Consider the following 55,356-nt stretch of genomic DNA (forward strand, 5'->3'; position numbering starts at 1 on the left):
CGAAATCGTGAAGGACTGCGAGGATCGTTCGTCCCTCGTGATGCCAATCCGCGACGATCTCCAAGAGATCCCGCGTCGTGCGACCATCGATGGCCGTGAACGGCTCGTCGAGAAGGATGACGCTCGCATCCTGCAGGAGCAGCCGGGCAAAGAGCACGCGCTGGAACTGCCCGGCTGAGAGCGATCCAATGCCGCGCCGATCAAAGCCTTCGAGGCCAACCATGGCGAGCGCGTCGCGCGCTTTCTGCCGCTCCGCCGATGCGATCTGTCCGAAAGCTCCCGACTGCCGCCAGGCTCCCAGCAGAACCGTGTCGAGCACCGAGATCGGAAAGCGGCGGTTGATGTCGGTCGCTTGTGGCAGATAGCCGAAATCCGTGCGCTTCAGTTGGTGCCTTATGGTGCCGGAGGAGGGGCGGAGTTCTCCGATGATCGCCTTCAGCAGGCTGGACTTGCCGGCTCCGTTTGGACCGGCGATTGCGGTAAGGCTTCCGACCGCAACGATTCCAGAAACATGATGCACGGCCGGATGCCGCTCATAGGCGACCGTCAGGTCTTCAAGCTCGATCGCAACGGCGCTCATGGCAGCAGCGTCGCCCAATTGATCACTGCCCAGAGTGGGATGCCAATCAATGCGACGTAGAAAACACGACGGCCAGCAGAAAGCGCCATCAGGCCCCTGGAATGTTGAAACTTCGAGAAATACATATTGCACCAAATGTAATAACATTACTGTTATGTTATAACAAATAAGGCAAAAACGTGGCGCGCTGCGAACTTAAACGTAGACATAAAAAAGCGGCCGCATGGGCCGCTTCAGATGGTCGAGGTGTGAAGCCTTACAGCAGCTCCAGCATCCTGGCTGCACCGGAAACCGTGGCCTGACCTGGGTTTTCTTCGACGTTCAGCGATTTCACGACGCCGTCTTCGACGAGCATGGAGTAGCGCTTCGATCGGACACCGAGACCGCCGGCCGATAGATCGGCATCGAGACCGAGCGCCTTGGTGAAGCTCGCGTCCCAATCAGCGAGGAAGTGGATCTTGCCCATGCCGCCGGAGGACTGGGCCCAGGCACCCATCACGTGCCAATCGTTGACGGCGACAACGGCGATATCATCGACGCCCTTGGAAAGGATCGAGTCGCGGTTTTCGAGGTAACCCGGTAGATGGTTCAGCGAGCAGGTAGGCGTGAACGCACCAGGGACCGCAAAGAGGACGACGCGCTTGCCGTTGAAAAGCTGCTCTGTCGAAATTTCGACCGGGCCATCCGCCGTCTTTTCCTTGAAGGTGGCCGCAGGAAGCTGGTCGCCGATTGCGATGGTCATGGACGTCTCCTTGTCATGTGGCGGCACAAATGCCGCGATTTCGGCGCGACTATAGAACGCGATCACTCAAAGGCAAGCGGGGTCTCGATAGCGCGCGAACCGTCGATGACGAGTGCGCTCCACGTCTTTCCGTGGATGTCGTATGCCTTCGGCAGCTTGCCGACGGACAGCGTCGTCGTGAACTTGTTGCCGTCGCGATGGGTCGCTATTTGCTTGGTAAAGACGTGCCCGCTCGGGCCTGCGACGATCACCTTCGGCGCGCTCTCGCCGCTCTCCGGAAGGGTAATGCGGAGAGAAAGTTCCTTCATGTCGGCCGACAGCGTGTGGTCGTCCACCTTGAATGTAGACGAGGCGGCTTCCGGCAAAGCGGCCTCGGCATCCCGGAGGATCTTTTCCTCTTCAGGGCGAAAACTGGTCAACGGTCCAAAGGTCAGCGAGAGCTCTGCCTGAAAGGGGATGCAGATTTCCTTGCAGATGCCGATAAAGGCATTTGCCTTGAGTTCCCGGAGAGCCGGGTCTTTCGCCGTCAATTGCAGCGGGAAGGTCACCGACGCGTCGTAAGCCACCTCATCGACCTTGTCGTCGGCAATGTGCTTCGGGATAGGAAAGCTCATCTTGTCGAACGAGACGCCTTCAGAAGAAAAACTGACTTGAGGCGGGATGCCGCTGTTCCCCGGTTCCCGCCAATAGGTAATCCAGCCTGGCTTCGGCTCGATCTGCAGTCCGGCGCGAATAGTCCCGCTTGCATCAGGTGGCAGCGCGATCAGCCGCATTCGACCGCCCTCGTTGTTGGCCCAGGCACTCATCTCCGCCCTGGCAGGATGAGAAAGCTGAACGACGGCCACGAGCAGGCAGAAAGCGGAGCAGAATTGGCGGGTGACGCGTGAAATAGTTTGCATGGATCAACGCTCTATTGAAAATCCCCATGCCCGGCTAGAAGTCGCTACCATTTTAGTTTTCATTTTCAGTTGATTGATCCGTGACATTGGCTCATGCTCATGGTGTCGGGGCCTCGTGCGGTCTGGCAGAGGAGGAATGATGTCCTTGGCGACCCTGAAAAACAAAAGAGAACGTGGCTTCTTCGATGGCCAGTTTCTCATTGCCATGCCGGGCATGGAGGATCGAAACTTCGCCCGCACGGTGATCTATATCTGCGCCCATTCGGATGCCGGCGCGATGGGGTTCGTGATCAACCGTCCGCAGAACCTGACCTTTACCGACGTTCTCCTGCATCTCGAAATGATCAAGGACGAGGAGGCCATCGTGCTTCCGCCACATGCGCGCGATTGCCCGATCCAGACCGGCGGGCCGGTGGAAAGCGGCCGCGGCTTCGTCCTGCACTCCGACGACTATCTCTGCGATTCCAGCATTCCCGTCAGCGACGATATCTGCATGACGGCCACGCTCGACATTATCCGCGCGATTTCCAAGGGCAAGGGACCGAAGCGGGCCACCATGCTGCTCGGCTATGCCGGCTGGGGCGCGGGTCAACTGGAAGCCGAAGTCGGCAACAACGGCTGGCTCACATGCGCCGCGAATGAGGAGCTAATCTTCGATCGCAGCCTCGACGACAAGTACGAGCGCGCGCTGGCCACGATGGGCATCAATGCCGCCATGCTTTCGGCCGAGGCCGGCCACGCCTAATTGGCGGAACGATCTGCAAAAAAGCGCGTTCTCTGCTGGCGCGGGCAACAAGGCCCGGTCAGGAGAAGAAAGTTTGATGGAAACCACGGCTGGAAATTGCCCGCTGTCCATTTTGTATAGCGGGTTTTGACCCTGTCATCGAGGAGGCGCGCGTTGAGGCTCTTTGCATGTGATAACTGCGACCAGGTTGTTCATTTCGACAATCGCCAGTGCGTCCGGTGCGGTCATCGCCTTGGCTTCCAGCCGAATGGTCTGCGCATGCATGCTGTTCAGCAGCAGGACGGGGATCTCTGGCAATACGCTGCTCAGCCGGACCTGGTACGCTTCTGCGCCAATGCCGGCCTCGACATCTGCAACTGGCTCGTAGAGGACGGCGACGCGGGTGATTACTGCGTCACCTGCCGGCATAACCGGCTCGTGCCGAATTCAGCGACGAAGGATGGCGTGGACCGGTGGCGTCGCATCAGCCAGGCACAACGACATCTCTTCTACTCGCTCTTGCGCTGGCGCCTGCCGCACCCGGACCGCACGCAGGATCCCGTAGGCGGCCTTGTTTTCGATTTCCTTGAAGATACAGTTCAGGATGACGGCAGCGTCGTCCCGGCGATAACGGGACACGAGGAGGGCCTGATCGCAATTCGGGCCGCTGAGGCCGACGACCTCACGCGCGAACAGGCGCGCACCTCGATGAACGAACCTTACCGGACGCTGCTCGGCCATTTCCGCCATGAGACGGGCCATTTTATCTGGAGCCGCCTCGTGCGCGACAGGAACGCCTTCGATGAGTTCCGGGCAGTGTTCGGCGATGAGCGCCGGGATTACGGCGAAGCCCTTGCGCAGCACTATGAGAATGGCGCTCCGCTCGGCTGGCAGGAGAGTTTTGTCAGCGCTTATGCCAGTGCTCATCCCTGGGAAGACTTCGCTGAGTGCTTTGCCCATTACCTCCACATCGTCGACACGTTGGAGACCGCGCGAGCCTTCGGCGTTGCAATTGATCCCCGCGGTCACGAAGAGATGGCGGCAGAGGTCGATTTCGACCCCTACAGGGCAGCAAGTGCCGATCAGCTTGTCGACGAGTGGGTGCCGCTCAGCGTTGCGATCAACTCGATACAGCGCAGCATGGGGCAGCCCGATTCCTACCCATTCGTGCTGTCGGCGCCGGTGGTCGCCAAGCTCGAATACATGCATCGGCTGATAGCGGGAGCCGCTACGCCGCCACAGGGGCAGCATAGCTTGAGTCGGGTCGCTTAAGCGCGCTTCGTCAACGGGAAGCGTTCCTTCAGCAGCCGCAAGACGGACTCCGATGCCATTGGCGGTCCGAAGAGGTAACTCTGCCCGAAGGTGCAGCCCATCTTGGCAAGCTCGATCGCGTCCTCGTTGGACTCGATCCCCTCGGCAACCACCTTCATATCCAGTTCGCGCGCCATGGCGATCACCGAGCGAAGCACGGTCGCCTTCTTGTCACTCGCGTCGCACACCATCGTCTTGTCGAGCTTGATCGTGTCGAACGGGAAGCGCGTTAAATAGGCAAGCGACGAATAGCCGGTTCCGAAATCGTCCAACGCCAGGCCAAGGCCCATTTCCCGGAGCTTCTCAAGCACGAGGCGTGCCTGCTCCGGATTCTCCATGACCATGGACTCTGTCAGCTCGAGCTTCAAACGCGCAGGATCGCAATGGGTCTTCGCCAGAACCGAGCGGACGTCGTCGTAGAGCTCGTTATTGAGCAACTGGGCGCTCGAAAGGTTGATCGAGACAAAGATCGGCAGCTCGCCGGTCTGGTTCTCCCAGCCCATCAGGTCGTTTGTCGCCTGCTCCAGGGCAAAGAGACCGAGCATGTCGATGATGTCGGATGTCTCCGCGATCGGAATGAATTCCGAAGGCGGAATGCTGCCGCGTTTCGGATGCTCCCATCGCATCAGGGCTTCGAAGCCGGCAATCTCTACACTCTCCAGCCCTGCGATCGGCTGGTAGACCATCGACAGTTCCTTGCGCTCGATGGCACGACGCAGGTCGGACTCGAGCTGCAGCCGGTCGGCACCGAAATCGCGGAAGGCGGGCTGGAACGGTTCGACACGATTGCCGCCGGCGCGTTTGGCGCGGTACATCGCAAGCTCCGCGTCGCTGAGCATGCCGGCAGCACTTTCCTGCTGGTCGACGAAGGAGGCAAGCCCGATCGACGCCGTCAGGATGATCTCGCGATTGGCGAAGTTGATTGGCACCATGATCGCCTTGCTGATCGCATCGGCGAAATCGGCCACCTTCGTCGGATCGCGCTCCGACGTTAGGATCAGACCGAACTGATCGCCGGAAAGTCGTGCAAGCGTATCCTGCGGCTTGAGCAGTCGGCGCAGACGGCGCGTGAGCGCGATCAGGATGTTGTCGCCGGCGGCGATCCCGAGCGTGTCGTTCACCAGCTTATAGCGGTCGATATCGATCACTATTACCGTCGGGCGCAGCGTCTCACCACCGGGCGCCAATGCAAGCACGGCCTGTAGGCGATCAAGGAACAGCTGCCGGTTTGGCAAGCCGGTCAGATTGTCGTGCAGTGCGTCGTGCAGCAGCCGTTCGACCGAATTTTTTTGTTCGGTGACGTCGACGATGGTGCCGACGCAGCGAATGATCTCGCCGTTCGAGCCAAGCACCGGCCGGGCGCGGATGAGGAGCCAGTGGAAATGACCGTCTTCCGCGCGAATGCGGAACTCGTGGTTCAGTCGGCCGCGGCGATGTTCGAGCAAGACGTCGAGCGTCGCCCGGAAGCGGTCGCGATCGTCGGGATGGAGCCGCGGCAGCCAGTTGCGGGCCGCGCCATGCATCGTGCCGAGAGGAAGGCCGAGTTTAGCGGATACATCCGGGATCGTAACGACGCGGTCACGTGCCACGTCCCAGTCCCACACCATGTCGCCCGAGCCCGTCAACGCCAGCGATTGCCGTTCGAGATCGGAAAACAGCCCCTGCTGGAACGCGCCGCCGGCAAAGGCGTGCTGCATGACGGTAAAGCCGATCAGCAGGACAATGAGAACGAGGCCGCCGCCGAGCGCCGGCTGGATGATGTCGTTGTCGAGCCGGCCGGTAATCGTCAGCCAGGCGCCGAAGATCCAGACGAGGATCAGCGCCCAGGCCGGCACCAGCAGGATCGCGCGGTCATAGCGATTGAGGCCGAGATAGACGATCAGCAGAAGGCCCATCGTCGCGGTGAGCGCAAAGGACAGGCGCGCGATGCCGGCGGCGATTGCCGGATCGTAGATCGCGACGCCGAAGAGCAGCGCTAGGCCAAGCACCCAGGCGAGCGTCAGGTAGCCGAGATGCGTGTGCCAGCGGTTGAGGTTAAGGTAAGTGAACAGGAAGATGACGAAACTGGAGGCGAGGGCGACTTCCGCACAGGCGCGCCATATGCGCTGGTCGGTCGACGCTATGCTGATCAACTTGCCGAGAAAGCCGAAGTCGACGCAGATATAGCCGAGCACCGCCCACGCGAGTGCTGCCGTCGCCGGCAGCATCGACGTGCCCTTGACCACGAACAGGATCGTCAGGAACACCGCCAGCAAACCGGCAATGCCGAGTACGATGCCGCGATAGAGCGTGAACGCGTTGATCGTGTCCTTGTAGGCGTCGGGTTCCCAGAGATAGATCTGCGGCAATTCCGGCGTCGTCAGCTCGGCGACGAAAGTGATGACGGCGCCGGGGTTGAGCGTGATGCGGAAGACATCCGCCTCGTCACTCGGTTGTCGATCGAGTGCAAAGCCTTCGCTCGGCGTGATCGCGATAATGCGCTGCGAGCCGAGGTCTGGCCAGAACAGCTTGGAATTCACGAGGCGGAAATGGGGCGCCACGATCACGCGCTCAAGCTGCTCGTCGGAGACGTTGGCGAGCGCGAAGACTGCCCAATCGCCCTGGTGGTTTTCGGAGCTGGCACGTACCTCAATACGGCGGCGAATGCCATCGGCGCCGGCAGCGGTAGAAACCTGAAAGGCTTCACCCTGGTTGGCGTAGATTTCCGTGGTGGCAGTCAGATCGAGCGCGGTATCGTCGCGGGAGATCTTGACCGGTTCGGCTGCCTGAACATGACCTGCCGCTAGCATGAAGGCCGACAGCAAGAGAGCTGCGATCACCGCGATCAATCGTCCGGCCGGTGATGAGAGCAGCATGCGATTGTTAGTCATCGGCTGTCGGTTATCCTGCCTTTATCCGTGTCCGTGGCGAGCAATGAGAACATCACGTGGTCGTGCCACTGACCGTTGATTTTCAAGTATCCGCGCAGATAGCCTTCCCGCTTAAACCCGGCTTTTTCAAGCAGGCGGATGCTCCGAGCATTGTCTGGAATACAGGCTGCTTCGATACGGTGCAACTCAAGCCCTGTGAAGATGTAGGGTATAACCAATTGAAGTGCGGCGAACATATGGCCCTGACCGGCATAGGCCTCGCCCATCCAGTAACCGATCATGCAGCTTTGTGCCGCCCCGCGCCTGATGTAGCCGATCGTAATGCCGCCGAGCAGCGTTGTGTTCTGTTTGTGGAACAGAAAGAGCGGGATTGCCTGGCCCGAGGCATACTCCTGCTTGCCGCGGATGACGCGGGCGCGGTAGGCGCCCTCCGTCAATTCATCACGACGCCATGTCGGTTCCCAGGGTTCCAGGAACTGCCGGCTGGCCGCCCGCAGCTTGTGCCACTGGTTGAAGTCCTGGTAGCGCGGCAGGCGCAGCACATAGTACTCGTTCTCGAGCTCCACCGAATCCGGCTGTCGCGACAGAAACCGAAAAACCGATTTTGGCATCGATCACTCCCCGCAGGATGGACGTGGGATCAGACGAGGGCCTGTTTGCCCTGGTGATCGGGCGAGGAAAGAGACGCGGCGATGTCTTCCATTGGCGCCAGATGCTCGAGCGGGCCGATGGCCGAGAGGGTCGGCACCGTATCGAAGAACAGGCGTCCGGCAAGATCCGTCAGGCGGTCGACCGTGATGCCCTCGAGCCGTTCCATCATCTCCTGGTTGGAGATAGGGCGGCCGTAAAGCATCATCTGCCTTGCGATCTGACCGGCGCGGGCGGCGGGGCTTTCCTGGCCCATCAGCAGTTGCGCACGGATCTGGGCGCGGGCGCGTTCGATTTCTTTCTGCTCGATCGTCGCCGCCGACTTGTGCAGTTCGTCGATGATAACCGGCACCAGCTCCGGCAGGTTCTCGCCGCCGGTCGCGGCGTGGATGCCGAAGATGCCGGTATCGGAGAAGCCCCAGTGGAAGGCGTAGATCGAGTAGCAGAGACCGCGGATCTCGCGCACTTCCTGGAACAGGCGGGACGACATGCCGCCGCCGAGGATGTTGGCGAGGATCTGCGAACAGTAGAAGTCGCGGGCGTGATAGGCCTTGCCTTCGAAACCAAGCAGGATTTGGGCGTCCATCAGGTCGCGCGTCTCGCGGATATTGCCGCCGATATATTTCGCCGGTTCCATAACGGGCGTTGCCGATGGCGCGGTGGGAAGGCTGGCGAAGCGCTCTTCGACCATGCGGACGAACTCGCCGTGCTCTACGGCGCCGGTCGCAACGACAAACATCCGGTCGGTCGTGTAATTGCGGCTAAGATAGCCGCGGATCTGCTGCGGCGTGAACGACACCACGGTCTGCGGCGTACCGAGGATCGCCCGTCCGAGAGTCTGGTCGCGATACGCCGTTTCGGAAAACTTGTCGAAAACGACGTCGTCAGGTGTGTCGTTCGCCGCGTTGATTTCCTGCAGGATAACCTGCTTCTCACGCTCGAGTTCTTCCTCCTCGAAAGCTGACTCCGTCAGGATATCGGCCAGAATGTCGACAGCGAGCGGGACGTGGTCCTTGAGAACGCGAGCATAGTAGGAGGTAGTTTCCGTCGATGTCGCGGCATTGACCTCGCCGCCGACATCCTCGATCTCTTCGGCGATTTCACGCGCGCTGCGACGTGCCGTGCCCTTGAAGGCCATGTGCTCGAGCAGGTGAGCGATGCCATGCTCGTCTGTCGTCTCGTTGCGCGACCCCGATTTGATCCAAACTCCCAGCGCAACGCTTTCCAGATGCGGCATGGTCTGTGTGACTACTGTCAGCCCGGATTTGAGCCGGGTGCACTCAACTGTCATTGGCTATCTTTCTGCGCCTGCGTTACTTAGGCCCGAGTATGCTCGCCGATGAAGGTCTCAATGGCTTTGAGCTCAGGCTTCACAATCTGAAAGCGCTCCTCCTTGTGCATCAGATCAGCAAGCCACGTCGGAAGCGCGGGGTCAATACCGGAGGCGGATTTTACGGCGGCGGGGAATTTCGCCGGATGTGCGGTGGCAAGCGTCACCATCGGTGTGTTCGGCTTCTCGTGCTTGTCCGCAACGAAGACGCCGATCGCCGAGTGCGGATCGAGAAGATAGCCGGTTTCGGCATGGGTTTTCTTGATCGTCTGGGCGACCTGTTTCTCGCTTGCGCGACCGGCGCGGAAGTCCTTCTTGATGAAGGCGAGAGCGTCCTTTGAAATCTCGAAACCGTTGGACTGCTTCAGGCTGTCCATCGCCGCGCGAACCTTCGATGCATCGCGATCGTAGGCTTCGAACAGCAGACGTTCGAAGTTCGAGGAGATCTGGATGTCCATCGACGGAGAGGTCGTAGCTTTGACGGCCTTCATCTCGTAGCGGCCGGTTTTCAGCGTACGGTCAAGGATATCGTTCTCGTTGGTGGCAACCACCAGCTTGCCGATTGGCAGGCCCATGCGCTTGGCGCAGTAGCCGGCGAAAATGTCGCCGAAATTGCCCGTCGGCACGGTAAAGGAAATCTTACGGTCCGGTCCGCCGAGCGCGATCGCCGTCGTGAAGTAGTAGACGATCTGGGCCATGATGCGAGCCCAGTTGATCGAGTTGACACCGGAGAGTCTGACGCGATCGCGGAAGGGCGCGTCGTTGAACATCGCTTTCACGAGGTTCTGGCAGTCGTCGAAATTGCCTTCGACGGCAAGCGCGTGAACGTTGGAGGCTGTGGAGGTCGTCATCTGGCGCTGCTGCACCGACGAGACCTTGCCGTTCGGAAAAAGGATGAAGATGTCGGTGCGTTCGCGACCGGCAAAGGCGTCGATCGCCGCTCCCCCGGTATCGCCGGAGGTTGCGCCGACAATGGTTGCGCGCTCGCCGCGCTTTTCGAGCGCATAGTCCATCAGCCGGGCCAGCAGCTGCATGGCGACATCCTTGAACGCCAGCGTCGTGCCATGGAAAAGCTCCATAACGAAGCTGTTCGGACCTGTCTGCACGAGCGGGGCGATCGCGGGGTGGCGGAAAGTGGCGTATGCCTCGTCGATCATGGATCGGAAGGTCTCATCCGGAATTTCGCCGTTGGTGAAAGGCGACAGGATCGCAAAGGCGATTTCCTGATAGCTCTTGCCGCGAAGCGCCCGGATTTCCTTCTTCGTGAAATGAGGCCACTTGCGCGGCACGTAGAGGCCGCCATCGCGCGCCAGACCCGCCAGCAATGCATCGCAGAAACCGAGGGAAGGGGCTTCGCCGCGGGTCGAGATATAATCCACTGTCGTCATCCTTGATGTGCCGGCCGGAGAAGATCCGGGTTGGAGGGAAAGTATGCCTCGCGCTGCATCTCGCTTACCCTGCCGGCCGTCGGCTGCGATCCCGAAATGTGCATCAAAACGGTTCTTACCCAATCGATTTTTGTTTGCGCCGCTGATATAGACCATCGCAAACTGTCACGAAAGGCCTGCCATCAAGTGATTAGGCCTGCCAAAAAACTTTGTGGAGAGGGTGGAATAATCGTGCTTGGCAAGGTCTCGCGTCTCATCGTTTCGGCTTCGTTCGCGGCAATTCTTGCCGGCTGCAATTCACTCGGCGTCGGCGGGGGCTCAGACAGCGCAACCGCACCAGCCCAATCGAATGGCAATGGGCAGATCATGCCGCTGGCGCCGTCCAGCCCGTCGTCCAACGACGCATCAATCGGGACCGCCAAGACGGCCTCGGGTACCGCCGCGCCCGTCGTTCAGGGCGCGTGCCCGCAGATGTTCATGAAAGACAGCGCCGCGATCTTCCGGACTTATGCCGGCGGTGCGAAGACCGGCGATGCGCAGAAACTCGCCTATCAGGCATCGATCGGCGACTATACCCGTCAATGCAGCCTCAACGACACGAACCTGACGATGACCGTGGTGGCGCAGCTCCGCGTTATTGCCGGGCCGGCCGGCTCTTCCGGCAAGGTCACGCTCCCAGTTCGCATCACGGTCTATGACGGCGAGGATGCGCTCTATTCGGAAGTCACGAATTTCCCGGTCGAGGTCGGCTCCGGAGCCACGCAGGCCCTGTTCCGCAAGGACGGAATCAAGCTTCCGGTCGGGTCTGGCGCGCTGGTGCGCGTAAACATCGGTTTCGATCAGGGACCGGTGTCGACGAAAAAGAAGAAGGCCTGAAAAACGCCCTTGTTTCCGCATCGCCATGCTGGCCGGCGCCGGGAGCGCAGATCGCTTGAAAATCGGCATCGTATTGAACCCGGCGTCGGGGCGGCGCGGAAAGAAGCTGTTCTGGTCGACGCTGCGGCGCGCCATCGAGGCGAGATTCACCGATCTCAGCCTGCGTGAAACCAAGGGCTTCGGCGATGCCGAACGCTTCGGGCGCGAGTTGGCGGATGACGGGGCCGATCTGGTGATCGCCGTCGGTGGCGATGGGACGATCGGCGAGGTGGCTGGCGGCATTCTGAAGTCGCATCGGCCGAGCACGGCTTTCTCTTTCATCGCGACTGGAACGGGTTGCGATTTCGCCCGCAATTTTTCGATATCGCGTGATCCTGCCACGATCGCCAACCGTCTGACCTCTCCGTCCGTCCGGCAGATCGATGCCGGATTGCTGACCTGCGACGACGAGGACGGCGACACGGTCAGCCGCCACTTCGCCAACATCGCGAGCTTCGGCGTGTCGGGCCATATCGTGCGTGCCGTCAACGAGGCGCGCAAGGGCAGACGTCTGCCGGGGCCGATGGTCTTCTTCTTCCATAGCCTGCTTCAGATCCTGCGCTACAAGCCGCGGGACATCCGCCTCAGGCTGGATGGCGAGGATATCTATGAAGGGCCGATCACCGCGGTCGCCGTTGCCAACGGCGCCTGGTTCGGCGGTGGCATGAAGGTGGCTCCGGATGCCGATGTCGCCGATGGCCTGTTCGACGTGGTCATCATCCGCGGCGCCGGCAGGCTGAAGGTCATAACGTTGATGAACAGCATCTACAGCGGCGGTCATCTCAAGAGCCCGCTTGTCAGCATCCATCGCGCGCGACTCGTCGAGGCATGGCCGATAGGCAAGGTCGGGGTGCCGATCGACAGCGACGGTGAGGCGCCCGGGCAGCTTCCGGCACGCTTCGAGATCGTGGCTGGCGCGCTAAGCCTGAGAATTTAGCGATTGCGATGAAATCGCGAGCGTAAGCAAAGACGGCTTGCGCATTGTCTTCCGTCTCGGAGGCGATCGGTAAGGTGCACGCTAGCCGAGCGCGGGCTGAAAAACAAAAGGCCGCACGAGCGCGGCTTTTTCAAGTAAGAACGAGCCTTACAGAACGCCTTCCCACTCGGCGAGCGCGACGACGACGCCGGGCAGATCGCTCATGCGGGAGATGACGGTTTCAGCGCCGGCATCGGTCAGCTTGTCGGAATGTGACGGATAGGTGTGCGAGGCACCGGTAAAGCCAATAACCCGCATGCCCGCGGCGCGCGCGGCATGGACGCCATGAACGGAGTCTTCGACCACAACGACGCGGTCCGTCGAAACGCCCATCTGTTTGGCGCCGTGCAGGAAGATATCCGGCTTCGGCTTCACGCGATCTGCGCCGAGGTCCTTGGCTGAGAAGATATGCGGTGCAAAAAGCGGCTTCAGGCCGACTTTGCCGAGCATCATGTCGAGCCGCGCGCTGCTGGAGTTCGAGCAGATGCAGCGCTTCAGCTTCAGGCGCGAAAGGGCGGCTTCGACGCCCGATATCGCCTGCACGTCCTGTTCCAGACGAAGATCGAGCAGCTTTTCGGACTTGTCGAGCAGCGATGCCGATATCGGGATGCTGGCCTCGCGCTCGACCTGGAAGAGAATGTTCTGCCACGTCATGCCGGCGAAGCGCTCTCCCATTTCCTCGATGCTGATCGGGTAGCCTGCTTCTGTGAGAAGCTTGGATTCGACATCCGCAGCGATGATTTCGGAATCGACCAGAACGCCGTCGCAGTCGAAGATGATGAGGTCGAAGCCGTCCATTTACTCGCGCCTTGTTTGGGATGATGCCCTTTACACGATGCCTCGCCGAACCTCAACCGATAGCAGGGCATGGCTGGATTGCGTGCCGCGGGCGGCTTGGATTTTACGTGTGTTCGCAGCTATTTGGTGGCTGGAAAGAGGGCAAGGAATTGCCGTTCGCCTTCCGGGGAAAAGACCACTGAGCGGCTTTCCGCCGCGCGACGGGCCCAACCCTTCTCGAGGAAATTCGAAAGCAGAGCCCTGCCGAGGCTGCCGGCGAGGTGCGCACGCCGTTCACTCCAGTCCAGGCAGGAGCGGCAGAGCGGCCGACGCGACGATTTCAGGGCATGGACGTCGATGCCGATATCTTTGAGTGCGGTTTCGCCGCTCTCCGTTAGGGCGAGGCCGTCGCCGATCGCATCGATGGCGCCTCGGGCGATCAGGCTGTCCAGCATTCGCACGCCATAATCGCCGGCAAGGTGGTCGTAGCAGATGCGGGCCTTGCGCAAGGCCGGCTCCTTCGGTCCCGGCTTGTGGCGCAGGTGGCCGCGTCCGGCCGCAAAACCCATGATGCTTTCCAGGAATTTGCCAACGCTGTCATCCGCCAGCGTGAAATAGCGATGGCGGCCTTGCTTGCGCTGTGCCAGCAGATTGCCTGCCTCCAGCTTGGCGAGGTGCGTGCTCGCCGTCTGCACGGTAATGCCGCCGGCTGCTGCAAGCTCTGTCGCTGTCAGCGCCTTGCCGCCCATCAACGCCGTCAGCATGTTGGCTCGGGCGGGATCGCCAATCAGTGCGCCGATCTGGGCTATGTCAGGTCCTTCTTTCATACTTCGATCCTAACCGAAGCATCCTCGTCCGGCAATGTGCGAAAACTGTTTCCAGACAACAAGGAGACGACGATGATTACCTGCTTCATCCGCTACGAGATCGATCCATTCAAGAAGGACGCCTTTACCGAATATGCCCGCAACTGGGGCCAGGCGATCCCGCGCAACGGCGCCGATCTGATCGGTTACTTCGCGCCGCATGAAGGTTCGGCGACAACAGCTTACGGCGTCTACAACATCGAAAGCCTCGCTGCCTACGAAGCCTATCGCGCCCGCCTTGCCGCCGACCCGCTCGGCAAGGAAAACTACGAATTCGCCAAACGCGAGCGTTTCATCCTCAGGGAAGACCGCATCTTCCTCAAGAACGCTTCCCTTCCTCACGCAAAGCTGGTGATGCCATGATCGCCGTTATCTTCGAAGTCCTACCCTACATGGGCGAACGCCACACCTACCTCGATCTCGCAGGCGACCTTCGGAGTGAGCTGGAAAAGATCGACGGCTTCATTTCGATCGAGCGCTTCGAAAGCCTTACCAATCGAGGCAAGCTGCTTTCGCTTTCCTTCTGGCGTGACGAGGAGGCGGTCAAAGCCTGGCGAAACGTGGAGGCGCACCGCGCCGCCCAGTACGCCGGTCGCAACGGCGTCTTCGCTGACTATCGCCTGCGCATCGGCCACATCGTCCGCGACTACGGCATGAACGACCGGGCCCAGGCACCGGAGGATAGCAAAGAGGTGCATGACGTGGCGGCTTAACGAGAGCGGCTGGAAGGGCAGGGCTGCTGCCCGCCCTTCGGCGTCTAAACACGTGCGGCGACTTATTTTCCCGAAATCGCTCATGCCTTCAGGCTTTGGTAACCAAACTGAGTAACCATAACGGACAGTAAAAGTGTAATGTGTATGAGCGAGTTTCCAGATGGCGTCAGTATTTCCGCTTGCCGATCTCAAGGCCTCCGCAAAACCGGACTCCTGGATCGACACGATCATCAAGGGCGATTGCGTTGCTGCTCTTGAAGCCCTGCCGAACCACTCCGTAGACGTTATTTTCGCCGATCCGCCGTACAACCTCCAACTCGGCGGCATGCTGCATCGCCCGGATCAGTCATTGGTCGATGCCGTCGATGACGAGTGGGATCAGTTCGCCTCCTTCGAAGCTTATGATGCATTCACTCGCGCCTGGCTGCTCGCCTGCCGTCGCGTCCTCAAGCCGACCGGGACGATCTGGGTCATTGGCTCCTATCACAATATCTTCCGTGTCGGCGCGACACTCCAGGACCTGAACTTCTGGATCCTCAACGACATCGTCTGGCGCAAGACCAACCCGATGCCGAACTTCAAGGGCCGCCGCTTCCAGAACGCGCATGAGACGATGATCTGGGCGAGCCCGAACGCCAAGGCCAAGGGCTACACCTTCAACTACGATGCCATGAAGGCGGCCAACGACGACGTGCAGATGCGCTCCGACTGGCTGTTCCCGATCTGCAGTGGCAATGAGCGCCTGAAGGGCGACGACGGCAAGAAGGTGCATCCGACACAGAAGCCGGAAGCATTGCTTGCCCGTGTCATCATGGCCTCCTCGAAGCCTGGCGACATCATCCTCGATCCGTTCTTCGGCTCCGGTACGACGGGCGCTGTCGCCAAGCGCCTCGGCCGCCACTTCGTCGGTATCGAGCGCGAGCAGGACTACATCGACGCGGCCGCCGCCCGCATCGAAGCGGTCGAGCCGCTCGGCAAGGCTGAGCTCACCGTCATGACCGGCAAGAAGCAGGAAGTCCGCGTGGCTTTCAACGTGCTGGTCGAAAGCGGCCTGATCAAGCCCGGCCAGGTGCTAACCGATGGCCGCCGCCGCTACAGCGCGATCGTTCGCGCCGACGGCACGGTGGCCTCCGGCGGCGAGGCTGGTTCCATTCATCGTCTTGGGGCAAAGGTCCAGGGCCTTGATGCATGCAACGGATGGACATTCTGGCACTTCGACGACGGGCAGTCCCTGCGCCCGATCGACGAATTGCGGTCCGTGATCCGCAGTGATCTGGCGAAGGCGGAATGACGCGCGCCTCGACCTGATCGAGACTTCCTTCTTCCGGTGTTTTGTACCTCCAGTTACGGAAGAAGGCCTGGCGCCCGGGGATCAACACCCCGGGCGCTCTTCATTTTGGCTCGCGCGGTGGCGCATTTCCGTGGCATGTATCGCTGACTGATGATCCGAACAGGCAGGGAACCGGCCATGTATCTTGCGATCATACTGTTGCTGATGCTTGTTCTGCCGCTGGGCTCGGTCGTTGCGCAAGCGCATTCGAGCGCGGATGCCAACCTCGTGTTCCTGATCGGAAAGTGGTTTGTCTTCTGGGGCGTCGGTTTACGGCTGCTTGTGGCAAGCCTGAAGCAGATCATCAATCCGGCCTTCACGGCGGAAACGATCTTCGGTGTGACCGATCACAAGGCTCTGTCATTGGTGCAGGAGATCGGCTTCGGCAACCTGTCGATCGGCATGCTTGGCGTGCTCAGTTTCTTCGAGCCGCAGTGGGTCGTCCCTGCCGCGATCACCGGTTGCTTGTTCTTCGGTCTTGCCGGTCTCAAGCACCTTCTCGAGCCGGGGAGGAACAGGTCGAGGGCCATCGCGATGGTTTCCGACCTGTGGCTCTTTTTCGTGCTCGCCTTTTATCTCTCCGCAGCGTTCTTTCAAAACGCCCGATAGTCTGTCACCTCGACGTGGGTGACACGACCATCTTCGTTGAAGGTGATCGTTTCTTCGCCCTCCCGCACCAAGGGGTTGCCCGTCTTGCTGTGCGTCGCGCGGACCGACCATACGGCGCGGCCGGCATTCGGGCTGACCTTCTCGACCAGCGTGTCGATTGCCGTCTGGTCCGGGTAGTCGTCGAAATACTTGCGGAAAGCGACCATGATGTTGGCTCGCCCGGACAGGCTCCCGACACCGTTCGAAACATAGGTCGCGTCTTCCGCGAAATAGTTCTCGATCGTATCGAAATCGAGCGCGTTGATTGCGCCGTGGAAACGCTTGATTTCCTCAACCGGATCGAATGCCATGGTCAGAGCCTCACGCCGCGCGCTGCAAGATCGGCGCGCAGCTTGTCGGCGCCGGTGAAGAGAACCGCATCCCAGCCAGCCGCCTTCGCGCCTTCGACGTTGGAGGCGGTGTCGTCGATGAAGATCGTCTTTTCCGGATTGAGGTCGAAGCTTTTGGCGTGCGTTTCGTAAATCGCGATGTCGGGCTTGATGAGCCCGACATCGCCGGAAACGGTCACGCCGCGCGGCTTGGTCAGGAACGGAAAGCGTATCTGTGCCTCGCGGAAGGTGTCGGATGCGAAGTTGGTCAGCATCGTCACGTCCTGGCCGTCGGCAATCAGGCCTTCCATGATGGCGACGCTGTCGTCATAGGAGTGCGGAACCATCTCGTGCCAGTATTTGCGGAAGGCGCGGATATGTTCCTCGCGATCCGGATGGACCTCAATCAGCAGGGCCTCGGCATCGACCCAGGTGCGTCCGCGGTCTTGTTCGATGTTCCAGTCATGGGTGCAGACATTGTCGAAGAACCATTTGCGTTCGGCCTCGTCGGGAATGAGGCGGCTGAACGGAATATTCGGATCGTAGTGGATGAGAACTTTTCCGATGTCGAAAACAATATGCTCGATGGGCATCGATCAATCCTTGGCATGTTTGAACGCGAGCGGGATAGCCGCGGTGATTGCTTTTTTCATGACGGTCGGCAGCGCTTGCGAGTCAAGATTTGTAACCGGCTCCCACCAACCGTTATCCACTTGAATTCGCGAAGGGATCGCGACGCGGTAAATCGATAACCTGAGCTCGAAATGGGTGAAGACGTGGGTCACCGTCCCGCAGGGCTCCCACGCCGCAAGGAAAGGTGCGGCATCGGTCGATGTCTTTCCGTCTTGCCGCGCTGTCCAGCCTGTCGTCGGCACCTCGGTCATGCCGCCGAGCAGGCCGCTTTCGATGCGTCGCCGCAAGAGAACATCGCCATCCGCAGTGACCGCGATAAAGGCTGCACCTTGGCGGATCGGCTTCTCCTTCTTGGCAGCCTTGACCGGAAACCGTTCCGGATCATGCAGGCGCAGCGCCTCGCAGGATCCATTGAACGGACAGAGAGAACAGGCAGGGCGCTTCGGCGTGCAGGTCGTCGCACCGAGATCCATCATCGCTTGCGCGAAGTCGCCTGGTCGGTCCTTCGGGGTCAGAAGAGCCACCTTCTCCTTCATCAACGGTTTGGCTGCGGGCAGGGGCGTGGCGATCGCGTAGAGGCGCGAGATCACTCGCTCGACGTTGCCATCCACCACGGCCGCCTGCCGGTTGAAGGCGATCGCGGCCACAGCGGCTGCCGTATAGTCGCCGATACCGGGAAGCGATTTCAGCCCGTCCTCGCTATCGGGGAAGATGCCGTCGTGATCGCGCGTCACTGCTTCGGCGCATTTCTTGAGGTTGCGGGCACGCGCGTAATATCCGAGCCCGGCCCAGGCAGCCATCACGTCCTCGCTGGGCGCATCGGCCAGATCCCGCACGGTTGGCCAGCGCGCCAGGAAGTTGGCGAAATAGGGCTTCACCGCCAGTACTGTGGTCTGCTGCAGCATCACTTCGGAGAGCCAGACATGGTAGGGGTCGGCCTTGATGCCGCGCGCTGCCATAGGTGGCGAGACGCGCCAGGGCAAATCGCGATGGTGCCGGTCATACCAGCTAAGAAGGGGTTTGGCGGCGGGCGCGTCAAGTGTCGTCGATGTCATCATTTGCCGTCGTCAGGGGAAGTGCCTTATACTTGGCGAAGCAATGCCGCGCGATCAAGGCAGTGGCGCCTGAAGGCAGCGCGATGTGAAGGTTTCGATGAGTTATCCACGCAAAGGTGAAAAGCAGATTTCCGAATTGACCAATGGGTTGATCGATCCGGTGCTGGCAAAGCGCGCCGGCATCAACACGGCGCTGCTCGGATCATGGGACGAGATCGCCGGCGAGGAGTTTGCCGATTGCACGCGGCCGGAAAAGATAGCCTGGGCGAGGGGCAATGATGACGGCGGTTTCCGTCCCGGCGTGCTCACCATTGCCTGCGAGGGCGCCCGCGCTTTGTTTCTGACGCATGCGCAGGGCGAGTTGATCCAGCGGGTCAACAGCTTCTTCGGCTTCGCCGCCGTTCACCAGATCCGCATCGTCCAGAAGCCTGTCTATCAGGCGGCTAAGCGCTCCCGTACACCTCCGCCGCTGAAGGGTGCGGCCGCCGTAAAACTCGACGAGATGATGGAAGGGATCGAGGGCGACAAGCTGCGTGAAGCGGTGAAGCGTCTCGGCACGGCGGTGTTGGGGAAGCGCGGCCGCTAGCGCCTTTCAAGTATTGCCACGGCAATTCTGTCCGCAATTTAATCTGGCGGTCCAACCAAGGTCACAATTCTTTGAAGAAAGTTGGTGAAGCGTGCCTTGTTCGGGACTTCGAGCCGTTATATCGCACTGTTAGCCACTACACTCATTTATGGGGAACTTCATGTCGATTTCCGAAATGCAACTGACGAAACGCCAGCTTCTGGGCGGCGTGGCTGCGGCGACCGCGACCCTGGCGGTTTTCAGCACCGCGCATGCCGCGACCGAAGTGCCGAAGCCCGATGGCGACGTCGACATGGCTGCCGTGCTGAAGCCGGGCGAGTTGCCGGAAATGGCACTCGGCAAGGAAGATGCCCCGGTCACGATCGTCGAATACATGTCGATGACCTGCCCCCATTGCGCTCACTTCCACACGACGACCTTCGACGAGATCAAGAAGAAGTACGTCGACACCGGCAAGGTACGCTTTATCATTCGCGAATTTCCGTTTGATCCGCGTGCGGCTGCCGCCTTCATGCTGGCCCGCTGCAACGCGGCCAAGCCGGAAGAATTGAGCACGGCCGAACAGTATTTCCCGATGGTTTCGATGCTGTTCAAGCAACAGCAAAACTGGGCTGCCGCGGACGATGGCCGTGCTGCATTGCTTCAGATGTCCAAACTTGCTGGATTTACTGAGGATAGCTTTACGAAGTGCTTGACGAACCAGAAGCTGCTGGATCAAGTGAATGCAACGCGGGAAAGGGGTTCTAAGGAGTTTGGCGTCAACGCCACGCCGACGTTCCTCATCAACGGGAAGCGCTATTCTGGAGACATGTCGGTTGACACCATGTCGGCCCTTATCGACAGCCTGCTTTAAACTGAACCGTATCCGATCGACGGGCGACGGCGGCAGCCGTGCGCCCGTCGTTTGCTTTATGCGGTGCGGGGACGCGGCATGAAGTTCAACAAGCTTCGCGTCGTCGGCTTCAAATCCTTCGTTGAACCCACCGAATTCATCATCGAGCGCGGCTTGACTGGCATCGTCGGGCCGAACGGCTGCGGCAAGTCGAACCTCGTCGAAGCGCTCCGCTGGGTGATGGGTGAAAACTCCTACAAGAACATGCGCGCGTCCGGCATGGACGACGTCATTTTCTCCGGCTCCGGCAATCGTCCCGCCCGCAACACCGCCGAAGTTGCACTCTATCTTGACAATGGCGAGCGCACGGCACCCGCCGCCTTCAACGATAGCGACGAGATCCAGGTCACGCGCCGCATCGAGCGCGAGCAGGGATCGATCTATCGCATCAACGGCAAGGAGAGCCGCGCCAAGGATGTGCAGCTTCTCTTCGCCGACGCCTCCACCGGCGCCCGTTCGCCGTCCATGGTCGGGCAGGGGCGTATCGGCGAGTTGATCTCGGCAAAGCCACAGGCCCGCCGCCAGTTGCTCGAAGAGGCCGCCGGCATATCAGGCCTGCATTCGCGCCGTCACGAAGCCGAGCTTCGCCTGCGTGCCGCCGAGAGCAATCTCGAACGCCTCGACGACGTGACCTCGCAGCTCGAAAGCCAGATCGAAAGCTTGAAGCGTCAGGCCCGCCAGGCAAGCCGCTTCAAGTCACTGTCCGCGGATATACGCGCCCGCGAGGCGCTGCTTCTGCACATCCGCTGGGTTCAGGCCAAGGAGGCTGAAGCCGAGGCCGATAGCGCGCTCAATCAGGCCACCGTCGTCGTCGCCGAAAAGGCGCAGATGCAGATGGAGGCCGCCAAGGTTCAGGGCATTGCAAGCCTCAAGCTGCCCGAGTTGCGCGAGGGCGAAGCGCGCGCCGCTGCCGCGCTGCAGCGCCTGCAGATCGCCAAGACGCAGTTGGAGGAGGATGCCAATCGTATCCTGCGCCGTCGTGATGAACTGACCCGCCGCCTTGCGCAGCTCGGCGAGGACATCCGCCGCGAGGAGCGGCTGGTTGCCGACAACGCCGAAATCGTGGCGCGGCTGGATGCCGAAGAGGCGGAGATCACCGAGATCCTTGCCGATTCCGGCCGTTTTGCCGAGGAGACACGCGAGGCCTTCGAGGAGGCGGCGGCAAAGCTCGCCGACAGCGAGCGCATCTTTGCCGCGCTGACGGCCGAACGCGCCGAGGCTGCGGCCGGGCGCAACCAGCTCGAGCGTGCCATTCGCGACCTTGCCGATCGCAAGATGCGCCTCGAGCGGCAGATGGACGAGGCCAATCGCGAGCTGTCGACCATCGGGGAGAAGATTGCCAGCCTGCCCGATCCAGACGAGAAGCGGGCCGTGGTCGCGGCGGGCGAGCAGGCGCTTGCCGAGGCTGAAGCCGCAATCCAGGACGTCGAGCAGGCCTTGGCCGCTGCCCGCCAGACCGAGGCTCTCTCCCGATCGCCGGTCGATCAGGCGCGCGCAAAGCTGAACGCCATCGAAACGGAAGCACGAACCATTTCGCGCATGCTGGCCGCCGGTGCCGCCGCAGGCGAATTTGCGCCGGTTGCCGATGAGCTTCGCGTCGATCGCGGCTTCGAAACGGCGCTCGGTGCAGCCCTTGGCGACGACATCGAATCCCCGCTTGACCCCAAGGCGCCGGTTCATTGGTCCGGCATTGGTGACTGTGCCGCGGACCCGGCGCTGCCGGTCGGTGCGACGCCGCTAATCGATTACGTTCGCGCTCCTACGGCGCTGATGCGCCGCCTGAAACAGATCGGCCTTGTCTCGGGTTCGGATGCCGCAGCTCTGATGAAAGACCTGAAGCCCGGCCAGCGTCTGGTGACGAAGGAAGGCGCCGTCTACCGCTGGGACGGTCACGTCACCGGTGCCGATGCACCGAGTGCGGCCGCGCTGAAGCTGGCGCAGAAGAACCGGCTCGCCGAACTGGAAAGCGAAGTGGCGCTTGCCCGCGACATACTCGATGAAGCAGAAGAACGCCTGGCGGGCGCGGCCGATGCCATCCGCCTTCAGGAACAGCGCCTCGCCGAGGCGCGCGAGAAGAGCCGTATCTCCGCGCGGCAACTCGCCGAGGCGCGCGAAGCGCTGGCAGCGGCCGAGCGGGCTTCCGGTGATCTCATCCGTCGCCGCGATGTCATTGCGGAAGCTGTCAGCCAGCTTCAGATCCAGCTTGAGGATCTTTCGGTGCAGGAAGAGAACGCCCGGATCGAGCTGGAAGATGCCCCTGATCTGACGGCGATCGACGAACGGCTTCGGTCGCAGCAGGCCGAAGTCGCGACCGACCGCGGAGTACTCGCCGAAGCGCGGGCTCGCCACGAAAGCCTGAACCGCGAGAACGAGGCTCGTCAGCGCCGCATCATTGCCATCGGGCAGGAGCGGGAGACCTGGCGCCAGCGGGCTGCCAGCGCCGAGGACCACATCGCGACGCTTCGCGACCGCGAGGAGGAAGCGCGGGAGGAAGCGGCCGAGCTCGAAATGGCTCCCGATGAGTTCGACGACAAGCGCCGCGCGCTGTTGACCGAACTCCAGAAGGCTGAGGAAGCGCGTCGCCATGCGGCCGATGTGTTAGCCGAAGCCGAGCTCGTCCAGCGCGACGCCGACCACAGGGCGGCGACGGCTCTCTCCGAGCTCGCCGAAAGCCGCGAGCGCCGCGGTCGCGCCGAAGAGCGGCTGGTCTCGGCGCGGGAGAAGCGACAGGAAACCGAAGCCCGAATACGTGAGGTACTAAATGTTGCGCCACACGAGGCCCTTCGGCTTGCTGGACTGGAGGCAATGCAGGCCGCGCCTGACCTTCGTGAGGTCGAGCGCGAACTCGAACGACTCAAGATGGAGCGCGAGCGCCTTGGCGCCGTCAACTTGCGCGCCGAGGAGGAGCAGAAGGAACTGACGGGGAAGCTCGAGGCGCTGATCAAGGAACGCGACGATGTGATCGATGCGATCCGCAAGCTGCGGGGTGCGATCCAGAGCCTCAATCGCGAGGGCCGCGAGCGCCTGCTCGCCGCCTTCGATGTTGTCAACGGCCAGTTCCAGCGTCTCTTCACCCATCTGTTCGGCGGCGGCACGGCCGAATTGCAGCTGATCGAATCCGACGATCCGCTCGAGGCCGGTCTTGAAATCCTCGCCCGTCCGCCAGGCAAGAAGCCGCAGACGATGACGCTCCTTTCGGGTGGCGAGCAGGCGCTGACGGCGATGGCGCTGATCTTTGCGGTTTTCCTGACCAATCCAGCGCCGATCTGTGTCCTGGATGAAGTGGACGCCCCGCTTGATGACCATAATGTCGAGCGCTACTGCAACCTGATGGACGAAATGGCTGCATCCACCGAAACGCGTTTCGTCATCATAACCCACAATCCGATCACGATGGCACGCATGAACAGGTTGTTCGGCGTGACGATGGCGGAACAAGGGGTATCGCAGCTCGTGTCGGTCGATCTTCAGGCGGCTGAGCAACTGCGTGAGATCGCCTGAGCAGGCGGCTGAGAAACGCCCAAAAAAAGTCTGTCGGAATAGGCCGTCTCCACCATTCTGCTAATGTTTTCCTACCGATCTTGTATTAGAGATTGCTTCATGTCGCCGCCGAACTACCGCGAAAGGGTATCGGCTGCAGAGTTTCCTGTGCGGTGCGCTCGGAGCAGTATGCTTTGGCTCTGACGGTTCGTATGGAAGGAACCCCCCGTCTGGTTTTCCTGGCCGGACGGACATAAGGCTTTGCGGGACTTTGTTGCAGTCCCGCAAAGCTTTTTCTCACTTCAACCGCTTCAGTCCGTCGCAGTTATTGTGCGTTGCAACATTTCGGCCGCATTTGTCGATTTTCATTTCAACACCAGCGGATTAAGTTGATCCGGATTTGGTGTTGGGGGGAATATGACCAAGTGGGTCTATACATTTGGCAGCGGTGAGGCAGAGGGTGGTGCCCTCGACGGCGAGCGCTTGGGCGGCAAAGGCGCAAACCTCGCGGAGATGTGCAATCTCGGTCTTCCGGTCCCCCCGGGTCTGACGATCATCGCCGAAGCCTGCTCTGCCTACTACAACAATGAGCGGCAGATTGCCGAAGAGTTGAAAGTACAAGTCCGCGCGGGCATCGAACGTATCGAGGAAATCACCGGTCGGCGGTTTGGCGCGGGTGATCGACCGCTGCTGCTGTCCGTGCGCTCAGGAGCGCGCGTTTCGATGCCGGGGATGATGGACACCGTCCTCAATCTCGGTCTCAATGACGAAACCGTGCAGGCGCTCGGCCACGACGCCGGCGACGCGCGTTTCGCCTGGGACAGCTACCGCCGTTTCATCCAGATGTATGCCGACGTCGTTATGCGGCTTGATCATGAGGTGTTCGAGGAAATCCTCGAGGACGAGAAGGCGCGCCTCGGCTACGAGTTCGACACGGAATTGACCGCCAGCGAGTGGCAGCACGTGGTCTCGCTCTACAAAAGCATCATCGAGGAGGAACTGGGCGAGGAGTTTCCCCAGGACCCCGAAGTGCAGCTATGGGGCGCGGTCGGGGCCGTCTTCGCCAGCTGGATGAGCGCCCGCGCCGTCACCTATCGCCAGCTTCACAATATTCCCGAAGGCTGGGGCACGGCAGTCAACATTCAGGCGATGGTCTTCGGCAACCACGGCAATTCATCCGCGACCGGCGTAGCCTTCACCCGCAATCCGTCGACGGGCGACAAGTCGCTTTACGGCGAATTCCTCGTCAATGCGCAGGGAGAGGATGTCGTCGCCGGCATCCGCACGCCGCAGAGCATCACTGAAGAAGGCCGCATCAGCTCCGGTTCCGAGCGGCCGTCGATGGAAAAGCTGATGCCGGATGCCTTCAAGGAGTTGTCGCGTATCTGTTCCGAGCTCGAAGCGCATTATCGCGACATGCAGGACATCGAGTTCACCATCGAGCGCGGAAAGCTCTGGATGCTGCAGACACGCTCCGGCAAGCGCTCGACGCGCGCGGCGATGAAGATCGCCGTCGACATGGTGGACGAGAAGGTCATCACGGAAGAAGAGGCCGTGCTTCGCATCGAGCCCTCGTCGCTGGACCAGCTCCTGCACCCGACGATCGATCCACGCGTATCGCGCGAGATCATCGGTACTGGTCTGCCGGCATCGCCAGGCGCGGCAACCGGCGAGATCGTCTTCACGGCCGAGGAAGCCGTGATAGCCTCGGAGGAGGGACGCAAGGTCATCCTGCTGCGCGTCGAGACAAGCCCGGAAGACATTCACGGCATGCACGCGGCCGAGGGCATTCTGACGACGCGTGGCGGCATGACCAGCCATGCCGCCGTTGTCGCCCGCGGCATGGGCATCCCCTGCGTCGTCGGCGCCGGCAGCATGCGGATCGACGCCCGCAACGAGCGGCTGATCGGCGTCGGCGTCACCCTGAAGAAGGGCGACGTCATCACCATCGATGGTTCTGCGGGACAGGTTCTGAAGGGCGACGTGCAGATGATCCAGCCCGAGCTTTCGGGTGATTTCGGGCGCATCATGCAATGGGCCGATCGGGCGCGCCGCATGACCGTGCGCACCAACGCCGATACGCCGGCTGACGCGCGCGCAGCCCGCTCCTTCGGTGCTGAGGGCATCGGGCTTTGCCGCACCGAGCACATGTTCTTCGAGGGCGACCGCATTCATCTGATGCGCGAGATGATCCTGGCGGAGGACGAAACCGGCCGTCGCGCCGCGCTGGACAGCCTGCTGCCGGTGCAGCGGCATGATTTCACCAGCCTGTTCAACGTCATGCACGGCCTGCCGGTGACCATCCGCCTGCTTGATCCGCCGCTGCATGAATTCTTGCCGAAGACGGACGAGGAGATCGCTGACGTTTCCGCCGCGATGGGCATGGACGCCGCGGCGCTGCGCCAGCGCGTCGATGCGTTGCATGAATTCAATCCGATGCTCGGCCATCGCGGCTGCCGACTGGCCATTTCCTATCCCGAGATCGTCGAGATGCAGGCGCGCGCCATCTTCGAGGCTGCGGTCGCGGCTGCCCATGAAACCGGTGCTGCCGTCGTGCCTGAGATCATGGTGCCGCTCGTCGGGCTCCGCTCGGAGCTGGACTACGTCAAGGAGCGCATCGACGCCATCGCCCGGGATGTCACGGCGGAGGCCGGCATGCGGATCGACTATCTGGTCGGCACGATGATCGAGCTGCCGCGCGCGGCTCTCCGGGCCCATATCATCGCGGAAGCGGCGGAGTTCTTCTCCTTCGGCACCAACGATTTGACGCAGACGACCTTCGGCATCTCACGCGATGATGCGTCCGCCTTCATTCCGACCTATCAGCGTAAGGGGATCATCGAGCACGATCCCTTCATTTCGCTGGATTTCGATGGTGTCGGCGAGCTGATCCGGATCGCCACCGAGCGCGGCAGGCGAACGCGCAATGATATGAAGCTCGGAATCTGCGGCGAGCACGGCGGCGATCCCGCTTCCATCCATTTCTGCGAGGAAATCGGATTGGACTACGTGTCCTGTTCGCCCTTCCGCGTGCCGATCGCCCGGCTAGCCGCGGCGCAGGCGGTCATCACCAATGGCGTCCGTATCGGTGGCCGTAGTAAGGATGGTCGAGATCATAGGACATCTGCAACATGAGCATGTCACTATTGTAGCGTGACTGCGCACGGCGATCGAGATCTATGCGCTGCAGGCAGCCTGCGAATCCGTCCGTGCCGCGTCTGAAGCCATAGTGTAGGCATTGTGCCTCATCGGCTGCACGTCGCTCTTCGGGCGTCATTGATTGGCAGGCCGAAAGGCCGATTGATGCAGCGGCAAGCGCGAGAGGTAAAAAGAACATACGCATCGGCGTGTCTTTGCAATCGAAATTCTGCACCATCAGATGACGCCAATCGCCGCTTACAGTCAACAAAAAGAATGACTTGCGCCGAAGGATTGTGGTCTCGGATGTTTACAAGATGGCTGGATGTCGGTGGCTTCCGTCCGCGGAGGATCGTCTGTAAGAAGGCGGTTCGGACGACATTGGAAAAGCAAGCATGGCACTGCGTGATCGATTCTCGAAAAAACTGACCTGCCCGCAATGCGGCAATAGCGGCTTTGCCGAAGCCTCCGAGATCGACGATCCGAAGCGCAAGCATCCCGGCTTCTGCGTCGATCATCTGCCGCGCGGCTTCTTCATCCAGCGCGCCTCCAATCACCAGGAGACCAGCATGATCAAGTGCGAATGCGGGCGCAAATTTCCGTTCCGCAGTCTCGCGGAAGCGGCGGCTGAGCGGCACTAGGTCAGAACCGTTCGAGAACCTTGACGAAGGCTTCGGCGAAGCGGACGAGATGGGCTGTCGCGGGATCGGGCGCTTCCATGCGGATTTCCGTGCCGTTGTGGTCCAGCACGGCAAGAACAACGCGCATCTGCTCGCCGGGCGAGGGGATGCGAAGCACAGCGATCCGCTTGCAGTCGTCCATCAATCCTTCGGCGGGAAGATCGAAGAGAAACTCTCCGCCGGCCTTGGCCGAAGCGACGCGGACCGTTTCGCAGAAGTCGGATTTGCCATCATATCCGTCGAGCGACAGTTCCAGTTCCAGAAGCTCTATCGGCAGAAGCGGATCTGCATGATCGGCTGTCCCCAGCGATGGCGCCTGGGTGCCCGATGCGAGCTCCGGTGCAATCATTGCCCTTCTCCTGTTGGTCGGTGTGCGACGCAAACCACACAACTGCAAATCAAGGAATATCAGAAAATGCTCACGCAGGCTATTGTCGTCTTCTTCGTGGATTGCGTGCCTCGGATCGACACAACAGTTTCAATTTAGGCGAATCTTGCACTAAACAAGTCGAGGGCGATTTTGCGCGTTCATGCGGGACGCGCCGCTTGCGAGTAACCGGTAAGTTTGATGGCAATCCGTTTCGACCGCCCTGTTTCAAATGCTGCCCGCTTCTCGCGGCGCTTCGGCGCATTTGCACTGGTTCTCTGCCTTGCGGCTCTGGTTGGTCACCGCTTCGCCGGCCTTGTCACGCCCTATCTGGTGCTGGTTCTGCTCGTCTCCGCGGGCTTCGCGCTGCTTGCAACGCTGCTTGCGATTGCAGGGCTGCGCAGTCTGTGGCTGACAGGCGCCGAAGGCGGGCTGGACGCGTTGAAAGCTCTGATTTTTGCGGCCCTTCCGCTCGCGATCGGCGGGATTGCCGCCGAGCGCTATTTCACGCTGCCAGCCATCTATGACGTGTCGACCGATCTCGTCTCCGCACCGGATTGGCTGAAGACGCCAAACGCCGATCAGATCTGGCTGAAGCGCGAACCTGATGTAACGCCCGAGGATCGCGAAAAGCAGCTCGAAGCCTATCCGGAACTCACCGGCCGCCGCTATGACGGCGCGATTGACCGCGTGCTGGAAGCCGTGAAGAAGGTCGCCAAGCAAAGCGGGATCCGCATCACTCGCGCCGACGGCGACAGCGAGCCAAGCCGCGATCTTGAAGATCGTCCTGCGAAGCCCGAGCCGGACGACGGCGCGGTTGCCGAGGCACCGGAGGCCGTGCCGATCCCGACGCCGCGGCCTTATGATGACGATGTGGCGCTGCTGATTCGCCGAGCCAACGGCGTGACACTGCAGGGCGACACCCGCACCCTCGTCCTCGGCCTGCGTTTCGACGTTGTCATCCGCTTGCGTGAAGAAGCGGAAACCACCCTCGTCGATGTTCGCGTCGCCTCGCGCTACGGCCCGCACGACTTGGGCCTCAGCGCGGATATCGCCGAGGATTATCTGAAGGCTCTCGATTCCGAGCTGCTGGGCATCGCCGGCAGCTAGCGTCGCGCCTCTATCCGAGGAAGCGGTCCCTCTGCTCACGCGTAGGCACGAAGCAGGTCGCGCGTCGACCGGCAATGCGAAGCCGGTTGCTGGCGATAAATTCGTAAACCCTGTCGGCAAGTCCCTGCGGCAGCAGCCGAAGGACCTTCGCCAGGGACCAGGGAAAACCGAGGCCTGCAGCCATGCGGATCGTCCCGCGCGACTTGAAGTGGGCCGTGCCCGTCTTCGATCAGAATGTTGGTCTCGTAGTCGCGCCCATCCAGCCCATAGTGCCGGTAGAGCGCTTCACCGAGCGGCGACTGCGCAGCGAGGAAGCGATAGCGCTCCGCCTTGTCATGCCTCAGGACGAACTGCACCCAGGCGGAACAGAACACGCATTCGCCATCGAAGACAATGAGCGGCTTGTCATCGGCAAATTCAGGTACGCCGGGATCTGCACGGTAGCTGTAGGGATCGTGCATGACGCTACCTCGGCGTCGCCGGTCTGTACGAGCCAAGCAGGGCAGGTGGCCCGTCCGTTTCGATCTCGCCTCGTTCCACCAGATCCTCGATATGGGCAAGGACCGAAAGAGCGGCGGCGCCATGCAGGCGCGGATCAGTCTCGCGATAGATCACCTTCACCATGTCGGGGATGTTCCTGTCGCCGGCGCGGATGCGGTCGAGCACGGCGCGTTCGCGCATCCGCCGGTGGGTTTTGAGCGCCCGCATGAACGAGATCGGCTTGCGGACCGGACCACCATGCCCCGGGAGCAGGATGCGGTCGTGCCGCTCGATCAGCTTGTCGAGGGAGGTCATATAGTCGGACATCGAGCCATCGGGCGGCGCGACGATGGATGTGGCCCACCCCATGACATGATCGGCGGAAAACAGGATGCCCGTTCCCTCGAGCGCGAAGGCCGCGTGATTGGCGGTATGCCCGGGCGTCAACACGCCCGTCAGCCTCCATCCGTCGCCTTCGATCGTATCGCCGTCGCCGATTGCAATATCGGGCCGGAAATCCAGATCCGAGCTCTCGGCGAAGGGATTGATTTCGCCCTGGTGCAGCGGGCGGGCGGCGCGGTGCGGTCCCTCCGCGATGATCTGCCCTCCGGTCGCCGCCTGCAGACGGCGCGACAGCGGCGAGTGGTCGCGATGGGTGTGGCTGACGAAGATGTGGGTGAGCTCGCGTCCATCGAGCGCCGCCATCAATGCCTGGAAATGCGCCTCGTCCTCGGGGCCGGGATCGATGACCGCTACGGAATGGTATCCGACGATGTAGCTGTTGGTGCCGTGGAAGGTGAAGGCGCTCGGATTGTTGACCGTGATGCGCTGCACGCCTGGCGCAACAGGCACGGCCTGGCCGTAGGAAGGTTCGAACGCCAGATTGAACTCGGGACTTGCCATTTACTTGTATTCGATCTCGATGAAGGACATCGGCTGATCGCCGGCATTGACGACATTGTGCTCGGTGCCGGCATCGCGCCGATAGGCCGCGCCCTTGGCGATATCGACCCTGCGGCTGCCGTCCTTTTCCTCCAGCAGAAACTGGCAATCGGTCATCGGCACGACGACATAACCCATGCCATGCGTATGGACGCCGGTATCGGCGCCCGGCTCGAAGTCCCAACGCGTGATCCGAACCACGGCATCGTCGAGCAACAGCGTTGCGAGGGCAGGCGGGCGGGCGCGGTACTGGCTCATCGTTACTCCATCGTGCTGACGGCTGACGCGAGACCTAACATGGTGACGCAAAAAGCGCACAGAAATATGCAATGGCCCGAAACTTAATGATTGTGACGTCAGGCGAGCTTTGCTAAGCAGGCGTCGATTTGGCAAGCGGTCTCCGCTTTCAAGCTCTGGTGGGGCGTCGCCAAGCGGTAAGGCACCGGTTTTTGGTACCGGCATTCCCAGGTTCGAATCCTGGCGCCCCAGCCATTCATGCAATATCAAGTGATTTCAATAATTTACGCGCTTTCGGTTGCTCCCGGTAGTACACGCCAGTAGTACATGTGCGGTGGACAACTGAGGCTTGCGCTTTATCCTTTACACCCGCGATGTCGGCATTCTATCGTCACCCTCACTGATTTGGGGGCACATACGTGGCGAAAGAAGTGAATGGCGACCTCAGCTTCACGGCTGAGCTTTTCAAGGCAGCGGACAAGCTTCGGGGCAATCTGGAGCCCTCGGAATATAAGCATGTCGCGCTCGGCCTTATTTTCCTGAAGTATATCTCTGACGCCTTCGAGGGGCTACATGCGAAGCTCGAAGAGGATGAATACGCGGACGCCGAAGACCCGGAAGAGTATCTCGCTGAAAACGTCTTCTGGGTGCCGAAGGAAGCGCGCTGGTCATATCTGCAGGCAAACGCCAAGCGTCCCGAGATCGGCAAGCTGATTGACGAGGCAATGGAGGCGATTGAGAAGGCGCCGTCGAACGAAGGGCTAAAGGGGGTGCTGCCGAAAAACTATGCCCGCCCCACGCTGAACAAGACGATGCTCGGCGAACTGATCGATCTGTTTTCCAATATCGGCATGCATGACAGCAGCGACAGGGCGAAGGACCTGCTGGGCCGCGTCTATGAATACTTTCTCTCGGGCTTCGCCAGTTCGGAAGGCAAGCGTGGCGGAGAGTTCTTCACGCCTCGTTCCGTGGTGCGCACGCTGGTCGAGATGCTGGAGCCCTACAAGGGTCGCGTCTATGACCCCTGCTGCGGGTCGGGCGGCATGTTCGTGCAGTCGGAGAAGTTCATCGAGGAACATGGCGGCAGGCGAAGCGATATCGCCGTCTACGGCCAAGAGATCAACCACACGACTTGGCGGCTCGCCAAGATGAACCTTGCGGTCCAGGGGATCGACGCAGACATCCGTTGGAACAACGAGGGCAGTTTTCACCGCGAGGAGTTCCAGGACCTGAAGGCCGATTTCATCCTCGCCAATCCGCCGTTCAACATCTCCGATTGGGGCGGCGAACGGCTGGCAGACGATGCCCGCTGGAAGTTTGGAACTCCGCCGAGGGGCAACGCCAACTTCGGCTGGCTGCAGCACATCATCCATCATCTCGCTCCCAGAGGCACGGCCGGCGTGGTACTGGCCAATGGCTCGATGTCCTCGCAACAGTCGGGCGAGGGTGAAATCCGCAAGGCGATGGTCGAGGCCGATCAGGTGGACTGCATGGTGGCGCTGCCGGGGCAGCTCTTCTACTCAACGCAGATACCTGCCTGTCTGTGGATATTGGCCCGCGACAAGAGTGCGAACGGCCACCGCGATCGACGCGGCGAAATCCTGTTTATCGATGCCCGAAAGCTCGGTTTCATGGTGGACCGTGTGCGCCGAGAATTCAGTGACGAGGACATCGAGAAGATCGCCGGGGCCTATCATCGCTGGCGTGCCAAACCTGAAACACGAGCTAAGAACGGCTGGCTGGGCTATGAGGACGAGCTGGGCTTCTGCAAGGTGGCGACCTTGGAAGAAGTTCGCTCGCATGGCCACGTGCTGACACCTGGGCGCTACGTCGGCGCAGCGAGTGCTGAGGATGATGGCGTATCTTTTGCGGAGAGGTTCGAAGGATTGCGGGAGACGCTGCAGGCGCAGTTCGCCGAGGCGCGGGCGCTGGAGGATCGGATCGAGTTCGCGCTCGCTGGGGTGTCAATTAATGAGTGAGTGGCGCGAGTATCCCCTTGAAGATTGCTTGGATACGCTGATCGACTACCGCGGCAAGTCTCCAAAGAAGTCAGATACCGGCATCCCCGTGATCTCCGCGAAAGTTGTAAAGGACGGCCGCATTCTCCACCCCATCGAGCAGACGATCGAACGGGATTATTACGTGGAATGGATGAGGCGGGGGTATCCTCGCCCAGGTGATGTCGTTTTGACCACCGAAGGACCGCTTGGTGAAGTTGCCCAACTTGATAGTAGAACTGCGAAATATGCTTTGGGCCAGCGCATCGTTGTCCTTCGTGGGCATAGGAATGCTGTCGATAATACATTCCTAAAGTTTCTTCTCTTGAGCCCAGTCGGGCAAGAGCGGCTAAAATCATATGCGACAGGCACCACCGTTGAGGGCATAAGCCAAAAGTCGTTGCGTAAGCTCCTGCTGCCAATTCCCCCGATTGGTCAACAGCTGAACATTGCCGAATTACTCGGGGCTCTCGACGACAAGATCGAGCTGAACCGTCAGATGAGCGAGACGCTGGAGGCGATGGCACAGGCGATCTTCCGCGACTGGTTTATCGACTTTGGCCCCACCCGCCGCAAGGTCGAGGCAGCATCCGATCCCAGCGAGATCATGGGCGGCCTCGTTACCGATGCCGAACGCGCGCAGCAACTCGCTGATCTTTTCCCTGCGAGGTTCGGAGACAATGGGCTGCCGGAGGGCTGGAGAGAGGCAGAGGTGGCCACGGTCATCACCTTGCTAAAGCGTGGTATCGCACCGTCCTATTGCGATGACGGGATACTCGTAATCAACCAAAAATGCATTCGTGGCAGAGCCGTGAACTACACGCTTGCTCGACGACACGATACGGGAAAGAGAGCGCCCAAAGAGCGGGCGCTTGAGGAAGACGACGTGCTTGTGAACTCCACGGGCGTCGGCACCCTTGGCCGAGTGGCAACTGTTCGTGGGCTGAAGGAGACTGCAACAGTTGATAGCCACGTCACGATTTGCCGAGCTGACACCACTAAAATCTCCAAGCTCATCCTTTCCCTGTTCATGGAGGATAAGCAGGCCCTCATTGAAACCCTGGGGCATGGTTCAACCGGCCAGACGGAGTTGAACCCCGCGTCGCTTGGGGGGCTCGTGGTGACGGTCGCTCCAAAGAGCCTGCAGTCATCGTTTGAGGAAGTTGTAAGACCGCTACGTGATTTGGTTACATATAATTCCGACCAGTCCGGTACGCTCGCAGCCACGCGTGACCTCCTCCTTCCCAGGCTGATGTCCGGTGAAGTCCGGCTTCGTGAGGCAGAAGACTTATTGAGGGCGGCACAGTGATCTGGAACTTGTGCGCTACTTTCCTCGATCTCGGTGACGCCGTGTCGCGAAATTTGGCCTTGGCTCATCAGGACGATTGTCACATCTCCTACGGAGAGGAGACGATCACTGAAAGCTGTCTGCTGGAAATTCATAGGCGCCACCCCGCGATAGTGAAGATCAAGACTTTCACCAAGCGTGAGGAGGCCAACAATGGCGCCGACTGGGAGTGGCATTTGGTTGGGCGTGCATACACATTCAAGATGCGGGTGCAGGCAAAGCGTTTGGCCAAGGGTGCCTCCCGCTTCTCAAAACTGTTAACCTACCGAGCTGCCGGGGCGCCACATCCTCAAATCAAAATGCTAATCAACGACGCCAACGCTCATTCCCTTTATCCTGCAATCTGCCTCTACAGTCCGAACGGTGCAAAGAAAAAATGGCGCACCCGTGCGGCGTTACCTTATCCACCCGGGATCGAGTTCGGCTGCCTCATCGGCGACGCGTCTCTGGTGCTGGACAACGACCATTCGTCTCTCGAACGGATTTGTGTGCCTTGGCACTATCTGGCTTGCTCTCGGCCCGTCGCCTCTCGTTGGATTTCGAAGAGCCCTTCCATTCCAAGCATTGCAGCCTTGAATGGAGATGAAGAAATGGAGGGGCGTGGGATATCTTTGACGCCGGCAGACTGGGCGCTGGGCAGTGGGCTGAGTGAACTTCGGGAGAGCTATGAGAGCCGACGCATCATGGGCGCCATTCAGATTGACGGTAGAGGCTTGAGCTAAACCAGGAGCTTGCTCGCTGGCCGACGCGATGGCCCTGGAGTGTTTGGAGGGGAGATGCAGGGCGATATTCAATACATCCAGCAGCAAACGGGATCATTCAACTCTGGCTTTACAGAGGGCCTTGTCGAGGAGGCCGTGATCGGCACCTTCCTCGAATTGGGTTACACCTACCAACCCGCTGCGCTGATTTCCCCTGACGGCAGCGCACCCGCCCGAGAAGCCTATGGCGACGTGCTGCTGATAGAACGGCTTCGAGCTGCGGTGATGCGGCTGAACCCGACGATCCTCGCGGATGGGCGCGATCAGGCTATCCGACAGTTGCTGGTGACCGAGACGCCGACGCTGGTGGAGGAGAACCGGCGCATCCATAAGCTGATCACCGAGGGCGTCGATGTCGAGTTCAGCATCGGCAGTGGCGAGGTGAAAGGCGACAAGGTTTGGCTGATCGACTTCGACAATCCGGAAAACAATGATTGGCTTGTGACCAACCAGTTCACCGTCGTCGAAAGCAAGTACACCCGCCGCCCGGACGTGATGGTTTTCGTCAACGGCCTGCCGCTCGGCATCATCGAGCTGAAGAACGCAGGCAGCGAGACGGCGACCGTTGATCACGCCTTACAGCAGCTTCAGACCTACAAAGCACAGGTGCCTTCGCTCTTCCGCACCAACGCCGTGTTAATCGCCTCCGACGGAATGCTGGCCCGCATCGGCTCGTTGACGGCGGACGAGGAGCGCTTCATGCCCTGGCGCTCGGTGACGGGCGCAGCGGGCGATTTCACGCCGCACGGTCCTTATGAGATGGACACGCTGTTGCGGGGCGTGTTCGATAAGGAGCGGTTCCTCGCCCTCATTCGGGACTTCATCGTCTTTGGCGACCAGGGGGCGGGACCGTTCAAGATCATCGGCGGCTATCACCAGTTCCACGGCGCCCGCAAGGCGATCAACAGTGCCATCGAAGCGTCGAAACCGGACGGAAACCGCAAGATCGGTGTGATCTGGCACACTCAGGGCTCCGGCAAGAGCTTCCTGATGGCCTTCCTCGGGGGACTGATCGTCCGTTCGCGGGAACTGGAAAACCCCACGCTGATCGTTCTGACCGACCGCAACGACCTCGACGACCAGCTCTTCGGCACCTTCAACCTTTGTCGCGACCTCATCCGCCAGACGCCCGAACAAGCCAACAGCCGGGACGATCTGCGGCGGCTGTTGAACCGGGCATCGGGTGGGGTGATTTTCACTACTGTTCAGAAGTTCACGCCCGAGCCGGGCGAGGAACGGTTCCCAATGCTGACGGACCGACGCAATGTGATCGTCATGGCGGACGAAGCGCACCGCAGCCAATACGGCTTTGACGCCAAGCTGGACAAGGAAACTGGCAAGCGGCGCTACGGCTACGCCCACTACATCCGCGAAGCGCTGCCAAATGCCTCCTTCATTGGCTTCACCGGAACGCCGATCGAAGCGGAGGACGTCAACACGCCCGCGATCTTCGGCGAGTACATCGACATCTACGACATCAGCCGGGCCGTCGAGGACAAGGCGACGGTCCCGATTTATTACGAGAGCCGGCTGGCCCGCATAGAGCTGAATGAGGACGAGAAGCCGAAGATCGATGCAGAGATCGAGGCCATGCTCGAAGACGAGACGCTGAGCACGCAGGAGAAACAGAAGGCCAAGTGGACGACCGTCGAGCGGCTGGTCGGTTCGAAGAAGCGCCTCTCGCAGATCGCGGTCGATCTCGTCGCTCACCTTGAGCATCGCATCGGGGGCATGGATGGCAAGGCGATGGCGGTCTGCATGAGCCGCCGCATCTGCGTCGATCTTTACAACGAGATCATCGCGCTTCGGCCCGAATGGCATTCGGACGATGACGACAAGGGAGCTATCAAGATCGTGATGACAGGCTCGGCCTCCGACCCTCTCGATTGGCAGCCGCACATCGGCAACAAGAAGCGGCGCGATGATCTCGCCAAGCGCACTCGTAAGCTTGATGATCCGCTAAAGCTGGTGATCGTGCGCGACATGTGGTTGACTGGTTTTGATGCCCCCTGCATGCACACCATGTACGTGGACAAGCCTATGCATGGCCACGGCCTGATGCAGGCGATCGCCCGCGTCAACCGCGTCTTCAAGGACAAGCCAGGCGGGTTGATCGTCGACTACATCGGCATCGCCCTGAACCTGAAGAAAGCATTGGCGCAATACTCCCAGTCCGATCGAGATAAGACCGGCATCGACGAGGAGAAAGCGGTTGCTGTCCTTCTTGAGAAATACGAAATCGTGCAAGCCATGTTCAGTGGTCACGACTACAGCCTCGGCATCGTGGGCGCTCCGCAGCAACGTTTGAAGGCGTTGGCTGACGGCATCGACTGGATACTGAAGTGGCAGGAGAAAGAGGCCGCGAGGGTCGACGGCATAGAGGCGAAGAAGAAGGCGCACCGCCGCTATCAGGACGCTGTGCTGGAACTGAGCAAAGCCTATGCATTGGCCTCGGCAAGCGATGCGGCAGCGGAAATTCGCGACGAGGTCGGTTTCTTCCAGGCGGTGCGTGCAGCGCTCGTGAAGACGACCGCTACCGGCAAGATGTCCGACAAAGCCAAATCGCTCGCTGTGGAGCAACTCCTCAATCAGGCTGTCGCCAATGCCGAGATCGTCGATATCCTCAGGGCCGCTGGGCTGCAGTCACCGGACATCTCGGTACTGTCGGATGAGTTTCTCGCTGATGTTCAGCGCATCGAGAAGAAGAACCTCGCGCTGGAGGCGTTGAGGAAGCTGCTGAACGGCGAGATCAAAAGCCGCTCGCAATCCAACGTCGTTCAGGCCAAGGCATTCTCCAAGCGGCTGGAGGAGGCTGTGGCGCGCTACCACGCGAACGCGATCTCCACCGTCGAGATGATCCAGGAATTGATCGCGCTGGCCAAGGAGATGCAGGCGGCTGCGGCGAGGGGTGAAGAACTGGGCCTCTCTCAAGAAGAAATCGCCTTCTATGATGCACTTGCCGCCAATGATAGTGCTGTTCAGGCCATGGGCAGCGAACAATTGCGGGTGATTGCGCACGAGTTGGTCGAGCAGATGCGCAAGTCGGTCACTGTCGATTGGCAGCACAAGGCGAGCGCCCGCGCCCGAATGCGAGTACTTGTGAAAAAAATCCTGAAGAGATTTGGCTACCCGCCGGATTTGGAACAGGAGGCGGTTCAAACAGTATTAGCGCAGGCCGAGGTGCTTCTAAGAGAGATCGCTGTCCATTAAGCGCGCGGCCTACGCAGCCAAACCAGCGGTTTCCGCCTGGCGAGCCGATGCCCGAGCGTGTGAAATCCTGAAGTTGGTTGTGCAACAAATGACCGAGGCCGGAGGGGCGTCCAACCGTGACACTGTTCAATTCACCTGAGTTCACGCTTTTAGCTCGTGATACAGCTGATACCTTTCAATCAGTGCATAGGACTTGGGTGGCAGTCCGCCATGGCATCAGTTGGGAGGTGCGGTTTTGTCGCGTCCTGTTTGGGGCGTTTCCTCCAATCAACCTGGCCCCTGAGAAGACTGTGAGGACGAGTTCCATTCGGGCCTATAGTGGCATTCAATCACTCGATGACCCACGCGCCGCTGTCGAAGAAACTCTCGCCGACCCGTTTGTCGCTGTCGAGGCAGCGGTGGGACATGTATTTCGAGGCGGCACAGAGACGAATGCGACATTTCATCGCCTCTACCCACCTGAATATCCAGACGCTCGACGATTTCCTACCTTGCGGCTGGAAGCCCCGAGTCTAAGTGGCTTCGGAACGACCGAACAGATGCAGCTTGATCTGGAACTGCTGTCTCACATCGAGCCGTATGAAAATATGCTCGACCTCTTCGAGGACTTCAGTATCCCAGTTCAATTTGCCTCTGAGGGTGGAAAGTGCATCACCGAGGTAGTGCTTGCGCCTGTCAGCGAGATCGAGCCACTGTCAAAAATCGAAAGTGGGCTGTTGAAGGTGGGCATCGTCGCCGCCCCAAGGGCTCAAATTAGCAAGATCACACTGGGCGTGAAAGCTTTTACCCGAGATGGCGTCCGCCGCTTTACCGTTGCTGGCGACCAGTTCACGTGGAAGCAGGAACCCCACCGATTAGTGGGAGCCCTTGATCTGCCGCTGGCGAATACGCCACTGGCCTTGACTTCCTTAAGATACGGGTCGGAGCATATTCAAAAGTGGTGGGTGAGGGATCAGACCCAAACGTTCAATCGCCTCCTCGACGTGCACATCGCGATCGATCCCGCCCGTAGCCTCGTCGTCGATGATTTGTCGGGACAGCGCACGGACTTTGAGGAACGGGTTGGCTTACTATTTTCCCTTTTGGGGCTGCGCGTGCTGAAATACGGACAGATACCCAAACTCACCGATGCTCCAGATATCCTCGCGCTCTCAGACCGAGATCACCTCTATGTTGTCGAATGCACTACAGGAGACATTAACGCCAAAGGAAAACTCCAGAAGCTGGCCGATAGGACTAAGGCCATAGCTCACAGCCTTTCGGCCTCGGTGTCTCGCCCCTCTTCGATTTTGCCTGTGGTTGCGACCAGCCTGTCCCGACAAGAGACGGCTGCTCATCGTCTGCAAGCTGAAGTCCTGGGTGTGGCGTTGCTGTGCAAGGAAGACCTTATGAACCTTGTGGGCCAGGTAGAGGCGCCCCCCTCAGCTGATCGACTGTTCGACTTCACCAGGAGCCTCGTACCCAATTCGCAGCCGTAAATGAAATGGCGTGGCATCCTGAGCGGATACTGTTCCTCTGTCTGAGCTGGACCAGATACGAAATAGTCCCATTGAGGGAGAGGATGGATGAAGCCAAAAACACATAATCAGGGTAGAAGAGACGCGCGCCCGAGAATTAGGTAGGTGCCTGACCTGCTATACGTTTCGCGAGCCGAGCCAATGTAGACCGTGAGCAGCCGGTGGCAGCGACGATGGTGTTCCAGCTCATGCCGCTCTCCAGCATCTTGACGATGCCAGCGTTACGCTCCCCGTCCTCGGGGCGTCCCTTATAAGCTCCTCGCGCCTTGGCGGTTACAATGCCTTGAGCCTGCCGCCGTCTGCGGTCCTCGTAGTCTTTGCGGGCAATCGCTGCCAGCATGTCCAGCATCATTCCGTTAATGGCATCGAGCATGCGGCTTTGGATATCATCCTTGCCAGCCGTGGCCATCATCCAAGAGGTTGGTAGGTCGAGTGCAACCACCTTCACCCTACGGCTCTGTATCTCGGCCTTAAGGCGCTCCCAATCCTCAGCGTTCAAACGGCTAAGCCGGTCCACCTGCTCCACGAGAAGGATATCGCCCGGGTGGCAGTCATTCAGAAGGCGGAACAGCTCGGGACGCTTTAGGGATGCCCCGCTTTCGTTCTCCACGTAGCTGGCAGCGATCTTCAGCCCGCGCTCCTTAGCGAACCTGAAAAGGTCGTCCTTAGCCCGGTTGGCGTCTTGGTCTTTGGTGCTGGCACGAAGGTAAGCGCGGACATGCATTGAAACCATCTCAGTTCGTTTTGGATGGTTCGCTTATCGTCGGTTCGCTTTGGGTTGTCAAGACTAATTTATCGAACCAATGGGCGACGGTTCGAAAGAGGTGTACTCAAATGGAACCATGCATGTTGGCGTAGCCTGTGATACCGGGGGCGGGACACTATTGGGGAACTGTCGAATGGAAATGGTTGGCACTCTGGACCATTGCCGCCAAAAACTTTGGGATGATGTGCAGCGACTAGCCGAGGCAACGAGGAGGTTCTCGGCGACCGCGTTGCATTCAATAGACCAGGCGGTGCCAATCCTTGCTGATTACAGGAAGGAAATCTACGAGGACCTGAACCAAATTCAGCACGAGTACGCTCTCGTCAGGGCTATGGAATGGTTCAGCGCCCATCGACCAGACCTCGGAGGCCTTGTCTGGTACTGGAACCCAAGGGCTGGTGGAACGAAAGACGAGCCGGACCTACGTGGGGCGGACTTGCGTGGAGTGCGGATATCAGCCGAAGTGACCACATCGCCACATGCTCAAGGCGGGCTTCACAGTCGCATGACGAGAACCCTTGCGAAGCTTTCACTCATGGAGGGAGAGCGCTTCTATTTTGTTGTCGGGACAAGGATGGAACGACAGGCGCAAAACAGCGTCGAGAGGAAGGGTCACAGCATCGTTGTCGTCAACCTTGCAGGACCTGCGCGCCCCCTAATCCCCGGCACCTGACTGCTGCGGCGCTGTCGTCTCCAACTTCAAGCCCAAGACTTGCTGATGGGGGGCAGAGGGGGGAACCTCGCGGGGCCTTTTATCTGATCTGGGGCCAGAGATGCGCGATGTAAACATTTCGGGATGGTCGATGATGAGCAGCCACCTCACAGGCAGCCTCTGGATAACTGACAGTCCCGCATGGAGCGCATTGGAAGGTTGCCCGCAAGGGGGTTGGTGGGACCGCTATTTGCGGTTACGCGGCGATGGCCGTTTAAAGGCGTTGTCGACGAAGGCTGAGACACAAGCCAAACGCCCATCGTCCCATTTAGGCTGACATGCCATAAGCGGCAATGGCTATCGGGAGGTGATCATGCCAGGGCCGGGGAGACCGGTGTGGCGATCAGGCTTCGATAGTCATTTTCCGTGGTGTTGTATTCTTCCGTATAGGCCCAGGCGACACAAGTACTACACCTGTCTTCAACTGGATCATCGAAACGATGCCTTCAGAGCCTTGGCCTCCTGCAACTGCTTAGACCGGATGGACAGGAATCGGCTCACCAACTGCTGAGAGACATCAAGAACGCTGCTCATCTGCTCCTGCGTGAGGTCAGGGAAGATATCAGCCAACCAGTATACCTTCATCTGGACCGTCATTTCCTTGCGACCATAAGCGGCTTCGAAGTCATCGAGAGCAGCCTTGGCCTCGGCCACTGGTCCGCTGAAGGTCTCGCGTTCGATGGCGGTGACGGCACCTTGCCAGCGTTCCTTGATCCATTGGACCGCATCAGGTCCAATCACATCGAAGGGGAACTTGTCGGTCTTGCGGTGAAGGCGTTTGCCCCAGCCGCTTTGCACGACCCAGTTAGCAACCCGGTGGCGACTGTCACGACCAACTCCCTCGATTTGCAGGAAGTCCAGATGACGGAGAACTGCCGTCGCCTGTCTTCGACCAAGACCGAGGAGCGCTGCGAGTTCGGTGATGGTGATCCAATCACCTTTGTCGACCGAGACCAGTTCACCGGTCTTCCGGTCCAATATCTCCTCCACGTAAATCATATGGCTGCTTCTGTCGCGAAGGCTGAAGAAGGGAACGGCTGATAAGGCACGATATGGGGACCGTGCGCCGCACTCTCGGCGACCGTCAGTTTCGCCGCCTTGCTGATGTCGGGGATGATCAGCCGGGGAAATCGGCGTTCATCGTCCCAGACCTCAAGACGGCCCAAAAGACCGAGAGCGACCAGACGGCGGCAAGCATCGGCAGTAGGGTTGCGAGTTTTGGCGATGATGGTCTTGCCGTCGAAGGAGACGGAATAGTTCTGCCCGCGCTTGTCGAGGTTGACGGGCTTGATGACGATTTTCGTGGTCGAGGTAGCTGAAGGCATAGCTTCGCCATCCTCCCAACCGGGGGAAGTTTTGTTGTGCATGGATTTCTCTAATGGCTGTGGTGGTGACGATGTTGGTGGGGTGGCGAATTAGACCGGCCCTCTCGTCAGCAGGACCACGAGGCTAAGCCAAGCAGTTGCAACAAGAGGACCGAGGGTCACCACACCCATGAGAACGGGCCAGCCATGACGATGATGGCCGACCACTGCACTCTCAGATGTCGAGCGTCCGTCGAAAGGGACTGTGCGAGATGGGGTGGTTCTCTCGGAGGCGTTCCCGGAAAGGGGACCTCAAGGGAGACGTGAAGGAGACTATAAGTGCATTAGGGTTCTTTCATGAATATCATACCCATGAAGAACGGATAGAGATCATCCTGATTTCATCGGTCATCCTCTATTTCAGTTCATTCTCAATATTGGTCTTCTCCTCTCTCCTTAAGGGCGGGGTAATTCAGGGTTGGTCTTCTCCTGTAGGATACAACCTTCCTCTTTCTCCTCTTCCCTTAAGGGGGCGGTAATTCCTGATTGTGGTTTCTGGTCTTCACATCCGAGGGTACTCCGAAGGCGCGGTCTGAGGTGTCAATACCTCCGGGATGACGCTTACAGACGGCAAGCCAGCCTTGGTTTAGGCGAAGAAGTCGGAGACGCTTTCTTCTTACTGCACGATTTCATGCAGTAAGCTACCAATGGAGAAATCCGACTTTCCCCTTGCTGCTGAATTTCCAGCCGCAAGGCCTCGACCCATTGGGCTGAAAATTCAGCACAAAGGTGGGAACGATAGTGCGGAAATCTCTGGCTATGAGAACCCGCCAATCTTTGCGGTGATGATGCTGTCTGATGTCTTATATCGTCCAGGCACGCGGAGGCCAAAAATGGCCGACACCGCGCAACGGGAAATGGCCTTGTGTGTCGATGGGGCCGTGAAGGTCTCTCGAGGAGGCTGAAGAAGCGACCTTTGCGGATGTTCTTTCATGCAGCCGCCGCGAAGGCCTGTTCAATCTCAGGGTATCTAATCGCCTCGACAACCTGCTGCAGAGCGTGAATGTCGAGACCATCGGGATTGTAGGTGCCAAATGTGATCCCCTCCCGATCATGGCCGACAACCTGCGCTACTTCCGTTTGGGGAAGTCTTGCTCGTTCAAGCACCTTGATGGCGCTACGACGAAATGAATGGAAGTCAACGCGATCTTTGCCAGTTCGCTCGTCAGGTCGGGTAATCCTAAGTGCCCGCCGGTGCTCGGTGAAGCGTTTGGAGATATACCATGATCGCTTTCCATCAGGGCCTCCTGGCTTCAATGCGGGGAACAGCCATTCGCTTTTGTGGTGGTGTATGAAGTCAAGCAAGCCAGCAGCAATGAGGCGAGAATGGATAGGTACCCTGCGGTCACCCGCCTCTGACTTGGCATTGGTGACGTCGAAGTACCAGACGCCGTCCTCTTGTTTGATGTCGGCAACTTTCCGATCGCACATTTCGTTCAAACGCATGCCGCTATGAGCGGAGATCAGGCAAAGCCACGCGAGCGTGTTGGGGTGGTTCTGTTTTTCGGGGCGAACCTCGGGCCGGGTGGGCAGAAGCTTCTTCAGTTCTTCGATGGTGAAGGGGAGTTTCTGCGTCTTCCGCTTCTCACCGATCTTGCGGTATTGATCCTCCCACGGGTTTTCGCTTGTGAACAGACCCCGCCGCTTAGCCCACTGCCAAACCATGGAGAGGGCAGTAGCGTATCGGTTGATTGTCCTGTTGCTCAGGCCGGTTTTGTGGTTGCCAAAATCCTTAACAATCTCGCTGAATGTCCGCCGCTTGGTCTGCGGGCTTCGACCCCAGTGGGGGTCAAGGGTGGCAATCTTGTCGAGAAACTCCGCCGCCTGTTTACGGTCAACCTCATCCAGGCTTGGCTTGCCCGCCCACTGGTCGAACAGACGATACACGGCTTCATACTGACCGCGTGTTTGCTCCGTGAGCTTCGCAGAGGGGTCGCGTTGGATTTCCTGGATGTAACGGCGGGCCGCGTCGGCGAAGGCTTGCCCGGTCTTTCGCTTCTTCAAAGTCACCGGCTGGAGGGTACCCATGTCGATGCCGTTGCGTCCGAAGGCGCGCGGCAGGGCGAAGGTTCTCCCGTCCATGACGGCTCTGCGTCCCGCTGCCGCTGCAATGCGTGCCGAAACGAGGGCATGGTCCAGATCGTTGAGCTTCCCGCTCTCCAACTTATCAGCTTCAAGCTCGGCGAAAATGTCGACGTTCTCCTCGCTCTCATTGTACTCGGCAAGCATCTTCAGTGTGTCGTGGTATTCTGCCTGTGCCTTCTCCTCGATCTCGGCGGGTGTCCACGTATGCTTGCCACGGAGGACTTCAAAGTGGGCGGCCCACTCCGCAACCAGTGGCCAGCGATCTTTCTGCGCCTGGGACAGATCGCGGGTACGCAGCGATTTCACAATGTCTGACTTGCCTATCTTGTCGACCAAATCGGCAGGAATCTTCATCGCGAAGTACCAGCCTTGCCGCCGCTGCTTCAGGTATCGAGTATCAGCCATTTTCTCCCCGGTAGTACACGATGGTAGTACACGTTGGTAGCTCACGGCATCGAAAGAAGTCAATAATCACAATGATTTCTATGAGGTTATCCATAGGCCAGTGGGGCTCCTGGCGCCCCAGCCATCCGATAGCGGTATGTTTTTCTAGCATAAATCCCGAACGCTATTTATGGTGGCATTGCGTTTTGGGGAGGTGCTACCGTGCGACGGATTGGTGTCTGGGAAACAGCTAGAAATTGCTGGATTTTGATCTTGCTCGCCATACCCGTCCTCGCCTTTATCGCAGCGAAGACGTTACCGACCGACCTTGTGCCTCCACCACCTGGAGAAGGCACCACAAGTGACCCAAATGTCGTGGCAGTTTCCTTCCTCGGAATCAACCTGACCTATGTTTCGTTTGAGTGGATTGCGATCTTCTGGTCCGTTTGGGTGTTTGGGGCTTTGGGCGCAACCACGAGCTTCTTCTCGCGCGCCGAGAATATGGCGAAGGGAGGCAAGACCGTTGCAGGCACGCAGGTCTTCGGTGCGATATTTTCAACAGTTCTGATGCTGCTTTTCATCGGCGGGCTCGTGCAGGGCAGCTTGTTTCCGATGTTTGGAGACCGTGGTCTGCGATGGATTGCGCTCAGATTCAGCGTTGAGGATTGGGTAAAGCTCCTCGTGTGGTCGTTCATTGCCGGCTTCTCTGAAATGTTAGTACCGGAGATATGAACAATCATTCCGCCAGAATGCGTACCTCAGAAGCCGGTTTTGCCGAGGCGGCTTCTGAACGAAAGGAAGGGGAGGGCAAGCGTACGGTCTCCAATTGAAGACGGTATTTGCGCAACCCATTTGGCGCACGATTCGGGACATATCCCGCCACCCGACCACTCACACAGCAAATCAGGTATAGCAAAGGCGACCCGATGGGCCGCCTTCCAAATTCGCTTGCTCTGACGCCCCTTACTGCGCGGGCTGTGCCGGCGCCAGGAACTCTGCGCAATAGGACGGGCCGTTTACGCCCGGGATATCGCCGACAACGTGGATGCTGCGGATCGTGTAGTCGGAGCTGGTGACGATTTCGGCCTGGCAGCGGAAGTACTGCGTGCGGGCCGCCGAGATCTGTTTGCCGCGCTTGCCGTCCGCACCGTCTGCGTATGTCGCCGGGACACGAACTGTCTTGTAGCCGCCCTTCCAGGTGTAGGTGACGCCGGAACCGTTTTCGACGTCGTTGATCGGCGGGCCGAAGGCGGCGAAGAACTTGCCGGCCGACTGGCCAACCCAGCGGCTGGAGATCGGATCGGCGGAAGTCGGAATCGTCGTGCAGCCGGCAAGCGCAATGGCAAGCCCAGCCGCGGCAAAGGTGCGGAGTTTCATTCTATCGTCCCTGAAAAGTTGTCGCGCATTCGACGGCGGGAATCGCTGGCCTGCAGCGGTTTCCGCTTGTCCCGTCGAGCGCTTTAGCGCGGAACCCGGCAAAAGAAAATCGGCCCGCCTTCGCAATCGCAAAATTTGCCGCAAGTGTGTCTTTTTGTTCCACTTAGGCCTGCTAAGGGTTGCGCCACCGTGCTCAAAAAAATGCGCCGGCTTTTGAATTTTGGTGCTTGCGCAACCGGATGAGCCGTTCTATAGAGGCGCCGCTGGTCACGGAGTGTAGCGCAGTCTGGTAGCGCACCACGTTCGGGACGTGGGGGTCGAGTGTTCGAATCACTCCACTCCGACCAGCGAAAACCCTTATTTCTCAGGGCTTTCATTCCCGAACCGATCTCCTCCGCGAAGACCGATTTCAAATCAACGGACCGATTGCGGACCGTTTGAAGCCGCGGACCGGTTAGAAAGCGTTCGCTGCTTGCTCTTGGAAGTCCGGACTCGCATGTGCATAGGTCCGTTCGAATTCTTCCGCCGTCATCCCGAGAGAGGCTGCTGCTTGCTCAGTTTCAACGCCGGCCTGCGCCAGCCAAGTCGCGCGGGTATGTCTTAGCACATGCGGTGTGACGTCGTCGGCAAAACCTGCCTTGTCGCGGATAGTCCTGAACGCCTTGTGCGGCTTGATGATCTTTTCCCCTGCATAGGTGATGACGTAGCGTATGGTGATGTCCCGGCCTTCGGAATCCGTCGCAGTATCCTTCTTGTGCCAGTATCGCAGAAAGCGAAGCAGGCGAGGGGGGATCTTGACCGGCGTCCGGCGCTTGTTGTGCGCAACACGTTCGCCCTCGGCGCGGCGATAGATTACGCCTCGATCGAGATCCACATGTCCGCCGTTCGTATTGGGAACCCATTGAAGGTTGAGGACAGCCGACAGCCGCGTTCCCGTGTAGAGGCCGATTAGGATCAACCGGACCAGGTGCCCGCACTGCTTTTCCTTCCTTGCAGCGCGCAATAGCCGCGCAATCTCCTGCCGGGTGAGCCACTTTTGCCGTGGTGTTCCCTTTTCCGGCAAGGTGATCTTGGGGACCATGTCGAGCGTGTGCTCTGCGTGGTAATAGTTGATCGCAGCACGCAAGACTTCCAGATCCCGGCGAGCCCCGCCAAGATTTCCCCGATCGGTCGCATACTCGCGGCATGTCTGCCCCTTGATCTCTGTCAGGGTCATATCGCCGAAAAAGTCGTTGACCCGATCGAGCATGGCCAGCGTTTCATTCGGACGCGCCGTCTGCTTAGCCTTCTCCTCCGAATAAACGATGACGATATCGGCTACCGTGACCTCAGCGGAACGACTGCTGCGCTGTGGCCGGTATTGCTCGTCGATGTACTCTGCAAGCCGCTTCTGAGCTGCTTCAACTTCGTCTTCGCGGCAGTCCGTGGGGAGGCGCTTACCTCCATCCTTGATGAACCATGTGCCTGTGTCTGGTCGGAGCCAGAGACGGGCTGGTCGTTTCTTTTGAGACATTTCTCTTTCATCCTCTCGATTGATCGGCGGGTGACGAAATCCTTGTTGGCGATCTGGATAATCTCCAGGTTGCCCTTGCGCGCTTCAGTGCGAAGCGCGGACTTCGTCAGCCGACCACCGAAAAACAACTTGCAGGCCTCGGCAAGCGTAACGGGCTCGTCCTCACCTATGTGATTAGGGTCAATCGCGGACATGGGCTAGTTTCCCCCACAATCCACAGGAGCCTCGCCGAGCAGAGACTGCAGGAAGAGGCTCAAGACATGGACCTCTTTGCCATCAAAGGTGCGGAAGCAGTTTTTGACTGAATCGAAGGCGTTCGCATCACCCAGGATGAAAGCGGCCTTGATCTGGACCTCTTCAATCGTTTTGCATGGGTAGTAGAGGAGGGCGGCCTCTGCACGCTCGTAGGCGTCCCATTCCGGAGATGGGTTGTTCTCGGCCGCGGCGTCCTCGAAGAGGTTCAACCAAGCCTTCTGCGCGATCTTATAGCGTTCGATGAGTTCGTTCAGCATGGCAGGCCCTCCGCACGAAGGAACCGCTCGTCACGAACCTTGATGTCTGCCACGACGATGCCAAGGGCGATCTCGAAGAACTCGTCGTGGCTGAACGTGAAGCTGCCTTTGTAGAACGGATTATCCAATTTGATCCGGATCTGGCCGCCGAGGACGTTCTCGGCCCGGTAGAGCGTCGGGCCGCCGCAGACGTCGACCAAGTAGAGGCCGTCGCCCTGGAAGCCTTGAACGGGCGCTAGCAGCACGTAATCGCGGCGGGAGCGAAGATCTGGCTCCATACCGTCGCTGTCGACCATATGGACGCGCAGGCAGCTCGACAGGACGTTCTCGGCGGGAATAGCGGGAGCGAAGAAGTCTTTCATCGTGCGCCCTCCCGTTATCGGATTTTGCGGATGAGAACGCGCTGAAGGTCGCGTTCGTACATGTAGCGGATGCCGAGGCTCTTGGCGTGGACGGGTTCTAGCCGAAAGCAGCGGCCGTCCTTTAAATCGTCGTGGACACTGGAACGGACGATGCGGAAGAACGGCCGGCTGTCTCCGAGCTTGATCTCATAGTCTCCATCGCCCTGCCATTCGCGCGGTTTTCTCGGCTCCATGAAAGCAATGATGTGGTTGCCGCTGCGGGAGATATGGACGCCTTCGCCATGAACAGCGATCATGGCCGCTTCCATTGCGGCAACAGCAGCGGCGAGTTGCTCTTCCGGAGTGAGTTCTGCCGTCGGCTCTGAGTCGCGCAGAAATGGCGCAGCGCCGGCTACAGTAGTGGTTGGGGCGGCGATACCGGCGAGAAGACCGAGGGTGCGGCGGCGGGAAAGTTCGAAGGTCATATCAGAAGGCCTCCGCGGTCAGGGATGATGCAGCCAGTTGCTTGAGGGTGACGGTCTGGAATTCCTCGCACCAGGCCTCGTATTGAACGATGGTCGCTATCCGCGATCGTCCGTCGCCGTCATTGGTGTGAGGGCGAGCCCGCAGAGCATCGACGATATCGACACGCTCGCTCGCAAGATACTCCTGCAGATCGGTCAGGTACGAAGCCACCGGGGTGTGCTCTTTGTCGATATAGCGTACATACTGGTCGGCCATGTTGGTCGTTTCCTCGATCGTGTCGAGGATGCGGTAGATTCGGCAAAGGTCTTTGGTCGAGAACTCTGCGGTGCGGAGCTTCGGCGGTTGGATGTTCGCCGCGCTCGCCTGAAGGAAGCCCATTGCGGCCTTTATCATTGCGGGAATGCGCGGGGTTTCTCCGGCCTCGTAGTCTTCGAGCGCCATTTTCAGCGCCTGGAAAGCTTCCTGCGGATTTTCGGCCGGGCGGTTCCAAGACGCGATGACGCGCTCAGCCGGTTGATATGTGCGGGGCAGGTTGTCGCTTTCGCCTCGCTCTCCAGCTTCAAGTGTGCTCGCGAGGAAGGTGCTCCATTCCGCCTTGTAGCGCAGGATAGACGTAGCGAGGGAATATGTCGGCATAGCTTCGCCGGCGTCCGGAATCGGTCGTGTCATTGTCTTGCTCCTAGATGTAGGTGATTGGGGTTCCCCTCAGTTTTGAGGGGAGGTTATTCGCGCCGGATCAGTTTGAACCGGCCGCTTATGCTGGGATGTGTGGCCGTCGTCGCTGTCGCCCGCGAGCATTCGCTGACGAACCGCTTGAACAACTTTGTGATGTCGATGATCTGGTAGACGGCGAAGCTGCTACCTTGCGCGCTCTCGTGGCTGTTTTTCACCATGGCGAAAACCGGAGGGCGGTAGGAGATCGAGGTCAATACCTCGTCGATGAGCCACGCTGGCAAGCCGTAAAGCTTGTTGACGCGAGCTTTGATCTCAGACTTGGTTTCGGTGCTCTGAGGTTTGGACGTCAACGATGTCATTGAGGCAATCATCTCGACGCGCTGCTCTACGGCCGACTGACGGCGTTCGAAGTCAACGAGTGCTTGCGCGTTCTGCAGCACTATCTCTGCCGTCGTCATCGGGCGAGGTGAGGCCAAAACAGCTTCCAACTCACGAAGACGACGGATGACTTTGAGGCGCAGCGGGGCACTGTAGCCGAGGAGGAGGGTTTCCGTAAGCTCGCGATCGAGCCGGTATTCGGTTTGCTCCCGGTTCATGCTGTCGAGATAGATATCCCCAAACCTGGGGGCATCTTCCCCGAGATCAGAGAGCATCTTTTCGATGTCGCGCTTCACGTGGTCGTGACGCTTACCGGTCAATTCCGCAATTTCGCGGCTCGACATTGTGATGACTGATGTGGTGGATTGAAGAATGGCGTTCATGGTCAGGCCGCCTTCTCTTCGATAAGAAGGTTCTCCACACGCTCTATCGACAGCGAAGGCATCAGAGCCTCGGCCGATGGCATCCCCTCAAGGAATTTGCGAGCGTCGTCGGTGGACAAGCCGCCGACCATGATCTTTTCCTGAGTTTCGACGGATCGGCGCTCAATGGCGGTCATTGCCGCCTTCTGCAAGGCGTCGACCTGTTTCATCGCAACGCGGCGCATCTCAGTACGCTCTTCCTTGACGGCGTTACGTCCGGCATCCTGCCAGCCCATTGCCAACTTGGGAGCGAATTGAGCCGGGATGCCCATCCGCGCGCACTCGGCGGCTATCTTCTCATTGGCCTCGTCCACCACGCGTCTGGCGGTGCCGCGAGCGTCCTTCCAGATCTCGTTCTCGTCGTAGTGATAGCGGCGATCGAGCTGCTTCTCGAAGTCGGCAACGAGTTGGGCAGCGCGTTCTTTGGCCTCGCTCTTCGCAAGGCGCTCGCGCTGTCGGGCAATCTTGATCAGCGTCTCCCGATCTGCCCGTGTCATGATGTCGTTCATGTTCGCTCCATCGGTTAGGATGGATCATATAATACGTAACGGATTAACCAAGTCAATACACTGCGTATTAACAACTTACGGAGCGCTCACATGCGGGACAATCTGGCGACTACCTTGCCAACGATCGAAATTGAGGAAATCTCCACCACCTGCCTTTGTTCTGGGCTAGCGTCGGCAGAAATAGTGACCGATGGCGGTTGGGCAACAAGATTTGATTTGAGCCTACGCACTTGCGGGTAGCCGATCTTATCGGCGACGAGATAAAGGCCATCAGCAATTACGTCATCGATTGCGGTGTCTACAAAGACCAGGTCGCCGTGCATCAGTGTTGGCACGTTTGCATCACCGGTTACAGGGAAGATGATTGTTCCGGAGGATGCGCCTATTTCGTACTGTAGGTGCTTCGCTGGTATACCCCAGGTCGCTACGATTTGATGCGTAACCTTTTCCTCAAGTCCGACATATCGCCGCCAGCCCCGCGATAATACGTTGTCTTCCTTTTTGAAAAAAGGAGATATTTCCGGCAGTAAAGTCATAGACTTAAGCGTTTCTAAGGCTTGCTGTTCGGCCCTTCGCTGACTATTCTCTCGAAGTTTCTCCCGAATTTCTGGATCAACGCTCGCGCGAGCTTCGCGATCCTCCATCTCCTCTTTCTTCATAGCCTCGATTTCCTCGGCTCGCTGCTCTGCAAGCTCCGGCGTTTCCATCTCGCCGTCTCCCAGGAGAAGCCAAGATACAGTGACGTGATACCGACGGGCGTACAAAGCAGCGGCAACCTCGTCAAAATCGCGAGTGCCATTTTCGTGGTGGATGTAGGTTGATGGCGAAACACCCAATGACCGGGCTGCTTCGGATGCCGACTTAAAATTGGCGGCCAAGCGCGCTTTCCGCAATCGATCTGCTCTTGAATTAGACACAGTTAATCCGTTCCGTATTGATTTTGCCGGGATGATACCTTATGAATTGATACATAGCGGATCAATTTTGAAGAAAGGGTTCAGGAAGTGGGTAAACGAATTCTGAAGCTGCGAACTCGCTTAGAATGGTCGCAGGCGCAGATGGCAAAGGAGCTCGGTGTTAGCCAGCCTACAATTTGGAGGATCGAACATGGCGTCCAGGAGCCTTCGAAGTCAGTTCTAAAGCTGCTCAGCATCTTGGAAGAAAAAGTGCGGACGGTAACGGTATGACCGAAGCACCTCACATCATCCGCGCCGCCCAGTGGCTAGCCGATCGCAAAGTGTCTCAAACGCGAGACACTTTTTTCCCCATCCTCCCAACCCTGAAAGTCCGCTTCGGTCTGACGGACGCTGACGCGGCCGAAGCAATTCTCTTAGCGGGCAACTACTCGCTTGTCCGGAGGGCGTTCGCATGATGCAGTCCGCCGCCTATGGCCGCCTCGGCCAGGAGCCTCGCTCCATTCAAACCCAGTCCGGAAACGCCATGGCCGTTGCGTCGATCGCAGTGAGCGTCGGCGAGCATGACGAACCGCCGCTCTGGATCGGCATTCTCGCATTCGGAAAACTCGCTGATGACCTTCTCCGCCACCAAAAGGGCGACATGGTCAGCGCATCCGGTCGCGTCCAGCGCAGTAGCTGGACAAACTCGGCCGGTGAGAAGCGCGAGCAATTGCAGATTGTCGCCGACTCCATCATTTCCAGTCGCCTTACTCGACCGCCTACAGGTCAGCGTCGGGAGGGCTCAAAATGAGAGCGACAGTCAAATCCAACCGCGATGGATCCGCTCAAGTTCTCCTCGGGCGCGTGATCTTAAAAGAAAAGCCGGCGCGCAAGCGTTTTCGCGGACATGAATGGCAGTTCTCGATTGAGACCCTGCGTCTTCGCGAAATCGAGGCAATCATCAAGCAGCGTCACGGAAATGGCATCCCGAATCCGGAAGGCTCTGACGATATCGATACCTGCCTTGCTTATCTTCGCGCGGTAGCGATGACACCGGGTGTCCAGGATCTGATTTCTTGGGCATCGGTCTGGGCGCCATGGGCAGAGCAGAGCGTCCTCGATCCGATTGCTGATTGCCGAAACAAGCGGAAGCGTATGCTCGGCGCCGATGCCGTTGCCAAGATGCTATTTGTCACCTTGGCGGAACGGAATGCGCTTTCTCTCAAGACGATCGGTGCTTGCGATACGTCGAGTGCGGATCGTCAGAAGCTCGCGCGGGAGAGCAAGCGCAACCGCGATCGCAAACGCCAAGAGCAGAAACGTCGCTTGGAAGGCCGCGTTCCTCGCGCTTCCTATCAGGCGGCATCAACGGATCATCTCAGACCATGGGAGGCCGAAGGGGTTTCTCGTCGGACATGGTATCGCAGGCGTGGCACAGGTCCGTCGCGAGTAGAAGTAAAAGGGAAAGGCGACACACCTGTGTCAGAGCCGCGTGTGCCTCTGACGTTGCAGCAGACGATCGGCCAAAGCCGCGCAGCGGGTTTGGTTGTGGGGCTGGGGGATCATCCCCCAGCGGAGCTCCAAGAGGCGGCGCCTCATGGGAGTGGCGATATGGAGAAGGAGCGCGCGGCATGAAGTCATCCGCCGAAATCATCCAGTTCCCGATTGACCGACAGATCTACTTCGTCCGCGAGACCGCCCGTGTGTTGGAGCGCAGACATGGAGAAGCCGCCGATCGCTTCTGGAAGCTGACGTGCCGTCGACTTTACGCCCGGCTGCAGGTGCAGGGCATGCCTGCCACCGAGATCGAGAAGGAAATCGACGCATTTTGCCAAGCCGTCTACCTCGAAATGCAACATGCAGCTTGGGCGGCTTGGGAATCTCAAAACCCAAAAGGTGCCGCATGATCATCGTCGAAATCATCAAACTCACCCTGAAGCTTCGCCGCCTGAAGAAGGAACTGCGCAAGTGAGCTATCAAAAGAAATTCTTCCGCAAACCGGTAAAGAAGCACGCGCCGTTCGATATGGCCCAGGTCGCGACCGGCATTCATATCTTCTGCGATGGCGCATGCGAGCCAAACCCCGGCGCCGGTGGCTGGGGGTATGCCGTCTATCGGGACGGCGTGGAGATCGCCCACGGCTGCGATGGCCTCGCAGAGACCACGAATAACGTCATGGAACTCACCGGCATGCTGAAGGCGATCGAGTGGGTTCTCCATGCCTTCATGAAGGACAAACCGGTCACGATCTGGTGCGACAGCATGTATGTCGTCAACGGCTGCAACGACTGGCGCCACAAATGGAAGAGGAACGGCTGGAGCCGGAAAGGGCCGGCTGCCACGAAGCCGGAGACAGGGGAGGTGAAGAATCTCGATCTCTGGAAGGCGATCGACGAGAAGCTCAACGCCTGCACCGGCCTGAAGATCTCATGGGTGAAGGGCCACAACGGCACCGTCGGTAACGAGCGCGCCGACGAACTCTCCCTGATGGGCCGGCAACAAGCCATGGCGGCGGCTGGTATCGAGGAACCAAAGGCAGTCGTCGACTACCTCACCGCCGAATACAAGCGCGTCATGGCGGGGTGAGCGTTGGGGCACGCGGTCAACATCTACCGTATAGCGCGGGAATGCGGCGTGGTGCTTCGGGAATGGAAGCACCATAGCCCGACCAGCCGCCGCGCTCGGGAATGCTTCTGCAAGCCAACCGTCCGCGAAATTGGCCGTCGGCACGGCGAGGAGCATCTCCGCCTGGTCCTGATGCTCATCACCGGCAATTCGCGCAATGCCGGCGAGCTCTATGCTGACGTCCTGAAAGCTGTATCGCGTCTTCTCATCGCCAATCCTGATCTCGTCCGCCGGCCGTCTCTGGTCTCGGACTTCAACGCTATCGACTTCGGCGCCATCCGTCGCGGCGCCCGGTCCATGAAATACGGAATGCCCATGAGCGATGAGATTCTGGTGGCGCTCCGGCAGCAACTCGGCCTCTGGCCCTATCGAGGAGAAGAAGCGGCATGATGTTTGCGGAATGGACGTATGAGCAGGTGCGGGCCCAGATCATCGAAGCGGCGTATACCCTCAGAGCCTCACCGGGCGACCTGGGGCCGCGTTTGGCATCCGGCGCGATGTCGGACGTGGTCCGCGATATGATGGAGTCCTACGGCTACCAGGAGGCCAAGGCGCCACGCATCCTATCGGCAGGCGCGATCAGCCGCATGTACGCAGTTTGGGACTGGGTGAACTCCTACCTGAACGAGGAGCAACGCAAGCGAGTTTACGAATATGCCTTCATCAAGACCCGCAAAGGCATCTATCTCGACCGGTATTTACGGAAAATCGACATCTCGCGAAGAACTTTCGAACGGCGTGTACAGGCTGATTGTCAACGGATAGCAGACGCTCTCAACCAAAAACACCGCGTCCGGTTGACAGTGACCTTTGACGACGTGACGCAAATCGC

55 protein-coding genes, 2 tRNA genes and 2 pseudogenes (2 of these 59 only partly in view) are annotated in these 55,356 nt (G+C 59.6%); 29 read left to right on the forward strand and 30 right to left on the reverse strand.

Translation table 11 applies throughout. The features are described 5' to 3' along the window. From NBG89_RS02760 to NBG89_RS02770, 3 genes are all read right to left on the reverse strand, one after another. Nucleotides 1–580: the 5' portion of a metal ABC transporter ATP-binding protein gene (locus NBG89_RS02760; RefSeq protein ID WP_431321614.1), read on the reverse strand. The gene continues 161 nt to the left of window position 1, outside the view; only the first 580 of its 741 coding nucleotides appear in the window; it begins with the start codon at nt 578–580; its stop codon lies off the left edge, out of view. A gap of 256 nt (nt 581–836) precedes the next feature. Further along, the gene (locus tag NBG89_RS02765) at nt 837–1,322 is read right to left on the reverse strand and encodes a peroxiredoxin (protein ID WP_431321615.1); all 486 of its coding nucleotides are present in this window, start codon (nt 1,320–1,322) and stop codon (nt 837–839) included. A gap of 62 nt (nt 1,323–1,384) precedes the next feature. Beyond that, nucleotides 1,385–2,221, reverse strand: a complete 837-nt coding sequence (locus NBG89_RS02770; RefSeq protein WP_431321616.1) for a protein-disulfide reductase DsbD domain-containing protein — start codon at nt 2,219–2,221, stop codon at nt 1,385–1,387. Nucleotides 2,222–2,360: 139 nt separating this feature from the next. On the opposite strand from NBG89_RS02770, the gene NBG89_RS02775 reads away from it, so the two are divergent. Both NBG89_RS02775 and NBG89_RS02780 read left to right on the forward strand, forming a co-directional pair. Continuing rightward, a complete protein-coding gene (locus NBG89_RS02775; RefSeq protein WP_088694514.1) occupies nt 2,361–2,966 on the forward strand; it encodes a YqgE/AlgH family protein in 606 nt (201 codons plus the stop codon). A 153-nt stretch (nt 2,967–3,119) separates the two neighbouring features. Further along, complete coding sequence (locus NBG89_RS02780; protein WP_431321617.1) at nt 3,120–4,217, forward strand: zinc-binding metallopeptidase family protein; 1,098 nt, start codon at nt 3,120–3,122, stop codon at nt 4,215–4,217. Here NBG89_RS02780 and NBG89_RS02785 read toward each other — a convergent pair. The 4 genes and pseudogenes from NBG89_RS02785 to thrC all read right to left on the reverse strand — a co-directional run bounded on the left by NBG89_RS02785 (nt 4,214) and on the right by thrC (nt 10,492). Further along, nucleotides 4,214–7,126 (reverse strand): EAL domain-containing protein, encoded by a 2,913-nt coding sequence (locus tag NBG89_RS02785; protein WP_431321618.1) that lies wholly within the window; start codon nt 7,124–7,126, stop codon nt 4,214–4,216. The genes NBG89_RS02780 and NBG89_RS02785 overlap by 4 nt on opposite strands. Continuing rightward, nucleotides 7,123–7,737 (reverse strand): GNAT family N-acetyltransferase, encoded by a 615-nt coding sequence (locus tag NBG89_RS02790; protein ID WP_431321619.1) that lies wholly within the window; start codon nt 7,735–7,737, stop codon nt 7,123–7,125. Before NBG89_RS02790 ends, NBG89_RS02785 begins: the two co-directional genes overlap by 4 nt. Nucleotides 7,738–7,766: 29 nt before the next feature. Then, entirely contained in the window at nt 7,767–9,065 is a 1,299-nt protein-coding gene (locus NBG89_RS02795) for a M16 family metallopeptidase (RefSeq protein ID WP_088705123.1), read from the reverse strand. A 3-nt stretch (nt 9,066–9,068) separates the two neighbouring features. Next, nucleotides 9,069–10,492: pseudogene (gene thrC, locus NBG89_RS02800) on the reverse strand (threonine synthase). 228 nt (nt 10,493–10,720) lie between these two features. On the opposite strand from thrC, the gene NBG89_RS02805 reads away from it, so the two are divergent. After that, the gene (locus NBG89_RS02805; RefSeq protein ID WP_431322761.1) at nt 10,721–11,368 is read left to right on the forward strand and encodes a hypothetical protein; all 648 of its coding nucleotides are present in this window, start codon (nt 10,721–10,723) and stop codon (nt 11,366–11,368) included. Nucleotides 11,369–11,423: 55 nt separating this feature from the next. After that, on the forward strand, nt 11,424–12,344 hold the full coding sequence (locus NBG89_RS02810; protein WP_431321620.1) for a diacylglycerol/lipid kinase family protein: 921 nt from the start codon (nt 11,424–11,426) through the stop codon (nt 12,342–12,344). A gap of 147 nt (nt 12,345–12,491) precedes the next feature. Here the strand turns inward: NBG89_RS02810 and NBG89_RS02815 are convergent, their stop codons facing one another. Together NBG89_RS02815 and NBG89_RS02820 are read right to left on the reverse strand one after the other, a co-directional pair. Beyond that, nucleotides 12,492–13,181: an HAD family hydrolase gene (locus NBG89_RS02815; RefSeq protein ID WP_431321621.1), complete on the reverse strand. Its 690-nt coding sequence runs from the start codon at nt 13,179–13,181 to the stop codon at nt 12,492–12,494. A gap of 119 nt (nt 13,182–13,300) precedes the next feature. Beyond that, nucleotides 13,301–13,987, reverse strand: coding sequence for an ArsR/SmtB family transcription factor (locus tag NBG89_RS02820; protein WP_431321622.1), 687 nt, complete (start codon nt 13,985–13,987; stop codon nt 13,301–13,303). A 72-nt stretch (nt 13,988–14,059) separates the two neighbouring features. Between NBG89_RS02820 and NBG89_RS02825 the strand changes: the two genes are divergently transcribed. From NBG89_RS02825 to NBG89_RS02840, 4 genes are all read left to right on the forward strand, one after another. Continuing rightward, nucleotides 14,060–14,389 carry an NIPSNAP family protein gene (locus NBG89_RS02825; RefSeq protein WP_088694506.1) on the forward strand — a complete coding sequence of 110 codons (330 nt, stop codon included), beginning with the start codon at nt 14,060–14,062 and terminating at the stop codon, nt 14,387–14,389. Beyond that, nucleotides 14,386–14,739: an antibiotic biosynthesis monooxygenase family protein gene (locus NBG89_RS02830; protein WP_431321623.1), complete on the forward strand. Its 354-nt coding sequence runs from the start codon at nt 14,386–14,388 to the stop codon at nt 14,737–14,739. The genes NBG89_RS02825 and NBG89_RS02830 overlap by 4 nt, the downstream gene beginning before the upstream one ends. A gap of 160 nt (nt 14,740–14,899) precedes the next feature. Continuing rightward, nucleotides 14,900–16,030: a site-specific DNA-methyltransferase gene (locus NBG89_RS02835; protein WP_431321624.1), complete on the forward strand. Its 1,131-nt coding sequence runs from the start codon at nt 14,900–14,902 to the stop codon at nt 16,028–16,030. A gap of 177 nt (nt 16,031–16,207) precedes the next feature. After that, the gene (locus tag NBG89_RS02840; RefSeq protein WP_431321625.1) at nt 16,208–16,678 is read left to right on the forward strand and encodes a DUF6790 family protein; all 471 of its coding nucleotides are present in this window, start codon (nt 16,208–16,210) and stop codon (nt 16,676–16,678) included. Here the strand turns inward: NBG89_RS02840 and NBG89_RS02845 are convergent. The 3 genes from NBG89_RS02845 to mutY are packed head-to-tail and all read right to left on the reverse strand — an operon-like array spanning nt 16,663 to nt 18,734. After that, nucleotides 16,663–17,028 carry a nuclear transport factor 2 family protein gene (locus NBG89_RS02845; RefSeq protein ID WP_431321626.1) on the reverse strand — a complete coding sequence of 122 codons (366 nt, stop codon included), beginning with the start codon at nt 17,026–17,028 and terminating at the stop codon, nt 16,663–16,665. The two genes, NBG89_RS02840 and NBG89_RS02845, sit on opposite strands and share 16 nt — an antisense overlap. Before the next feature lie 2 nt (nt 17,029–17,030). Beyond that, nucleotides 17,031–17,639 (reverse strand): HAD family hydrolase, encoded by a 609-nt coding sequence (locus NBG89_RS02850; RefSeq protein WP_431321627.1) that lies wholly within the window; start codon nt 17,637–17,639, stop codon nt 17,031–17,033. 3 nt (nt 17,640–17,642) lie between these two features. Then, complete coding sequence (gene mutY / locus NBG89_RS02855; protein WP_431322762.1) at nt 17,643–18,734, reverse strand: A/G-specific adenine glycosylase; 1,092 nt, start codon at nt 18,732–18,734, stop codon at nt 17,643–17,645. Nucleotides 18,735–18,831: 97 nt separating this feature from the next. On the opposite strand from mutY, the gene NBG89_RS02860 reads away from it, so the two are divergent. The 4 genes from NBG89_RS02860 to ppdK all read left to right on the forward strand — a co-directional run bounded on the left by NBG89_RS02860 (nt 18,832) and on the right by ppdK (nt 26,827). Further along, nucleotides 18,832–19,320, forward strand: coding sequence for a DUF721 domain-containing protein (locus tag NBG89_RS02860; RefSeq protein ID WP_431321628.1), 489 nt, complete (start codon nt 18,832–18,834; stop codon nt 19,318–19,320). A gap of 160 nt (nt 19,321–19,480) precedes the next feature. Continuing rightward, a complete protein-coding gene (locus NBG89_RS02865; protein WP_431321629.1) occupies nt 19,481–20,173 on the forward strand; it encodes a DsbA family protein in 693 nt (230 codons plus the stop codon). 78 nt (nt 20,174–20,251) lie between these two features. Then, nucleotides 20,252–23,713, forward strand: coding sequence for a chromosome segregation SMC family protein (locus NBG89_RS02870; protein WP_431321630.1), 3,462 nt, complete (start codon nt 20,252–20,254; stop codon nt 23,711–23,713). Nucleotides 23,714–24,109: 396 nt separating this feature from the next. Beyond that, nucleotides 24,110–26,827, forward strand: coding sequence for a pyruvate, phosphate dikinase (ppdK, locus tag NBG89_RS02875; protein WP_431321631.1), 2,718 nt, complete (start codon nt 24,110–24,112; stop codon nt 26,825–26,827). Here the strand turns inward: ppdK and NBG89_RS02880 are convergent. Beyond that, nucleotides 26,760–27,035 (reverse strand): hypothetical protein, encoded by a 276-nt coding sequence (locus NBG89_RS02880; RefSeq protein ID WP_431321632.1) that lies wholly within the window; start codon nt 27,033–27,035, stop codon nt 26,760–26,762. The genes ppdK and NBG89_RS02880 overlap by 68 nt on opposite strands. A 190-nt stretch (nt 27,036–27,225) precedes the next feature. On the opposite strand from NBG89_RS02880, the gene NBG89_RS02885 reads away from it, so the two are divergent. Further along, nucleotides 27,226–27,471: a hypothetical protein gene (locus NBG89_RS02885; RefSeq protein WP_431321633.1), complete on the forward strand. Its 246-nt coding sequence runs from the start codon at nt 27,226–27,228 to the stop codon at nt 27,469–27,471. 1 nt (nt 27,472) lies between these two features. On the opposite strand, the gene NBG89_RS02890 is transcribed toward NBG89_RS02885, so the two are convergent. Continuing rightward, nucleotides 27,473–27,859, reverse strand: a complete 387-nt coding sequence (locus tag NBG89_RS02890) for a hypothetical protein (protein ID WP_088694494.1) — start codon at nt 27,857–27,859, stop codon at nt 27,473–27,475. Between the two features lie 219 nt (nt 27,860–28,078). Here NBG89_RS02890 and NBG89_RS02895 point away from each other — a divergent pair, with 219 nt between their 5' ends. Further along, nucleotides 28,079–28,987 (forward strand): DUF1499 domain-containing protein, encoded by a 909-nt coding sequence (locus NBG89_RS02895; protein ID WP_431321634.1) that lies wholly within the window; start codon nt 28,079–28,081, stop codon nt 28,985–28,987. Between the two features lie 10 nt (nt 28,988–28,997). Here the strand turns inward: NBG89_RS02895 and NBG89_RS02900 are convergent. From NBG89_RS02900 to NBG89_RS02910, 3 genes and pseudogenes are all read right to left on the reverse strand, one after another. After that, nucleotides 28,998–29,448, reverse strand: a pseudogene (locus tag NBG89_RS02900) (thiol-disulfide oxidoreductase DCC family protein). Between the two features lie 4 nt (nt 29,449–29,452). After that, the gene (locus NBG89_RS02905; protein ID WP_431321635.1) at nt 29,453–30,370 is read right to left on the reverse strand and encodes an MBL fold metallo-hydrolase; all 918 of its coding nucleotides are present in this window, start codon (nt 30,368–30,370) and stop codon (nt 29,453–29,455) included. Continuing rightward, nucleotides 30,371–30,667, reverse strand: a complete 297-nt coding sequence (locus NBG89_RS02910; RefSeq protein ID WP_112661495.1) for a cupin domain-containing protein — start codon at nt 30,665–30,667, stop codon at nt 30,371–30,373. Nucleotides 30,668–30,826: 159 nt separating this feature from the next. Here NBG89_RS02910 and NBG89_RS02915 point away from each other — a divergent pair. From NBG89_RS02915 to NBG89_RS02940, 6 genes are all read left to right on the forward strand, one after another. Next, a tRNA-Gln gene (locus tag NBG89_RS02915) sits at nt 30,827–30,901 on the forward strand. Between the two features lie 164 nt (nt 30,902–31,065). Continuing rightward, a complete protein-coding gene (locus NBG89_RS02920) occupies nt 31,066–32,625 on the forward strand; it encodes a type I restriction-modification system subunit M (RefSeq protein ID WP_431321636.1) in 1,560 nt (519 codons plus the stop codon). Then, nucleotides 32,618–33,952, forward strand: a complete 1,335-nt coding sequence (locus NBG89_RS02925) for a restriction endonuclease subunit S (protein ID WP_431321637.1) — start codon at nt 32,618–32,620, stop codon at nt 33,950–33,952. Before NBG89_RS02920 ends, NBG89_RS02925 begins: the two co-directional genes overlap by 8 nt. Next, nucleotides 33,949–34,713 (forward strand): DUF6615 family protein, encoded by a 765-nt coding sequence (locus NBG89_RS02930; RefSeq protein ID WP_431321638.1) that lies wholly within the window; start codon nt 33,949–33,951, stop codon nt 34,711–34,713. Before NBG89_RS02925 ends, NBG89_RS02930 begins: the two co-directional genes overlap by 4 nt. 54 nt (nt 34,714–34,767) lie before the next feature. After that, the gene (locus tag NBG89_RS02935) at nt 34,768–37,962 is read left to right on the forward strand and encodes a type I restriction endonuclease subunit R (RefSeq protein WP_431321639.1); all 3,195 of its coding nucleotides are present in this window, start codon (nt 34,768–34,770) and stop codon (nt 37,960–37,962) included. 116 nt (nt 37,963–38,078) lie between these two features. Continuing rightward, entirely contained in the window at nt 38,079–39,440 is a 1,362-nt protein-coding gene (locus NBG89_RS02940; RefSeq protein WP_431321640.1) for a hypothetical protein, read from the forward strand. A gap of 136 nt (nt 39,441–39,576) precedes the next feature. On the opposite strand, the gene NBG89_RS02945 is transcribed toward NBG89_RS02940, so the two are convergent. The 4 genes from NBG89_RS02945 to NBG89_RS02960 all read right to left on the reverse strand — a co-directional run bounded on the left by NBG89_RS02945 (nt 39,577) and on the right by NBG89_RS02960 (nt 44,811). Further along, nucleotides 39,577–40,203 carry a recombinase family protein gene (locus tag NBG89_RS02945; RefSeq protein ID WP_431322763.1) on the reverse strand — a complete coding sequence of 209 codons (627 nt, stop codon included), beginning with the start codon at nt 40,201–40,203 and terminating at the stop codon, nt 39,577–39,579. 1,183 nt (nt 40,204–41,386) lie between these two features. Then, nucleotides 41,387–41,956, reverse strand: coding sequence for a hypothetical protein (locus NBG89_RS02950; RefSeq protein ID WP_431321641.1), 570 nt, complete (start codon nt 41,954–41,956; stop codon nt 41,387–41,389). Next, nucleotides 41,953–42,324 (reverse strand): hypothetical protein, encoded by a 372-nt coding sequence (locus NBG89_RS02955; protein ID WP_431321642.1) that lies wholly within the window; start codon nt 42,322–42,324, stop codon nt 41,953–41,955. The genes NBG89_RS02950 and NBG89_RS02955 overlap by 4 nt, the downstream gene beginning before the upstream one ends. A 927-nt stretch (nt 42,325–43,251) precedes the next feature. After that, nucleotides 43,252–44,811, reverse strand: a complete 1,560-nt coding sequence (locus NBG89_RS02960) for a DUF6538 domain-containing protein (RefSeq protein ID WP_431321643.1) — start codon at nt 44,809–44,811, stop codon at nt 43,252–43,254. 252 nt (nt 44,812–45,063) lie between these two features. On the opposite strand from NBG89_RS02960, the gene NBG89_RS02965 reads away from it, so the two are divergent. After that, complete coding sequence (locus NBG89_RS02965; RefSeq protein WP_431321644.1) at nt 45,064–45,522, forward strand: hypothetical protein; 459 nt, start codon at nt 45,064–45,066, stop codon at nt 45,520–45,522. A 231-nt stretch (nt 45,523–45,753) separates the two neighbouring features. On the opposite strand, the gene NBG89_RS02970 is transcribed toward NBG89_RS02965, so the two are convergent. Then, on the reverse strand, nt 45,754–46,167 hold the full coding sequence (locus tag NBG89_RS02970; protein WP_431321645.1) for a hypothetical protein: 414 nt from the start codon (nt 46,165–46,167) through the stop codon (nt 45,754–45,756). 270 nt (nt 46,168–46,437) lie between these two features. Here NBG89_RS02970 and NBG89_RS02975 point away from each other — a divergent pair. Then, nucleotides 46,438–46,514: transfer RNA gene (locus NBG89_RS02975), tRNA-Pro, on the forward strand. A gap of 107 nt (nt 46,515–46,621) precedes the next feature. Here the strand turns inward: NBG89_RS02975 and NBG89_RS02980 are convergent. The 8 genes from NBG89_RS02980 to NBG89_RS03015 form a co-directional block, all read right to left on the reverse strand. Beyond that, nucleotides 46,622–47,680, reverse strand: a complete 1,059-nt coding sequence (locus NBG89_RS02980; RefSeq protein WP_431321646.1) for a tyrosine-type recombinase/integrase — start codon at nt 47,678–47,680, stop codon at nt 46,622–46,624. A 197-nt stretch (nt 47,681–47,877) separates the two neighbouring features. After that, nucleotides 47,878–48,192: a hypothetical protein gene (locus tag NBG89_RS02985; protein ID WP_431321647.1), complete on the reverse strand. Its 315-nt coding sequence runs from the start codon at nt 48,190–48,192 to the stop codon at nt 47,878–47,880. Further along, a complete protein-coding gene (locus NBG89_RS02990; protein ID WP_431321648.1) occupies nt 48,186–48,554 on the reverse strand; it encodes a hypothetical protein in 369 nt (122 codons plus the stop codon). Before NBG89_RS02990 ends, NBG89_RS02985 begins: the two co-directional genes overlap by 7 nt. Nucleotides 48,555–48,568: 14 nt before the next feature. Next, nucleotides 48,569–49,018 carry a hypothetical protein gene (locus NBG89_RS02995; protein ID WP_431321649.1) on the reverse strand — a complete coding sequence of 150 codons (450 nt, stop codon included), beginning with the start codon at nt 49,016–49,018 and terminating at the stop codon, nt 48,569–48,571. 1 nt (nt 49,019) lies between these two features. Further along, on the reverse strand, nt 49,020–49,688 hold the full coding sequence (locus NBG89_RS03000; RefSeq protein WP_431321650.1) for a hypothetical protein: 669 nt from the start codon (nt 49,686–49,688) through the stop codon (nt 49,020–49,022). Between the two features lie 53 nt (nt 49,689–49,741). Then, a complete protein-coding gene (locus NBG89_RS03005; protein WP_431321651.1) occupies nt 49,742–50,455 on the reverse strand; it encodes a Rha family transcriptional regulator in 714 nt (237 codons plus the stop codon). 2 nt (nt 50,456–50,457) lie between these two features. After that, complete coding sequence (locus tag NBG89_RS03010) at nt 50,458–51,003, reverse strand: hypothetical protein (RefSeq protein ID WP_431321652.1); 546 nt, start codon at nt 51,001–51,003, stop codon at nt 50,458–50,460. An 86-nt stretch (nt 51,004–51,089) separates the two neighbouring features. Beyond that, entirely contained in the window at nt 51,090–51,881 is a 792-nt protein-coding gene (locus NBG89_RS03015) for a hypothetical protein (protein WP_431321653.1), read from the reverse strand. 180 nt (nt 51,882–52,061) lie between these two features. Here NBG89_RS03015 and NBG89_RS03020 point away from each other — a divergent pair, with 180 nt between their 5' ends. From NBG89_RS03020 to NBG89_RS03050, 7 genes are all read left to right on the forward strand, one after another. Further along, nucleotides 52,062–52,190, forward strand: a complete 129-nt coding sequence (locus NBG89_RS03020; RefSeq protein ID WP_431321654.1) for a helix-turn-helix domain-containing protein — start codon at nt 52,062–52,064, stop codon at nt 52,188–52,190. A gap of 181 nt (nt 52,191–52,371) precedes the next feature. After that, nucleotides 52,372–52,710 carry a single-stranded DNA-binding protein gene (locus NBG89_RS03025; protein ID WP_431321655.1) on the forward strand — a complete coding sequence of 113 codons (339 nt, stop codon included), beginning with the start codon at nt 52,372–52,374 and terminating at the stop codon, nt 52,708–52,710. After that, nucleotides 52,707–53,534, forward strand: coding sequence for a hypothetical protein (locus tag NBG89_RS03030; protein WP_431321656.1), 828 nt, complete (start codon nt 52,707–52,709; stop codon nt 53,532–53,534). Before NBG89_RS03025 ends, NBG89_RS03030 begins: the two co-directional genes overlap by 4 nt. Next, nucleotides 53,531–53,806, forward strand: coding sequence for a DUF6074 family protein (locus NBG89_RS03035; protein ID WP_431321657.1), 276 nt, complete (start codon nt 53,531–53,533; stop codon nt 53,804–53,806). Before NBG89_RS03030 ends, NBG89_RS03035 begins: the two co-directional genes overlap by 4 nt. 61 nt (nt 53,807–53,867) lie before the next feature. Beyond that, a complete protein-coding gene (locus NBG89_RS03040) occupies nt 53,868–54,485 on the forward strand; it encodes a ribonuclease H family protein (protein ID WP_431321658.1) in 618 nt (205 codons plus the stop codon). Nucleotides 54,486–54,488: 3 nt separating this feature from the next. After that, a complete protein-coding gene (locus tag NBG89_RS03045) occupies nt 54,489–54,914 on the forward strand; it encodes a hypothetical protein (RefSeq protein WP_431321659.1) in 426 nt (141 codons plus the stop codon). Further along, nucleotides 54,911–55,356, forward strand: partial view of a hypothetical protein gene (locus NBG89_RS03050; protein WP_431321660.1) — the 5' portion only. Its footprint extends 163 nt past the window's final position; 446 of the gene's 609 nt are visible here — the first part of the coding sequence; its start codon is at nt 54,911–54,913; its stop codon lies off the right edge, out of view. Before NBG89_RS03045 ends, NBG89_RS03050 begins: the two co-directional genes overlap by 4 nt.

The organism is Rhizobium sp. YTU87027 (genome assembly GCF_050644135.1).
In the GTDB taxonomy this organism is placed as follows: domain Bacteria; phylum Pseudomonadota; class Alphaproteobacteria; order Rhizobiales; family Rhizobiaceae; genus Rhizobium.

Excerpts from the sequence above, each read along its gene's own strand:
- NBG89_RS02765 (WP_431321615.1), bottom strand. The coding sequence starts at position 1,322 with ATGACCATCGCAATCGGCGACCAGCTTCCTGCGGCCACCTTCAAGGAA.
- NBG89_RS02770 (WP_431321616.1), bottom strand. The coding sequence starts at position 2,221 with ATGCAAACTATTTCACGCGTCACCCGCCAATTCTGCTCCGCTTTCTGC.
- NBG89_RS02775 (WP_088694514.1), top strand. The coding sequence starts at position 2,361 with ATGTCCTTGGCGACCCTGAAAAACAAAAGAGAACGTGGCTTCTTCGAT.
- NBG89_RS02785 (WP_431321618.1), bottom strand. The coding sequence starts at position 7,126 with ATGACTAACAATCGCATGCTGCTCTCATCACCGGCCGGACGATTGATC.
- NBG89_RS02790 (WP_431321619.1), bottom strand. The coding sequence starts at position 7,737 with ATGCCAAAATCGGTTTTTCGGTTTCTGTCGCGACAGCCGGATTCGGTG.
- NBG89_RS02795 (WP_088705123.1), bottom strand. The coding sequence starts at position 9,065 with ATGACAGTTGAGTGCACCCGGCTCAAATCCGGGCTGACAGTAGTCACA.
- NBG89_RS02815 (WP_431321621.1), bottom strand. The coding sequence starts at position 13,181 with ATGGACGGCTTCGACCTCATCATCTTCGACTGCGACGGCGTTCTGGTC.
- NBG89_RS02820 (WP_431321622.1), bottom strand. The coding sequence starts at position 13,987 with ATGAAAGAAGGACCTGACATAGCCCAGATCGGCGCACTGATTGGCGAT.
- NBG89_RS02825 (WP_088694506.1), top strand. The coding sequence starts at position 14,060 with ATGATTACCTGCTTCATCCGCTACGAGATCGATCCATTCAAGAAGGAC.
- NBG89_RS02830 (WP_431321623.1), top strand. The coding sequence starts at position 14,386 with ATGATCGCCGTTATCTTCGAAGTCCTACCCTACATGGGCGAACGCCAC.
- NBG89_RS02835 (WP_431321624.1), top strand. The coding sequence starts at position 14,900 with ATGGCGTCAGTATTTCCGCTTGCCGATCTCAAGGCCTCCGCAAAACCG.
- NBG89_RS02840 (WP_431321625.1), top strand. The coding sequence starts at position 16,208 with ATGTATCTTGCGATCATACTGTTGCTGATGCTTGTTCTGCCGCTGGGC.
- NBG89_RS02845 (WP_431321626.1), bottom strand. The coding sequence starts at position 17,028 with ATGGCATTCGATCCGGTTGAGGAAATCAAGCGTTTCCACGGCGCAATC.
- NBG89_RS02850 (WP_431321627.1), bottom strand. The coding sequence starts at position 17,639 with ATGCCCATCGAGCATATTGTTTTCGACATCGGAAAAGTTCTCATCCAC.
- mutY (WP_431322762.1), bottom strand. The coding sequence starts at position 18,734 with ATGACATCGACGACACTTGACGCGCCCGCCGCCAAACCCCTTCTTAGC.
- NBG89_RS02860 (WP_431321628.1), top strand. The coding sequence starts at position 18,832 with ATGAGTTATCCACGCAAAGGTGAAAAGCAGATTTCCGAATTGACCAAT.
- NBG89_RS02865 (WP_431321629.1), top strand. The coding sequence starts at position 19,481 with ATGTCGATTTCCGAAATGCAACTGACGAAACGCCAGCTTCTGGGCGGC.
- NBG89_RS02870 (WP_431321630.1), top strand. The coding sequence starts at position 20,252 with ATGAAGTTCAACAAGCTTCGCGTCGTCGGCTTCAAATCCTTCGTTGAA.
- ppdK (WP_431321631.1), top strand. The coding sequence starts at position 24,110 with ATGACCAAGTGGGTCTATACATTTGGCAGCGGTGAGGCAGAGGGTGGT.
- NBG89_RS02880 (WP_431321632.1), bottom strand. The coding sequence starts at position 27,035 with ATGCGTATGTTCTTTTTACCTCTCGCGCTTGCCGCTGCATCAATCGGC.
- NBG89_RS02885 (WP_431321633.1), top strand. The coding sequence starts at position 27,226 with ATGGCACTGCGTGATCGATTCTCGAAAAAACTGACCTGCCCGCAATGC.
- NBG89_RS02890 (WP_088694494.1), bottom strand. The coding sequence starts at position 27,859 with ATGATTGCACCGGAGCTCGCATCGGGCACCCAGGCGCCATCGCTGGGG.
- NBG89_RS02895 (WP_431321634.1), top strand. The coding sequence starts at position 28,079 with ATGGCAATCCGTTTCGACCGCCCTGTTTCAAATGCTGCCCGCTTCTCG.
- NBG89_RS02905 (WP_431321635.1), bottom strand. The coding sequence starts at position 30,370 with ATGGCAAGTCCCGAGTTCAATCTGGCGTTCGAACCTTCCTACGGCCAG.
- NBG89_RS02910 (WP_112661495.1), bottom strand. The coding sequence starts at position 30,667 with ATGAGCCAGTACCGCGCCCGCCCGCCTGCCCTCGCAACGCTGTTGCTC.
- NBG89_RS02925 (WP_431321637.1), top strand. The coding sequence starts at position 32,618 with ATGAGTGAGTGGCGCGAGTATCCCCTTGAAGATTGCTTGGATACGCTG.
- NBG89_RS02935 (WP_431321639.1), top strand. The coding sequence starts at position 34,768 with ATGCAGGGCGATATTCAATACATCCAGCAGCAAACGGGATCATTCAAC.
- NBG89_RS02945 (WP_431322763.1), bottom strand. The coding sequence starts at position 40,203 with ATGCATGTCCGCGCTTACCTTCGTGCCAGCACCAAAGACCAAGACGCC.
- NBG89_RS02950 (WP_431321641.1), bottom strand. The coding sequence starts at position 41,956 with ATGATTTACGTGGAGGAGATATTGGACCGGAAGACCGGTGAACTGGTC.
- NBG89_RS02955 (WP_431321642.1), bottom strand. The coding sequence starts at position 42,324 with ATGCACAACAAAACTTCCCCCGGTTGGGAGGATGGCGAAGCTATGCCT.
- NBG89_RS02960 (WP_431321643.1), bottom strand. The coding sequence starts at position 44,811 with ATGGCTGATACTCGATACCTGAAGCAGCGGCGGCAAGGCTGGTACTTC.
- NBG89_RS02970 (WP_431321645.1), bottom strand. The coding sequence starts at position 46,167 with ATGAAACTCCGCACCTTTGCCGCGGCTGGGCTTGCCATTGCGCTTGCC.
- NBG89_RS02980 (WP_431321646.1), bottom strand. The coding sequence starts at position 47,680 with ATGTCTCAAAAGAAACGACCAGCCCGTCTCTGGCTCCGACCAGACACA.
- NBG89_RS02985 (WP_431321647.1), bottom strand. The coding sequence starts at position 48,192 with ATGCTGAACGAACTCATCGAACGCTATAAGATCGCGCAGAAGGCTTGG.
- NBG89_RS02990 (WP_431321648.1), bottom strand. The coding sequence starts at position 48,554 with ATGAAAGACTTCTTCGCTCCCGCTATTCCCGCCGAGAACGTCCTGTCG.
- NBG89_RS02995 (WP_431321649.1), bottom strand. The coding sequence starts at position 49,018 with ATGACCTTCGAACTTTCCCGCCGCCGCACCCTCGGTCTTCTCGCCGGT.
- NBG89_RS03000 (WP_431321650.1), bottom strand. The coding sequence starts at position 49,688 with ATGACACGACCGATTCCGGACGCCGGCGAAGCTATGCCGACATATTCC.
- NBG89_RS03005 (WP_431321651.1), bottom strand. The coding sequence starts at position 50,455 with ATGAACGCCATTCTTCAATCCACCACATCAGTCATCACAATGTCGAGC.
- NBG89_RS03010 (WP_431321652.1), bottom strand. The coding sequence starts at position 51,003 with ATGAACGACATCATGACACGGGCAGATCGGGAGACGCTGATCAAGATT.
- NBG89_RS03020 (WP_431321654.1), top strand. The coding sequence starts at position 52,062 with ATGGCAAAGGAGCTCGGTGTTAGCCAGCCTACAATTTGGAGGATCGAA.
- NBG89_RS03025 (WP_431321655.1), top strand. The coding sequence starts at position 52,372 with ATGATGCAGTCCGCCGCCTATGGCCGCCTCGGCCAGGAGCCTCGCTCC.
- NBG89_RS03030 (WP_431321656.1), top strand. The coding sequence starts at position 52,707 with ATGAGAGCGACAGTCAAATCCAACCGCGATGGATCCGCTCAAGTTCTC.
- NBG89_RS03035 (WP_431321657.1), top strand. The coding sequence starts at position 53,531 with ATGAAGTCATCCGCCGAAATCATCCAGTTCCCGATTGACCGACAGATC.